Annotated in this window: 45 protein-coding genes, 1 tRNA gene, 1 other RNA gene and 1 pseudogene (1 of these 48 running past the window's edge); 14 read left to right on the top strand and 34 right to left on the bottom strand. The window is 64.1% G+C overall.

The genetic code is table 11. From position 1 onward, the window contains the following. The 5 genes from GXY01S_RS04585 to tkt form a co-directional block, all read right to left on the bottom strand. A protein-coding gene (locus tag GXY01S_RS04585) for a Cof-type HAD-IIB family hydrolase (protein ID WP_061272345.1) crosses the window boundary here: on the bottom strand, window positions 1-643 show its 5' portion. It extends 194 nt beyond the left edge of the window; 643 of the gene's 837 nt are visible here — the first part of the coding sequence; the start codon lies at window positions 641-643; the stop codon falls past the left edge of the window. Continuing rightward, window positions 640-2,169, bottom strand: coding sequence for a glucose-6-phosphate dehydrogenase (gene zwf / locus GXY01S_RS04580; protein WP_061272343.1), 1,530 nt, complete (start codon window positions 2,167-2,169; stop codon window positions 640-642). Before zwf ends, GXY01S_RS04585 begins: the two co-directional genes overlap by 4 nt. Window positions 2,170-2,320: 151 nt before the next feature. Then, window positions 2,321-3,319, bottom strand: a complete 999-nt coding sequence (gnd, locus tag GXY01S_RS04575; RefSeq protein WP_061272341.1) for a phosphogluconate dehydrogenase (NAD(+)-dependent, decarboxylating) — start codon at window positions 3,317-3,319, stop codon at window positions 2,321-2,323. Between the two features lie 118 nt (window positions 3,320-3,437). Continuing rightward, window positions 3,438-6,296 carry a bifunctional transaldolase/phosoglucose isomerase gene (locus GXY01S_RS04570; RefSeq protein ID WP_061272339.1) on the bottom strand — a complete coding sequence of 953 codons (2,859 nt, stop codon included), beginning with the start codon at window positions 6,294-6,296 and terminating at the stop codon, window positions 3,438-3,440. A 111-nt stretch (window positions 6,297-6,407) separates the two neighbouring features. Continuing rightward, window positions 6,408-8,519, bottom strand: coding sequence for a transketolase (gene tkt, locus GXY01S_RS04565; RefSeq protein WP_061272338.1), 2,112 nt, complete (start codon window positions 8,517-8,519; stop codon window positions 6,408-6,410). 354 nt (window positions 8,520-8,873) lie between these two features. Between tkt and GXY01S_RS04560 the strand changes: the two genes are divergently transcribed. From GXY01S_RS04560 to GXY01S_RS04545, 4 genes are all read left to right on the top strand, one after another. Then, a complete protein-coding gene (locus GXY01S_RS04560; RefSeq protein WP_061272336.1) occupies window positions 8,874-9,899 on the top strand; it encodes an MBL fold metallo-hydrolase in 1,026 nt (341 codons plus the stop codon). 102 nt (window positions 9,900-10,001) lie between these two features. Continuing rightward, window positions 10,002-10,553, top strand: a complete 552-nt coding sequence (locus GXY01S_RS04555; protein WP_061272334.1) for an ankyrin repeat domain-containing protein — start codon at window positions 10,002-10,004, stop codon at window positions 10,551-10,553. Window positions 10,554-10,648: 95 nt separating this feature from the next. Beyond that, window positions 10,649-11,719, top strand: a complete 1,071-nt coding sequence (hisC, locus tag GXY01S_RS04550; RefSeq protein WP_061272333.1) for a histidinol-phosphate transaminase — start codon at window positions 10,649-10,651, stop codon at window positions 11,717-11,719. Between the two features lie 133 nt (window positions 11,720-11,852). Beyond that, complete coding sequence (locus tag GXY01S_RS04545) at window positions 11,853-12,134, top strand: hypothetical protein (protein WP_061272332.1); 282 nt, start codon at window positions 11,853-11,855, stop codon at window positions 12,132-12,134. Between the two features lie 268 nt (window positions 12,135-12,402). Here GXY01S_RS04545 and GXY01S_RS04540 read toward each other — a convergent pair whose 3' ends face one another. After that, window positions 12,403-13,719 (bottom strand): MFS transporter, encoded by a 1,317-nt coding sequence (locus tag GXY01S_RS04540; protein WP_061272331.1) that lies wholly within the window; start codon window positions 13,717-13,719, stop codon window positions 12,403-12,405. Between the two features lie 725 nt (window positions 13,720-14,444). Between GXY01S_RS04540 and GXY01S_RS04535 the strand changes: the two genes are divergently transcribed. Further along, window positions 14,445-14,900, top strand: a complete 456-nt coding sequence (locus GXY01S_RS04535) for a hypothetical protein (RefSeq protein WP_242501206.1) — start codon at window positions 14,445-14,447, stop codon at window positions 14,898-14,900. Window positions 14,901-15,016: 116 nt separating this feature from the next. Here GXY01S_RS04535 and mdoH read toward each other — a convergent pair whose 3' ends face one another. From mdoH to GXY01S_RS04520, 3 genes are all read right to left on the bottom strand, one after another. Then, entirely contained in the window at window positions 15,017-17,191 is a 2,175-nt protein-coding gene (mdoH, locus tag GXY01S_RS04530; protein ID WP_061272329.1) for a glucans biosynthesis glucosyltransferase MdoH, read from the bottom strand. After that, window positions 17,179-18,684: a glucan biosynthesis protein gene (locus GXY01S_RS04525; RefSeq protein WP_061272326.1), complete on the bottom strand. Its 1,506-nt coding sequence runs from the start codon at window positions 18,682-18,684 to the stop codon at window positions 17,179-17,181. The genes mdoH and GXY01S_RS04525 overlap by 13 nt, the downstream gene beginning before the upstream one ends. Window positions 18,685-18,820: 136 nt before the next feature. Next, window positions 18,821-19,165, bottom strand: a complete 345-nt coding sequence (locus GXY01S_RS04520) for a winged helix-turn-helix domain-containing protein (protein ID WP_061272474.1) — start codon at window positions 19,163-19,165, stop codon at window positions 18,821-18,823. Window positions 19,166-19,246: 81 nt separating this feature from the next. Between GXY01S_RS04520 and GXY01S_RS04515 the strand changes: the two genes are divergently transcribed. Continuing rightward, window positions 19,247-19,807: a GNAT family N-acetyltransferase gene (locus GXY01S_RS04515; RefSeq protein WP_061272324.1), complete on the top strand. Its 561-nt coding sequence runs from the start codon at window positions 19,247-19,249 to the stop codon at window positions 19,805-19,807. A 22-nt stretch (window positions 19,808-19,829) separates the two neighbouring features. On the opposite strand, the gene GXY01S_RS04510 is transcribed toward GXY01S_RS04515, so the two are convergent. From GXY01S_RS04510 to GXY01S_RS04495, 4 genes and pseudogenes are all read right to left on the bottom strand, one after another. Continuing rightward, window positions 19,830-21,296 (bottom strand): mannitol dehydrogenase family protein, encoded by a 1,467-nt coding sequence (locus GXY01S_RS04510; protein ID WP_061272322.1) that lies wholly within the window; start codon window positions 21,294-21,296, stop codon window positions 19,830-19,832. Window positions 21,297-21,314: 18 nt separating this feature from the next. Further along, complete coding sequence (locus GXY01S_RS04505; protein ID WP_061272320.1) at window positions 21,315-22,460, bottom strand: FUSC family protein; 1,146 nt, start codon at window positions 22,458-22,460, stop codon at window positions 21,315-21,317. A 5-nt stretch (window positions 22,461-22,465) separates the two neighbouring features. After that, window positions 22,466-24,047, bottom strand: a pseudogene (locus tag GXY01S_RS04500) (DegQ family serine endoprotease). Window positions 24,048-24,127: 80 nt separating this feature from the next. Then, on the bottom strand, window positions 24,128-25,279 hold the full coding sequence (locus GXY01S_RS04495; protein WP_061272472.1) for an OpgC family protein: 1,152 nt from the start codon (window positions 25,277-25,279) through the stop codon (window positions 24,128-24,130). Window positions 25,280-25,502: 223 nt separating this feature from the next. On the opposite strand from GXY01S_RS04495, the gene GXY01S_RS04490 reads away from it, so the two are divergent. Then, window positions 25,503-26,633, top strand: coding sequence for an Mrp/NBP35 family ATP-binding protein (locus GXY01S_RS04490; protein ID WP_061272318.1), 1,131 nt, complete (start codon window positions 25,503-25,505; stop codon window positions 26,631-26,633). A gap of 141 nt (window positions 26,634-26,774) precedes the next feature. Here GXY01S_RS04490 and GXY01S_RS04485 read toward each other — a convergent pair whose 3' ends face one another. Genes GXY01S_RS04485 through queA form a run of 5 tightly spaced genes read right to left on the bottom strand, consistent with a single transcriptional unit; the run spans window position 26,775 to window position 31,195 of the window. After that, on the bottom strand, window positions 26,775-27,590 hold the full coding sequence (locus GXY01S_RS04485) for a TerB family tellurite resistance protein (protein ID WP_061272316.1): 816 nt from the start codon (window positions 27,588-27,590) through the stop codon (window positions 26,775-26,777). A gap of 26 nt (window positions 27,591-27,616) precedes the next feature. Continuing rightward, entirely contained in the window at window positions 27,617-27,916 is a 300-nt protein-coding gene (locus GXY01S_RS04480; RefSeq protein ID WP_061272470.1) for a ribbon-helix-helix domain-containing protein, read from the bottom strand. Further along, window positions 27,913-28,980, bottom strand: coding sequence for a tRNA epoxyqueuosine(34) reductase QueG (queG, locus tag GXY01S_RS04475; RefSeq protein ID WP_061272315.1), 1,068 nt, complete (start codon window positions 28,978-28,980; stop codon window positions 27,913-27,915). The genes GXY01S_RS04480 and queG overlap by 4 nt, the downstream gene beginning before the upstream one ends. Next, window positions 28,980-30,140, bottom strand: a complete 1,161-nt coding sequence (gene tgt / locus GXY01S_RS04470) for a tRNA guanosine(34) transglycosylase Tgt (RefSeq protein WP_061272313.1) — start codon at window positions 30,138-30,140, stop codon at window positions 28,980-28,982. Before tgt ends, queG begins: the two co-directional genes overlap by 1 nt. Then, window positions 30,137-31,195, bottom strand: coding sequence for a tRNA preQ1(34) S-adenosylmethionine ribosyltransferase-isomerase QueA (queA, locus tag GXY01S_RS04465; RefSeq protein ID WP_061272311.1), 1,059 nt, complete (start codon window positions 31,193-31,195; stop codon window positions 30,137-30,139). Before queA ends, tgt begins: the two co-directional genes overlap by 4 nt. A 341-nt stretch (window positions 31,196-31,536) precedes the next feature. Between queA and GXY01S_RS04460 the strand changes: the two genes are divergently transcribed. Together GXY01S_RS04460 and GXY01S_RS04455 are read left to right on the top strand one after the other, a co-directional pair. After that, window positions 31,537-31,764, top strand: coding sequence for a hypothetical protein (locus GXY01S_RS04460; RefSeq protein WP_061272309.1), 228 nt, complete (start codon window positions 31,537-31,539; stop codon window positions 31,762-31,764). A gap of 63 nt (window positions 31,765-31,827) precedes the next feature. Continuing rightward, window positions 31,828-32,322, top strand: a complete 495-nt coding sequence (locus GXY01S_RS04455; protein ID WP_061272307.1) for a kinase inhibitor — start codon at window positions 31,828-31,830, stop codon at window positions 32,320-32,322. 91 nt (window positions 32,323-32,413) lie between these two features. On the opposite strand, the gene GXY01S_RS04450 is transcribed toward GXY01S_RS04455, so the two are convergent. The 4 genes from GXY01S_RS04450 to ssrA form a co-directional block, all read right to left on the bottom strand. Beyond that, entirely contained in the window at window positions 32,414-32,806 is a 393-nt protein-coding gene (locus GXY01S_RS04450) for a VOC family protein (protein WP_061272305.1), read from the bottom strand. 64 nt (window positions 32,807-32,870) lie between these two features. Then, window positions 32,871-34,523 (bottom strand): fumarate hydratase, encoded by a 1,653-nt coding sequence (locus GXY01S_RS04445; protein ID WP_061272303.1) that lies wholly within the window; start codon window positions 34,521-34,523, stop codon window positions 32,871-32,873. Window positions 34,524-34,627: 104 nt separating this feature from the next. Further along, window positions 34,628-35,212 carry an SspB family protein gene (locus GXY01S_RS04440; RefSeq protein WP_061272301.1) on the bottom strand — a complete coding sequence of 195 codons (585 nt, stop codon included), beginning with the start codon at window positions 35,210-35,212 and terminating at the stop codon, window positions 34,628-34,630. Window positions 35,213-35,406: 194 nt separating this feature from the next. Further along, window positions 35,407-35,729: a transfer-messenger RNA gene (gene ssrA, locus GXY01S_RS04435) on the bottom strand. Window positions 35,730-36,042: 313 nt separating this feature from the next. Between ssrA and thyX the strand changes: the two genes are divergently transcribed. From thyX to GXY01S_RS04410, 4 genes are all read left to right on the top strand, one after another. Further along, on the top strand, window positions 36,043-36,999 hold the full coding sequence (thyX, locus tag GXY01S_RS04430) for an FAD-dependent thymidylate synthase (protein ID WP_061272468.1): 957 nt from the start codon (window positions 36,043-36,045) through the stop codon (window positions 36,997-36,999). 419 nt (window positions 37,000-37,418) lie between these two features. Next, complete coding sequence (locus GXY01S_RS04425; RefSeq protein ID WP_242501404.1) at window positions 37,419-38,153, top strand: MlaA family lipoprotein; 735 nt, start codon at window positions 37,419-37,421, stop codon at window positions 38,151-38,153. Between the two features lie 20 nt (window positions 38,154-38,173). Further along, complete coding sequence (locus GXY01S_RS04420) at window positions 38,174-38,788, top strand: MlaC/ttg2D family ABC transporter substrate-binding protein (protein ID WP_061272299.1); 615 nt, start codon at window positions 38,174-38,176, stop codon at window positions 38,786-38,788. 648 nt (window positions 38,789-39,436) lie between these two features. Next, complete coding sequence (locus GXY01S_RS04410) at window positions 39,437-40,519, top strand: hypothetical protein (protein WP_061272295.1); 1,083 nt, start codon at window positions 39,437-39,439, stop codon at window positions 40,517-40,519. Between the two features lie 389 nt (window positions 40,520-40,908). Here the strand turns inward: GXY01S_RS04410 and GXY01S_RS04400 are convergent, their stop codons facing one another. From GXY01S_RS04400 to GXY01S_RS04385, 4 genes are all read right to left on the bottom strand, one after another. Then, window positions 40,909-41,892, bottom strand: coding sequence for an isoaspartyl peptidase/L-asparaginase family protein (locus tag GXY01S_RS04400; protein WP_110570413.1), 984 nt, complete (start codon window positions 41,890-41,892; stop codon window positions 40,909-40,911). Window positions 41,893-42,145: 253 nt separating this feature from the next. Further along, window positions 42,146-42,676 (bottom strand): GNAT family N-acetyltransferase, encoded by a 531-nt coding sequence (locus GXY01S_RS04395; protein WP_061272291.1) that lies wholly within the window; start codon window positions 42,674-42,676, stop codon window positions 42,146-42,148. A 76-nt stretch (window positions 42,677-42,752) separates the two neighbouring features. Further along, window positions 42,753-44,432 (bottom strand): energy-dependent translational throttle protein EttA, encoded by a 1,680-nt coding sequence (gene ettA, locus GXY01S_RS04390; protein WP_061272289.1) that lies wholly within the window; start codon window positions 44,430-44,432, stop codon window positions 42,753-42,755. Between the two features lie 98 nt (window positions 44,433-44,530). Then, window positions 44,531-44,604: transfer RNA gene (locus tag GXY01S_RS04385), tRNA-Ile, on the bottom strand. 263 nt (window positions 44,605-44,867) lie between these two features. On the opposite strand from GXY01S_RS04385, the gene ppa reads away from it, so the two are divergent. Then, entirely contained in the window at window positions 44,868-45,395 is a 528-nt protein-coding gene (ppa, locus tag GXY01S_RS04380) for an inorganic diphosphatase (protein ID WP_061272287.1), read from the top strand. A gap of 104 nt (window positions 45,396-45,499) precedes the next feature. Here the strand turns inward: ppa and GXY01S_RS04375 are convergent, their stop codons facing one another. The 8 genes from GXY01S_RS04375 to GXY01S_RS18735 form a co-directional block, all read right to left on the bottom strand. Further along, window positions 45,500-46,747: a glycosyltransferase family 4 protein gene (locus GXY01S_RS04375; protein WP_061272285.1), complete on the bottom strand. Its 1,248-nt coding sequence runs from the start codon at window positions 46,745-46,747 to the stop codon at window positions 45,500-45,502. Between the two features lie 39 nt (window positions 46,748-46,786). Continuing rightward, window positions 46,787-47,671, bottom strand: coding sequence for a hypothetical protein (locus GXY01S_RS04370; protein WP_255210356.1), 885 nt, complete (start codon window positions 47,669-47,671; stop codon window positions 46,787-46,789). 343 nt (window positions 47,672-48,014) lie between these two features. Continuing rightward, window positions 48,015-50,924 carry a glycosyltransferase gene (locus GXY01S_RS04365; RefSeq protein ID WP_061272283.1) on the bottom strand — a complete coding sequence of 970 codons (2,910 nt, stop codon included), beginning with the start codon at window positions 50,922-50,924 and terminating at the stop codon, window positions 48,015-48,017. Next, window positions 50,921-52,666, bottom strand: coding sequence for a tetratricopeptide repeat protein (locus GXY01S_RS04360; RefSeq protein WP_061272281.1), 1,746 nt, complete (start codon window positions 52,664-52,666; stop codon window positions 50,921-50,923). The genes GXY01S_RS04365 and GXY01S_RS04360 overlap by 4 nt, the downstream gene beginning before the upstream one ends. Before the next feature lie 12 nt (window positions 52,667-52,678). Next, a complete protein-coding gene (locus GXY01S_RS04355; protein WP_061272279.1) occupies window positions 52,679-54,133 on the bottom strand; it encodes an HlyD family type I secretion periplasmic adaptor subunit in 1,455 nt (484 codons plus the stop codon). Beyond that, window positions 54,130-56,364, bottom strand: a complete 2,235-nt coding sequence (locus GXY01S_RS04350; RefSeq protein ID WP_255210355.1) for a peptidase domain-containing ABC transporter — start codon at window positions 56,362-56,364, stop codon at window positions 54,130-54,132. Before GXY01S_RS04350 ends, GXY01S_RS04355 begins: the two co-directional genes overlap by 4 nt. A gap of 226 nt (window positions 56,365-56,590) precedes the next feature. After that, window positions 56,591-57,385, bottom strand: a complete 795-nt coding sequence (locus GXY01S_RS04345; protein WP_061272272.1) for a polyprenol monophosphomannose synthase — start codon at window positions 57,383-57,385, stop codon at window positions 56,591-56,593. A gap of 56 nt (window positions 57,386-57,441) precedes the next feature. Continuing rightward, on the bottom strand, window positions 57,442-57,671 hold a 230-nt coding region (locus GXY01S_RS18735; RefSeq protein WP_218003156.1), incomplete at its 5' end, for a hypothetical protein.

Here is a 57,671-nt window from a genome sequence, read left to right as displayed (position 1 = left end):
CCAGCAATTTGGCCAGTTCTTTTGCCGCATAGCCCTTGTTCGCCTGCGGGTGCGTAATATCAAGGTAAATGGGTGATGACTGGTGTACGCTCGCCTTGCCCCCAAGCAAGTTTGCAAGGTCGCGTTCCACGCCCGGCAGGGCCGCCGGGTCACTGGCCACGCCCATGATCTTGCCCACGTTTTCATAATGGCCCGCGAAGTCATCCACCCGCACGGGCGTGGTCTGCACCACCTCGCGCTCATGGGCGACCTGCGGCGTGTCATCACGGCGCACCAGCCAGTCATGGCCAATGAACAGCCACGGCTCGACCCCGTGGCTGATGAGGAATTCAACCGCCTGTTTCGCAACCGCAGGCGCAAGCGACAGGCGCTCACGGATGGTGCCGTCAGGATCACAGATCAGCCCGCCATTCAGCCCCGCGATCGGCTCATGGATATCAAGCGCGCGCACGAACTGCATCATGCCGCGTGGGGCGCGGCTGCTGATCAGGCTGAGTTTTATGCCTGCCGCCCGCAGGTCAGCCGCCGCCTTGTGGGCAGCGGGGGTGAGTTCGCGCTCGGGCGTAATAAGGGTGCCATCGATATCGGACACCACAAGCCTGACGGCATGCGGGCGGGAGACGGGTGCGGTCATGGGCATCATCCAATCTTAAGCCAGTGGCGGTGGTCGCGGGCCAGCAGGGCATCGGCGGCTTCCGGCCCTTCGCTGTCGGCGGCGTAAAAGGCGAGGCTGCGGGCATCCTGCCCCCAGTCCAGCACCGGCTGCACGGCGCGCCAGCCTGCCTCGATATTGTCGGCGCGCTGGAACAGCGTGGCATCGCCGATCATGCAGTCATAGATCAGGGTCTCATACCCCGTGCTCGGCCCTTCGCTGAACCATTCGGCGTAATCGAACTTCATGCGCACGCCGCCCAGCCTGACCGAGGGGCCGGGAATCTTGGCCGAGAACTGCATGGTCACCCCCTCGGTCGGCTGGATGTGGATGACCATGATGTTGGGGGCCAGCTTGTCCACCGGCGTGTCACGGAACAGAGCATAGGGGGCGGATTTGAAGTGGATGGCGATCTCGGTCTTGCGCGCGGCCAGCCGCTTGCCGGTGCGCACGTAAAACGGCACCCCGGCCCAGCGCCAGTTATCGATGCCGAATTTCATGGCCACATACGTCTCGGTCAGGGAATGGGGGTCAACGCCCGGCTCCTGCCGGTAACCCGGCACGGCCTTCGCCCCCACCGTGCCCGGCGCGTACTGCCCGCGCACCACATCGGCGGGAACAAGGGGATGGATGGCGTCGAGCACCTTGGTCTTTTCGTTGCGCACGGCATCGGCATCGAACGAGATCGGGGCTTCCATCGCCGTCATGGCCAGGAGCTGCATGACGTGGTTGGGCACCATGTCGCGCAATGCGCCGGTGCCTTCATAGAATTTGGCCCGCTGTTCCACGCCCACGGTCTCGGCGGCGGTGATCTGGACGTGGTCGATGTTCTGGCGGTTCCACAGCGGCTCGAAAAACCCGTTGGAAAAGCGCAGGGCGAGGATGTTCTGCACCGTCTCCTTACCCAGGTAGTGGTCGATGCGGTAGATCTGCTGCTCCTCAAGCGTGTTGAGCAGCCTTGTATTGAGTGCGATGGCCGATTGCAGGTCATGGCCGAAGGGTTTTTCCACGATCACGCGGCGAAAGGCATCCGGCCCTTCACGCACCAGCCCTGCCTCGCCCAGCCGGTCCACGATCGGGCCGAAGAAGCGGGCCGCCACGGCAAGATAGAAGATGCAGTTCTGCCCTGCCGTGACATCGGCTACGGCCTGATAGGTCTGCACGGATTCAAAGTCGCCCTGCACGTAGCGGATGCGCGGCAGCATCCATGCCCAGACATCCTCGCGCAGGCTGACGGCCTCGGCCCCCCGGCGGGCGGTAAAATCCTCAAGGGCCGCGCGCACGTTGTCGCGCAACTGTTCATCGGTCAGGTCCGCGCGGTCAACCGCCACGATGCCAAAGCCATCATCAAGCAGCCCGGCGCAGGCCAGGTTGTATATGGCAGGCAGCAGAAGGCGGCGGGTCAGGTCGCCGCCGCCGCCAAAGATGACGAACGAACCCGGCGGGCTGCGCCGGGGGGCGGCTTCATGGTGCGTGTCGCCCACCTGCGAGACTGCCGAGGCAATAATGTTTTCCATTGTGCTGCTGTCCCTGAACTGTATTCGCTATAATCCTCCCCCGGCTGTTCCGGTTGCAGTCATTAAGCGCTGTCATTTCATGGGGAACAGCCAGAGCCTGCCCAGATGCCTAGCATCCGGGCAGGCTGTCAGTTACCGGCCCGGCGTCGGGTCAGTTATTCGTACCTTCAATGTGACCGCCAAAACCAAAACGCATGGCAGACAGCATCTTCTCGGCAAAGTTGTTGCCGGTGCGCGAGCGGAAGCGCGTGAACAGCGAGGCGGTGATGACGGGCACGGGCACCGCCTCCTCGATCGCGGCCTCGATGGTCCAGCGCCCCTCGCCGGAATCGGCCACGTCGCCCTTGTAGTTCGACAGGTCCGGGTTGCCCGCCAGCGCGCTTGCCGAAAGGTCGAGCAGCCACGACGAGACCACGCTGCCGCGCCGCCATACCTCGGCAATATCGGCCATGTTCAGGTCGAAACGCTGGTTCTCGGGCAGGGCATCGCTGTTCTTGGACCGCATCACGTCAAACCCTTCGGCGAAGGCCTGCATGATGCCGTATTCGATCCCGTTATGGACCATCTTCACGAAGTGGCCCGAACCCGCCGGGCCGCAATGCAGGTAGCCCTGCTCGGCACGCGGGTCGAAACCGGATTTGTCGCGGTTCGGCGTGCGGGGGATATCGCCAATGCCCGGTGCGAGTGCCGACAGGATGGGGTCGATATGATCGGTGGCGTCCTTGGTGCCGCCGTACATCATGCAGTAGCCGCGCTCCAGCCCCCACACGCCGCCCGAGGTGCCGACATCGACATAGTCAATGCCCTTCGTGACCAGTTCGGCCGCGCGGCGGATGTCATCCTTGTAGAAGGAATTGCCGCCATCGATCACGATGTCGCCCTTGCCCATCAGGCCGCCGAGTTCCTGCACCGCCTGCTCGGTCACTTCACCCGCGGGCAGCATGAGCCAGATGATCTTGCGGCCCGTGAGCTTGCCCACCATGTCCGCAAGCCCGGTGGCGGCGGTGGCGCGGCCCCCTTCGGCCTGCGCGCACACCTTGGCGGTAACGGCGGGGTCACGGTCGAAGGCCACCACATCATGGCCGTGGCGGGTCAGGCGGATGGAAATGTTGCCGCCCATCTTGCCAAGGCCAACAATACCGATTTGCATGATCTAACACTCCTGGAAGCGGGATAGGTCCGTAGTCCTATCGCCTTGGGGGCCATTTCCCAATGACCCCCATCAAAAAACCCGCCCCTGTGGTTAAAGGGGCGGGTCAATGTGCGGTTCAGACCGCGTGGGCGATATCAAGCCCGAGTTTTTCAAGTCCGGCTTTCAGGTCGCCATGAATGTGCACCCGCAGCACGCGGCGGCCACGTTCGGCCAGCACCTCCATGTCGCCCCGCGCCTGGGCTTCCTTCACGATGCTGAAGGTATATTTCTCGCCCGGCACTGGCAGGTTCACCTCATCATCGCAGGTGATCTGCACGAACACGCCCGTGTCAGGCCCGCCCTTGTAGGCCTGCCCCGTGGAATGCTGGAAGCGGGGGCCGAATTCGGCCGCCGTTGCCAGCTTCAGGCCGTCACGCAGGCCGAGCCGCGCCTTCTGGATCCATTCACGCGTGAAGGTGTCACGGTCGATATAGGCCAGCAGGGCCACGTAATCACCGGCCTTCGCACGAGCGAAATGCGCCTTGAGGATGGTCTCCGCCGTCTTGGCCCCGCCAAGCGCCTGCGCGTTCTTGGGGTCGGCATAGAAGGTAAACGGGCCATCCTTGGCGAACGGCTCGTACGGCGGGAGCTTGCCGGTCTCGTTATAGGCGGTGGTGATCTTCTTGGTCTCGATCTTCGATTCCTCGACATCGGGCTGGTTGAACGGGTTGATCCCGATCACCGCACCGGCCACCGCGGTCGCGAACTCCCAGCGGAAGAACTCCTCAAGCACCTGGCGGCGCTCATGCAACTCGATGGTCACCACCGGCTCGCCTGCCGCGACGAGGGCGGCGAAAGCGGCATCCTGCTTCGGGCACGGGTCTTCAGCCAGGCGCAGATAGGTGAACACGCGGTCCTTGCCATATACGCCCGGCTTGCCGATCGTCTCGTCATCGATGGGGATCAGGCCACGCCCGTCCTTGCCGGTCGATTCCGCAATGAGCTGCTCAAGCCACGCACCCATGTCGTAAATGCCGGGCGATGCGATGATGGTCACCTTGTCGCGGCCAAAATCACGCGCGGCCACGCCAAGCACGGCGCCGAGCACCACGCCGGGGTTCTGCGCGGGCGGCACGGAGGCGGCACATGACTTCTCGCCGCGCTGGGCGGATTCGAGCAGCAGCTTGAGCGGCAGGCCCGCCACGGCGGCGGGCACCATGCCGAAATCGGACAGCACGGAGTAGCGACCACCGATCTGCTTCTCGCCGTAGAAGATTTTCCAGAAGCCGTCCTTCTTCGCCACGTCTTCCATGTGCGAGCCGGGATCGGTTACGGTGATGAAGTGCGAGCCGACCTTGTCGCCGAGCACCTTTTTGGCCTGATCGAAGAAATAGGCCTTCAGGATGTTGGGCTCGAGCGTGCCGCCGGACTTGGACGAGACAATGAACAGCGTCTTGCTGATATCGATCTTTTTCTCGAAATCGCGCACCTGCTGCGGGTCCGTGCTGTCGAGCACGTAAAGGTGCGGAAAGCCCTCACGCTTGCCAAAGGTGTTTGCCAGCACTTCCGGCCCGAGGCTGGAGCCGCCCATGCCCAGCAAAAGCGCATCGCGGAAGCCGCGCGCCTTCAACTCGGCCTGGAAATCCTCGAACTTGGAAAGGGCCGCCACCTGGTCATCGGTGATGTCGAGCCATTTCAGCCAGCTTGCCTCGTCCTTGCCGGTCCAGACGGTGGCGTCCTTGTCCCACACGCGGCGCACGGTGCCATCCTTGCGCCAGGCTTCCAGCTCCGCATCGACCGCCTTTTGCAGGTCGGCAGGCAGCTTCAGCGCGGTGGAGGTGACTTTCTTGCCCAAAAACGCCGCCTGCTTGGCTGCAACCGAGCCGAGCAGGTCGTCAAACGCATCGGCAAAGGAGGCAACGCCTTCATCAACCAGCTTGCGCGTCACGCCATCAAGGTCGAGGCCAAGGCTCTTTGCCTCATCGAGCACCCGCAGCGCGCCCGCCACGTCCTGCGTCAGCGTATCAGCCACCTTGCCGTGGTCACGGAAGGCATCGAATGTTGCGGGCGGAATGGTGTTGACCGTGTCGGAGCCGATCAGGCCATCGACATATACCACGTCGCTATAGGTCTTGTCCTTGGTGCCGGTGCTGGCCCACAGCAGGCGCTGCGGGTTGGCACCCGCCTCGGCCAGCTTTTTCCAGCGCTGGCTTGCGGTGACTTCGCGCCAGTATTCATACGCCGCCTTGGCGTTGGCGATGGCGACCTTGCCGCGCAGGGCCTTGAGTTCAGCCGAATGCTTGTCGCCTGCGGCCACGCGGGCATCGATTTCCTTGTCGATCTTGACGTCGATGCGGCTGACGAAGAAGGACGCGACCGAGGCGATGCCCTTCACGCTCTCGCCACGGCCCAGGCGGTCTTCTAGCCCGGTGATGTAGGCTTCGAGCACCTTTTTATACGCATCGATGGAGAAGAGCAGCGTGACGTTGATGCTCAGCCCTTCGGCGATGGCGGCGCGGATGGCGGGAACGCCTTCCTCCGTGCCGGGAATCTTGATCATGAGGTTGCGGGCATCGACCGCTTTCCACAGGCGCAGCGCCTCGTGCAACGTGCCCTTGGTGTCACGCGCCAGATAGGGCGAGACCTCAAGGCTGACATAACCGTCCAGCCCTTTCGTCTGTTCATAGACCGGGTAGAGCACCTTGGCCGCGGCCCGGATGTCATCAATGGCGAGCAGTTCGTACAATGCGCCCGCGTCAACCACATGATGTTCGAGCACGGAGCGGATCTGGGCATCGTAATCGGTGCCCTGGCCCATTGCCTTCTGGAAGATGGCGGGGTTGGAGGTCACACCCTTGAGGCCATCTTCCTCGACCAGCTTCTTCAGGCTGCCATTTTCGGTATAGGAGCGCTGGATGAAGTCCAGCCAGGGGGACTGACCCAGACGCGCCAGTTCCTTTAATGGGTTTGCATCACCAGATTCACGCGCACTCATTGACTGTGCTTCCTTTATTTTTCAGCAATACGGCAAACCCGCACTGCCAATACTACTTTGCTCAAAAACACGACAGGCAGGACTGAATGTCCTGCCTGCCTGCGTGTTCTTTTATTTTCCGGCCTGCCTGCGGGCCGCGGCCACCACGGCATCCACCGTGAAACCAAATTTCACTTCCAGTTCGCCCGCCGGGGCTGAAGCGCCAAAACCGTGCATGACAATCGTCTCGCCCGCAAGGCCGGTATAACGGTCCCAGCCAAGCTGTGCCGCCTGCTCGACCGCCACGCGCGCCGTGATGTCGGGCGGCAGCACGCTGTCGCGGTAGGTCCTGGGCTGGGCCTCGAACAGATCCCATGACGGCATGGAGACGAGGCGCACCTTGATGCCCTCCGCCTTCAGCTTTTCTGCCGCCTTGATGATCAGTCCCACTTCGCTGCCTGTCGCCATAAGGATCACATCGGGACGACCCTGCGCATCTGCAAGGACATAGGCCCCTTTGGCCAGCCCTGATGCAGGCGCATAGGTCTTGCGGCAGATGGTGGGCAGGTTCTGGCGGCTTAAAGCCAGCACGCTGGGGCGGTCGGTCATCTGCACCAGCGTGCGCCACGCTTCGGCCACCTCGTTGGCGTCAGCGGGGCGCAGCACGGTCACGCCGGGCGTGGCGCGAAGCTGGGCAAGCTGCTCGATGGGCTGGTGGGTTGGCCCGTCCTCGCCCACGCCGATCGAGTCATGGGTGAAGATATAGGTCACCGGCAGCTTCATCAGCGAAGACAGGCGGATGGGCGGCTTCATGTAATCGGAGAAAAGCAGGAAGCCCGAGCAGTAGGCCCGGATGCCATACAGCGCGAGACCGTTGCTGATGGAACCCATGGCATGCTCGCGCACGCCAAAATGCAGGTTGCGCCCGCTATAGGTGCCGCCCCATTGCGGCGGCTGGAAGTCACCTGCGCCCTCGAAGGTGAGGTGCGTCTTGGTGGATGGCGACAGGTCGGCCGAGCCGCCGATCATCCACGGATAGTTTTTGGCAATGGTGTTGAGCACCTTGCCCGAGCTTGCGCGCGAGGCAACGCCCTTGGCATCGGCATCAAAGACCGGGATGTCCTTGTCCCACCCTTCGGGCAGGGTGCCCGCGAAGATGTGGTCAAGCTGCTTTGCCTCGTCGGGGTATTTGGCGCGGTAGGCCGCAAACAGTTCGTTCCATGCCTTGCTTGCCGCAGCCCCCCGCGTGGCGATGCCCGCGCGGAAATGCTCGGTCACGCCATCGGGCACATAGAAGCTCTTGTCTTCCGGCCAGCCATAGAATTTCTTGGTCTCGCGGATTTCCTCAACGCCAAGCGGCGAGCCGTGGGCTTCCGCCGTGCCGGCAAGGTGCGGCGCGCCCCAGCCAATGATGGAATGCACGATGATCAGCGTGGGGCGTGAAGTCTCGGCCTTTGCCTCGGCCAGCAGGCGGCGCAGGTCGCCGGTGTCGTTGGCGTCCTTGAGTTCAAGCACGTGCCAGCCATAGGCCTCGAAGCGCTTGTGCACGCTCTCGGTAAAGGCGATGTTGGTCGAGCCCTCGATGGAAATATGATTGCTGTCATAGATCCATGTCAGGTTGCCCAGCCTGAGGTGCCCTGCGATGGAAGCGGCCTCGCTGGCAACGCCTTCCATGTTGTCGCCATCGCCGCACAGCGTATAGACGTGGTGGTCGAACAGCTTGAAGCCGGGGCGGTTATAGTGCTCGGCCAGCCATTTTTCCGCCATCGCCATGCCGACGGAATTGCCGCAGCCCTGGCCAAGCGGGCCGGTCGTGGTCTCGACGCCTGCGGTATGGTGATATTCCGGGTGGCCGGGGGTGAGCGAATCAAGCTGGCGGAACTGCTCGAGGTCCTCAAGCGTGAGCGCCGGGCGGTCATGCGTGACCCCGCCGGGGCGCACGTCGCGGATGCCGGCAAGGTAGATGAGCGAATAGAGCAGCATCGACGCATGGCCGACCGACAGCACGAAGCGGTCGCGGTTGGGCCATAGCGGTTCGGCCGGGTCATAGTTCAGCACGTCGCGCCACAGCGCGTAGCCTACGGGTGCGAGCGCCATGGGCGTGCCGGGATGGCCGGAATTCGCTTTCTGCACCGCGTCCATGGATAGCGTGCGAATCGTGTTGATGCACAGCGTATCGATATTGGTGGGCATGCCGCCACCTCCTTCAGGAGCCATGAGGGGGGATGTGTACAAGGAACGCATGAGGGACCGGCCTCCTTACAGCCATGGTTGTTGCTCCGACCAAACCGGGCCGCGTGCCGGAAGCCGACAACCCTTTCTTGTTATTCTTTCCACGCGCCCGTGCCCGCCCGGCCCGCATGCGCGGGCAGCGGGAGGGCGCGGGGATAAAGGCTTTTCACGGCACGTACCTTCTCACGACCTTCGGGACGGAACAAGCCATCTCATCAAGCCGTTATCCAATACACGCCATAGGTGCCAGCGCATGCGCCCGCCACCAGTTCCGCCCGACCGTGCCCGCGGGCCACGAATTTGACACGGGGCCACCCGCCCGTTCACCTGTTGCCCCAGGATACGCCGGCAGATGGAGACCCACGCATGCCCCAGCCACCCGCCAGCGACCACACGGATGGCACGCGTTTTTTCAACCCGCCCGCCATCTGCCCCGAAGGCACGCAGCCCGCGCGCCTGCGGCGCCTCGCCATCCTGAAATGGCAGTGGAACCGCCCGAAATCGGACTGGCCGGCCTGGATTGAAAACCCCACCCCCACCGGCGACCCGCAGGCCCTGCCCGCGCCCGACACGGTGCAACTGACCTTTATTGGCCACAGCACCTTTCTCATCCGCCTGCCGCGCCCCGATGGCACGGCGCTCACCATCCTGACCGACCCGATCTTTTCGCAACGCTGCTCCCCGCTACCCTTTATCGGGCCAAAGCGGGTGCGCGCGCCCGGCCGCAGGCTGGCTGACCTGCCGCGCATTGATATCGTGCTGGTCTCGCACGCGCATTACGACCACATGGACCTGCCCAGCCTGCGCGCCATCGCCCGGCGCGGCGACAACCCGCTGGTGGTTACCCCGCTCGCCAATGCCCGCTTCATGCGCAGGACCGGGCTCAGACGCATCATGGAACTGGACTGGTGGCAGGCGGTGGCCACCGGCGGCATCCACATCACCTGCACGCCTGCCCGCCACGGCGCGGCCCGCACGCCCTTTGACCACAATACCAGCCTGTGGGGCGGCTTCATGTTGCAAGACGAGGCGGGCCACCAGCTTTTCTTTGCAGGCGACACCGCCGATGGCCGCCACTGGCGCCTGATCCGCCAGCGCCTTGGCGCGCCCGATATTGCGCTCCTGCCCATTGGCGCATACGAGCCCCGCGCCCTGATGGAACGCGTGCACACCACGCCGGAGGAGGCCCTGTCCGGCCTGCGCCAGCTTGGGGCGCGACACGGGATTGGCATGCATTTCGGCACCTTCCGCCTGACGGATGAACCCATGGACGAGCCGGTCACGCGCCTTGCCAAAGCCGTGCGCGACGCGGGCATGCCGCCCGATACGATGGGCATCATGGCCCATGGCGCGTGCCGCGACATTGCGTGGGATCAGCCCGGTGATGCATGATTGCCCGATGTTCTTTTCAGCCAAAGCGTCCTATGATCGCCCGTTCATGACGGGACCGGCCCCGGCCCCCGTTTCGCGCAATCCGACCAGCCAGGCAGGCACATGAGCAAGACAATCGCCAACGGCGACCCCGCCGCCGACGCACCCGAATCCTTCAGCAACGCGGAAATCGACACCCTGTTCCTCTCCGCGGCACGGGATGGGCAGACGGATCTCGTTACCGAATTCCTCAAGGCGGGCATCAACCCCGATACCCGCAACGACAAGGGCTACACCGCGCTGATCCTGGCCGCCTATAACGGCCATGAACCCACCGTGCGCGCCCTGCTCGAGGGCGGCGCCAGCCCCGACCTGCAGGATGCCAAGGGGGCAACGGCACTCGCGGGCGTGGCCTTCAAGGGCGACCTGCCGTGCGCGCGCGTGCTTGTGGCACATGGCGCGGGCATTGACGTGCCCAACTTCGTGGGGCGCACGCCGCTGATCTTCGCGGTGATGTTCAACCGCGACCCCATGGTCACCTTCCTGCTTGAACACGGCGCCAACCCCGACCTGCGCGATGGCGAGGGCATCAGCGCGCGCCTGTTCGCCACCCGGCAGGGCAATACTGCCCTGCTCGCTGCCATGAAGCACACGGCCCCCGCCCCGCAGGGCTGAACCGCCCGCCCCTTTTTTCATCCCCTGTCCCGCCGCCACGGCCTGCGTTGCCGTGGCGCGGCCTTCATGTTCATGACCTTGTGGAATTTACCCTGATGAGCCGTTTCTGGAGCCCGATCGTACACAGCCTGACCCCGTATGTGCCGGGCGAGCAGCCCAGGATGGCCAACCTGATCAAGCTGAATACCAACGAGTGCCCGTACGGTCCCTCGCCCAGGGTGATCGAGGCCATCAGGGCGGCGACCAACGACACGCTGCGCCTCTACCCCGACCCCACGGCCCACGGCCTGTGCACGGCAATTGCCACCGCGCATGACGTGCCGGTGGACCATGTGTTCGTGGGCAATGGCTCGGACGAGGTGCTTGCCCATGCCTTTCAGGGGCTGCTCAACCATGAAGCACCCCTGCTCTTCCCCGATATCACCTACAGCTTCTACCCCGTCTATTGCGGGCTGTACGGCATACGCCACGAGACCGTGCCGCTTGACGCGGCGATGGGCATCGACATTGCGGCCTATCGCAGGCCGTGTGGCGGCATCATCCTGCCCAACCCCAATGCGCCCACCGGCATGGCCCTCGGCCTTGATGCCATCCGCGCCCTGCTGCACGACCACCCTGATGCGGTGGTGGTGGTGGATGAAGCCTATGTGGATTTTGGAGCCGAGACGGCCATACCGCTCGTAGCCGCGCACCCCAACCTGCTCGTGGTGCGCACGCTCTCCAAATCGAGTGCGCTGGCCGGGCTGCGGGTGGGCTATGCCATTGGCCAGCCTGACCTGATCGCAGCTCTGACCCGCATCAAGGACAGTTTCAACTCCTATCCGCTTGACCGCCTGGCGCAGGCAGGCGCCATTGCCGCGATTGAAGATCGGGAATGGCTTGCAAATACAAGCGCCAGGATCATAAGCTCACGCGACAGGCTGACAGACAGCCTGGGGAAGATGGGGTTCGAGGTCCTGCCATCACGGGCGAATTTCGTATTCGCCCGGCATCCGGACCGTGACGGCGCACAGCTTGCCGCAGCCCTGCGGGCGCGGGCGATCATCGTGCGTCATTTCCGGACCCCGCGCATTGCACAGTGGCTCCGCATCACCATTGGTACGGATGCCGAATGCCAGGCCCTGTTACACGGACTGGCCGACGTGCTTGCGCTGAACGAGGGGTAAGCCCCCCGGTTCATCATGCATCGCGCCGCCGCCCTGCCCTCCGGGCCAGGTGGGCGTGGGTGCGTGCTGCGCCTCTTTCCATAATACGGTTAACAACTCATTTCCTGGACCACAGGTCCACAGGATCCTTATCATGCGCGCATTCCACGGACAGATGTCCGATAACCAGCCGATCCGTCGCACCCTTGCCGAAAAGCAGAAGCAGTTGCGCGACCTGCGCGAGACGCTGGCCTCCATGAAATCGCATACCGCACCCGCCCTGCGCGAAAGCGTGCAGAAGCGCATCCGCCAGCTTGAAAGCGAAGTGACCGCCGCCCCCGCCCTCAAGGCAGCCGACCGACGCGGCACACAGGCGGCACCGGGTGGAACCGACCGCCCCCGCACCCCGCGCAGACGGCCTGAACGCAGCATCTGACCCATATAGGATAAAGGCCGGAGCCCACGGGGTTCCGGCCTTTTTTATGTCATGACACCGGGGCCCTGGGGCTCCAGAAATCAAAAGTTTTTGGGCGCCGCCTGTTTGCAAAAAGGCGACGTTCTTCGGAAGCTTTTTGAAAAAAGCTTCACCAAAAACTTTTGATTTTTACGACATGCCATAAAAAACGGGCCTGCCCTTTATAGGGGCAGGCCCGCTTCATCCACAGGTCCCTGAAGGAGCCTGTGGGGCAGGAAAAGTGGAAGGGTCAGTGACCCAGGGTCACTTCTTCCGCCACGTCACCGCGTGCTGCGGCTTCATCGATATGGCGACGCGCTTCGGGCGAGACCGTCAGCACCAGCGTCAGCGCGGCCGAGGCCACATACAGGCCACAGAAGATCCAGATAATCCCCTCAATGCCGTGCCAGCTTTCGAACCACGTCACGATGGCCGGGCCAACCCAGGTGCTTGCACCCGCACCCAGACCCAGGGCGGACAGGGCGGCGGCCTTTTCCTTCGGGCAGATCTGCGGCACCAGGCCGGACAGCGGCACGAAGGCTGCGATGGTTGCGCCATACAGCGCGCCCATCGCGGCGGCGATGGCGAAGTTGCCGGGGAACATCTGCGGCACGTAGTAGAACAGCGGCACCGTGATTGCAGCGCCAACGCAGCCGAACAGGGCGACAACGGTGCGGTGGCCCAGACGGTCCGCCGTGATACCGGACACAAGGTTCACCAGGATGTTCGACAGGAAGATGATCGACAGGAGCTGCAGCCACTGCGACAGCGAGAAGCCGATGACCTTGGTGAAGAACGCTGGCATGATCACCAGGAACGCATATTCCGACGACGTGTTGATGGTGCGCACGATCATGGCGACAAACGTCTTGGGCTCACGCCACAGGATGCTGATCGAACTGAAGAAGATCGTGCCCGGCTTGGTACCCACGGGGGCCAGGCGGCGCGAGCCGATGGGCTCACGCGTCATGAGCAGGGCCAGCAGGCCACCGAACATGACCAGACCCAGCGAGGACCAGAACGTCGCCATCTCGCCAATCAGCGGAATGGAGAAGCTGGCGAACAGCGAACCCAGCGTGGGCAGCCCACCCGAGAACGCGAACCAGAACCAGCCAGCAGCCGAGCCAAGCTGGCGCGGCGGGGTGGCGGCTGCAATCCAGACCAGGAAGCCATAGGTGAACAGCGGGTAGCCAAAGCCGCGCATGGTGTAGGCGGCCAGCATGATGGGATAGCTGTTGACGGCCACGCCAAAGGTCAGGAACAGGACCTCGAACACACCCCAGATGGCAAGGCCGATCCACATGACCCGCTTGGGGCCCCACAGGTCGGACAGCGGCCCCGAAGCCCAGGAGGACAGGGACACGGTCACGCCATAGATGGTGAACAAAAGCGCCGTATCGCGCGATGAAATGCCCTGCCCCTCAAGATAGGGCGCCAGGTAGCCAGCCTCGACACCATCACCGATCATGAAGAACAGCAGACCGACGAACCCCCAGAACAGGGGGGCCGGAATGCCAAGCCGATCGGCCAGGGACGTTGATTCGGACAGATTGTCTGTCTGTTTCAAGGGGAGAGTCTCCTCTTTCACAGGCAGCCGACACGAAAACGAGCGGCCCCGCCTCATTGCGGAGCGTCGATGCAGGCTGCGTCCGCACAGTCCGGCTTTCCGGAAACACCAGTGCGGAACTCAGTTTCACAAGTCGGGCGTGCAACCACCCGTGCGGGTCACGACCATGAGGGACAGGCAGGCGGCACAAGCGCCAAAACGCCAGCGCATCATGCCTGGCAGACCTGCTGTTCATGCGAATGACCAGCCGTAAAGTCGTCAATCCGGCAGGAAAACGCGCCAGGCGGCACGGCTTTCATAACAATACGATGAAAAGACACACAAATCGCACCGAAAAACGCGCACGATGCTGTGATTTCCCAGCGCCGGAAAGACCATGAATTGGCCAGATATACAAAATCGTTTCAGTATCGAACGATTTCACAGTGACAGGATAGTTTCTGACCTCCGCCAAAACACGAAAAATATATTCAGTGGGGATAATCTATACTAAAAAAGTCTCGTGAATGTAAGGGAATTTTCAAATTTTTGACACGATTCTGATTTCTTTCTTATTATATCTATAACTTTCAGATGATATTTTTATGCATGGACTGCATGCATCGCCCACTGCCCCCATCTTTCGCACCGGGTGGGTTCCTGCCATAGTCGGGACCGCGCCCCGGTGGGGCAGATGCGCCCGCGCTGCACCTTAATGCTGCCGGGACAGGACGAACGGAACGGTCATGGTGAACATCAAGCTGTCTTTACGCCTCGCCGCGCTGCCGGTTGCATTGCTGCTTGCCCCTGCGGGCCTGAGCACGCTGGCGCATGGGCAGAGCCTGGCCACGCAGAAGGTGCAGCGCGCCATGGACGTACTGCGCCTCAAGCCCGACCTGGCCAGCAAGGCATGCCTCGACAAGCTTGATGACCTGCACAAGATGGAAAAGGTGATTGAGGAGGCGGGCGAGAGCGCGCACAATCCCAACCTGTCACTGGCGCATGACGTGATGGAATCCGACTACGAGGACGCCACCGAATCCTGCGTGCCCGACGCCTCCAAGCTGTGCGCCAAGCCCGGATCGCTTGCCAGCGCCAACCAGAAGAAACTGTGTGATTCGCTCGATGCGATCATGTCGGTTGATGGATCGGATGAAGGCGATGAAGCCGTCTCCGCCCCGCAGGGCACATCATCGGACTGACCGGCCTTCAGCCATTCCCCTGAAACCATAGACGTTTCTGGTGAATCTCTTCCCAAAAAGCTTCAGGAAAATGCCGCCTTTCTGACAAAAGGCGGCACCCGGAAGCTTTCATCATTTCATGGCAGTTGCGCCAGCAGGTGCAGCCCTTCGGCGCTGCCCAGCACGGCGGATTTTTCCGCCCGGTTGAGTTCGCGCACCGCCGTGGCCAGGTCAGGTGCCTCGCGCAGCTTGAGCAGCCCCACCAGCAGGGCCGGGTTGATCGGGTCGCCCCGCCTGCGCGGTGCCGGCAGCATGATCTCATGCACCCGCAAAAGCCCCGCGCGGGCGCGCAGGGCCGCAATGGCCTCCTGTATGGGGTGGCCCGCCATCTGGCCCATATAGGCCACGGCCTCATGCAGCACCGGCGGCGGGTCCGTCTCCTCGGGGATGAGCAGCAGGCGCGCGCGGCGCAGGGCCTGGCCTGCCGCTTCACTGCCGGTCAGGGCGGCAAGCGGAATGGCGCAGACCAGCCCCAGCGTAACCGGCAGCATCCACAAAAACAGTGGCAGCGACACGCTCCATGCCGCCCCGGCCAGCACAATGCCCAGCACCGTATGCACCCAGTACAGCCGCACGTTCTGCATGATCTGCAACCCGCCCGCATCACGCCGCTGCGCATTCCAGCCGGAATCACGGCCGAGCAGGATGGACAGCACGCCCGCCGTCTGGATCATCATGGCAATCGGCGCGATCAGGCCGCCGATCAGCGTCTCGACCAGAATGGAGGCCGCCGCCATGATTGCGCCGCCGCAGCCCCGGCGCAGCGGGCCATCAATGAGCAGCAGCATGTAGGCCAGGATCTTGGGAGCGAGCAGCACGATCATGGTGCCGATGAACATGTATTCCGCCTGCACGGGGTCAACATGCGGCCAGTGCGGGTAAAGCAGCTTGGTATCGCCAAAATATTCCGGCTTGTAGAAGCGGTTCTGCAACGAGACCAAAATGCCCACGAGCAGGAAGATCAGCCATAGCGGCGCCGTGACATAGGAGCCGATGCCCATGAGCATGTGCATGCGGCTGACCCAGTGCAGCCCCCGCGCGGGCAGCACCTTGGCGTGCTGCAGGTTGCCCTGGCACCAGCGCCGGTCGCGGATGGCGATATCGGTCAGCGAGGGCGGGCTTTCCTCATAGGAGCCCATCAGGGCGGGCACCATGTGAATGGCCCAGCCGCCACGGCGCATGAGGGCCGCCTCGACAAAGTCATGGCTCAGGATCGCCCCGCCAAAAGGCTTGCGGCCCGGCAGGTGCGGCATGCCCGCCTGCTCGGCAAAGGCTGCCGTGCGGATCACCGCGTTATGCCCCCAGTAATTGCCCTCCGCGCCATGCCACCAGGCAATGCCGTGGGCAATCAGCGGGCCATACACGCGGCCTGCGAACTGCTGCATGCGCGCAAACAGCGTGCTCCCGTTCACGATCACCGGCAGGGACTGGATCAGGGCCACGCCGGGGTTGTTTTCCATGGCCGCGGTCAGGCGCACGATCACGTCGCCCGACATGACGCTGTCGGCATCGAGCGTGATCATCTGCTGGTAGGCCGCGCCATAATTGCGCACCCATTCGCCAATATTACCGGCCTTGCGGTCGGTATTGACCGCGCGCCTGCGGTAGAACAGCCGGCCGCCCCAGCCCGTGGCGCGGCACAGGGCCATATAGGCGGCCTCCTCCGCCACCCATATGTCGGGGTCAGTCGTGTCGGACAGGATGAACACGTCAAACGCGCGCTCCTGGCGCGTGGCGCCCAGACTGTCGATGGTGGCGCGCAGCCCGGCCATGACGCGGCCCGGATCTTCATTATAGGTGGGCATGAGCAGCGCCGTGCGGGTGGTGACCCGCGGCAGCGCGCCGCTGCGCTTGATGCCAAGCCCCAGCCCGCCATGCGCCAGCATGGAGGCAAAACCCGCCAGCGCCGAGGTAAAGGCCAGCGCGATCCATAAAAACAGCATGACGAACAGCAGCAGCATGACCATGCCCGCCACCGAGCGCTGCACGGCATTGAACACAAGGTCCATCTCGTAACCGGCCATGCCGGTCATGGCCACGGCACCGCCAATGACGGCAAGCCGCCGCAACCCGATCAGCCGCCATTGGGTAGTGGGCACCGGGGGGCGGCCATGCCGGTCGGGCTCGGCTTCGAGCGCGCGCACGGGCATGTCGAGCGGGGCATCGGGCGGCAGGGCGGCCCAGCCCTGCGGCAGCAGGCTGGCGGGCGGCACCGGCTGGGCCGGGCGCGGTGGCGCCCCTACGGCGTCCATCGATAGACCCATTCTTCCGATACGGGGCCATTGTCATCGGCCAGCACACAGTTCAGTTCCGCCACCTTGGCATCGCCGGGCGCGAACTCGAACGTGCTGCGCCAGCCGTGGATCGGCTCGACCGGCTCGACCACCACATTGCGGATCTCCCCCGCCGAAGTGCGGCATTGCAGGTGGAAATGCGGGTTATCAGGCAGCTTGTCGAAGGGCGTGCCGACAAAATCGAGATCGAAGAAGCGCGTATGCGAATCATCGGTCGCGTCCCCCACGCGGGTTGCGGCGATACGCGCAAGCTTCGTGGGCCACGGCGTATCCCACCCCCAGTACATGCGGTAGGTGAACACATATTCCCGGCCAGCGGCGAGCGCCTCCTGCGGGCGCCAGAACGAGACGATGTTGTCATTAACCTCGTTGGGGGTGGGGATTTCCACCAGGTCAACAGCGCCTGCCGCCCAGTCCCCGATCGGCTCGATCCACAGCGAGGGGCGCTTTTCATAATTCAGCGCCACGTCCTCGAAATCGGTAAAGGCGCGCTTGCGCTGCATCAGGCCAAAGCCATGCGGCCGCACATCGGTAAAGGCGGAGAACTGCAGGTCGCGCGGGTTGCGCAGCGGCCGCCACAACTGCTGCCCGCTGCCGGTCCACATGGAAAGACCTTCGCTGTCATGGGCGGCGGGGCGCCAGTCATCCACGCGCGAGCGGTCATTGGCATCAAAATAGAACATGCCGGTGAGCGGGGCGATGCCGGATTCGGCAATCGCCTTGCGCGGGTAAAGCGAGGACTGCACGTCAAACACCGTGGTCTCGCCGGGGCGGATGGTAAAGCGGAACGCGCCGGTGAGCGAGGGGCTGTCGAGCAGCGCATGCAGCACCACGCTATCCACGCCCGCCTTGGGCTTTTCCAGCCAGAAGGCGCGGAACAGGGCGAATTCCTCGCCCGTCGGGTCGCCGGTGCCATTGGCGAAGCCACGAGCGGACAGGCCATAGGTCTGCCCCTTGGCCACGGCACGGAAATAGGATGCGCCGAGGAAGACGCAGAACTCCTCCATCACGCCCGGCGTATTGATGGGCGCGCGCAGGCGCAGCCCGGCAAAGCCGATATCATCATTCACCCGCAGGGCGGGATCGTTATAGGTAAACATGTCAGGGTTGAAGGCAATAGGATGGCTCTGGCCGTCAACCACCTCGTTCATGTCGATCCGTGGCGCGTACAGATAGCCACGGGGAAAGAACTCGACCTCGAAACCGAGGTTCTCGCCATGCCACAAGGCCTGCTCGGGGCGGTAGGTCATGGAATTGTACTGATCGAAATTCAGGTTGCGTAGGGGCGTGGGCAATGACTGGGAAGGCGGCTGGTAAGCCTGCTGCGACAATTGATGAGCCAGCGTGCGAACCGTGTTGGAATCAAAATTGCTGCTCTGGGTTGCCCTGGCTGCGCGTGGCGCGGCAAACCCCACGACCGACAGGGCGGACAGGGCCGTACCCGCTTTCATGAAATTACGTCGTAACACCTAATTCAACTCCAGTCCGTTCTTCTTTTAAGAAGTGCTGACACACTATTCTTTATTTTTTACCACTGGGCAAAGACACTTATGCCACAAACTGTGATCAACAGTACTGATGGCTTTTTCACGGCGTGGATGAACACATACCTGCCAATGTTTCAAGGGGGCCTCGTACGGCCTCGCGCGCGGCCTGCTCGATTTCACGGTACAGGCGCAGCACCGCCTCGCCCTCCGCCGAAAGACCGGCCCCGCCACCCCCGCCCGGTCGCGCGCTGACCAGCGGCCGGGCAAAGGTGGTATTCATCGCCTCGACCAGCAGCCAGGCCCGCCGGTAGGACATGCCCATGGCCCGCGCCGCAGCAGAGATCGAGCCGGTCTCGCCAATCTGTTCGAGCAGGCGGATCTTGCCATGCCCGAGCAGGGGCGTGCCATTCGCGTCGAGCCGCAAGGTCAGGCGCATCTGTGTCATGTTTTCCATACTCCCGACAGCCGCTATGATAATGGCCTCTTCTACCTGAAATATCCTTATCTGGAATGGATTTTTCCCATCATGCGCCAACCTGTCCTTCCATCGGGGCGACCTTCGGCTTCATGGGCGCCGATGCAGCCGGGCCACCTGCCCGCAGTGGTGGCGCTTGCCGCCCGCCTGCACCCCGGCTGCCCCGAACGGGCGGACGTGCTTGATGAACGCCGCAGGCTGTGCCCTGCGGGCTGCCGGGTGTTGCTGGGGGAAAACGGGCAGGTCGGCGGCTACATGCTGAGCCACCCGTGGCGCATGAGCCACCCGCCCCTGCTCGATACCCATCTTGGCCACCTGCCGCACCGTCCCGATTGCTGGTATCTGCATGATATTGCCATCGATCCCGCCCTGCGCGGTCAGGGCCATGCCCATGCGGCGCTGCGCCATCTCAACGCGCAGGCACGCCTGCAGGGCGTGAAATGGCTGGCCCTGATGGCGGCGGAAGGGGCACGCGCGCTGTGGGCGCATCTGGGATTTGCGCCAATACCAGACGTGCCCGCCGCCATTACCACAAGCTATGGCGCGGATGCCTGCCCCATGCGCCGGGCACTGGATATATTTCAAAACAATACAGGCGCCGAAGCTTTTTGAAACAAGCTTCGGCAAAAACCTTTTACAGCGCCTGCATCACCGCCCGCACGCCGCGTTCACGAATGGCATGGCGCGTTTTGACCACGGCGGCATCGAGCGCGATCGAATCCATGTCGCGCCAGCCATCAAAGGCAGGCAGGGCAAGGGCTGCCGCAAGATTGGCCTCATTGACCAGCGCCATGTCATCGGCATCGAGCGTGGGTTCGAGCGGGGCGTAGCTCTCGCCCTTCTCGTCACGGCCGCGCAGCATTTCCAGATAGGCGGCAATGCCAAAGGCGATGCGGCCCAGATCATGCCCGCTCTCCAGCGAGCGGCGCACCGTATCGGTCCAGAACACCCGCACTTTCGAGGCTCCGTCGCTACAGATCCGCAAAAGCGTATCGGCCACCGCCTGGTTGGAGAAACGACTGAGCAGACGCCTGCGATAGACATCAAGATCAAAATCAGCGGGCGCATCGATCTGGGGCATGGCGTCACACATCCAGTAGGCGTTGGCCAGGCGCTCGAGGTCGGCATCCGCCACGGTTTCATGCGCGTAGCGGTAGCCCAGCAGAAGCCCCGCGGCACCGAGCAGGATGTGCCCGGCATTGAGCATGCGCACCTTCACCTGCTCATAGCCCGCCACGTCATCCACAAACTGCACGCCTGCCTTTTCCAGCGCGGGGCGGCCATTGCAGAAATTATCCTCCAGCACCCACTGGCTGAAATCCTCCGCCAGCACGGGCAGGTCGTCGTCCAGTCCGCTGGCCTCGTTCAGCGCCTGGCGCGTGGTCCGATCCACGCCGGGCGTGATGCGGTCAACCATGGAGCATGGAAAGGTCACATTGGCCTCGATCCAGTCGGCCAGATCGGGGTCAACCGCGCGGGCATAGCCCACAAAGGCCGCATGCGCGACATGGCCATTGCTGCGCAGGTTATCGCATGAAAGCACGGTAAAGGGCGGCGTGCCCGCCTCGCGCCTGCGGCGCAGCCCCTCCACCACGTAACCGAACACGGTGGCCGGGTTGCGCGGATGGGCAAGGTCCGCGCTCACACCGGCCTCATCAAGGCGGAAAAGCCCGGTCTCCTCTTCAATATTGTAGCCGCCTTCGGTAATCGTCATGCTGACGATGCGGGTCTCGGGTGAGGCCAGGCGGGCCAGCACGGCCTCGGGGTCGGCTGGGGCGAGCAGGTATTCACGCAATGCCCCGATCATCGAGATGGTGCGCGCGCCATCGGCCGCCACCTCGGTCAGGGAATACAGGCAGTCCTGCTGCTGGAACTGCCGCGCCTTGGCCTCCCCGCGCGGGCCACCGTTCAGCCCTACGCCCACGATGCCCCATTGCGACTGCCCCGGCAGGCCGAGGCACTGGTTGACGTACCAGGCCTCATGCGCGCGAAAGAAATTACCCACGCCAAAATGAACGATCCCTCGCCCCACCGCCTCACGCCTGTAGGCCAGCGCCTGCACGCCAGCGGGAAGGGTGGTGAGGGTTGTTTCGTTCAGCATGGTGTTTCTGCGCTCCTTCTATGATGAGGGGTGGCCACGCCCCTCCGGCATGGGAACGGACGCAGCCTTGCCCTCGGGCTCGAATCCGGCCTCGGCCACCAGCGGGTGGCCATCAAGCGGGAACGGACCATCATCCGTGCGCCCGTCCGACCAGATATTCCGCACGGCCAGCCGCATGTCGGCATGCAGCAGGCCAATAGCGAAACGCATGACAGGGGTCCAATGTTCCCCATCCTGCTGTTCCAGCCGGTCAAGCAGGGGGCGCATGTCATCATCGGGCAGGGTGTGGCCCCGCCGGGTCGCGGCCAGCCGGTCGCACCGCGCGGCCATCTGGCCCAGCACATCGACCAGCATGTCACGCTCATGGGCCAGGATATCACCCGTATGGGCGGTTTCGCCCTCGGTGCCCGCGCGCGCGATGAAAATGGCATCCGAGCGGATGCGGCGCAAAAGCCCCGGCAGGCGCAGCACCAGCGGGTCGTGCTTCGCCAGCGAGGACGGGTGCTCCACCTCCGCCTCCTGCACGCCGTCATTCATGTCCTGCAGCAGGGAGCGGCACATCGTGTCGATGGTGGCCAGCGCATCGTGGTCGGGGTGGTTGTGCAACGCCCCCGAAAGCAGGTCCGACAGCCGGCGCAGCAGGCTTGCGGCATTGCCCAGCACCTCGCGCCGCGCCTCGCCGCGCAGCACGAAGAACGACACCGCGAACGATACCACAACCCCGGTCATGATCGAGGCGATGCGCTGCAGCGGCCGCGAGAACGGCTCGCCCGTGGCAGGGAACAGCAGCACCACCATGAGCGTGACAATGGCCACCCGCATCTTGGGCCGCAGCGCCACCAGCACGGCAAGCGGCATGAGCATGACCCAGAACACCATGCCCACCGAGAGCGAGGTATACTGCTCGAGCGCAATGGCGGACATGCCCGCTGCCGCCCCGATCAGCGTGCCCACGATCTGCTCGCGCCCTGTCGAGAGTGTCTGCGTCAGGCGGCTTTGGGTAATGACGATGACCGAGGTGATCAGCGCCCAGACCGGCTCATCGAGATGGATGACGGTGGCGACAATGCCGGACAGGATGAGCGAGACATTCATCCGCACGACCTGCCGCCACGTACCCCGCCCCATGATGGAATAGAACAGGTTCTTCAGGCGTTCAGGCATGCAGATCAGTGCCCGCCCCCTTCAGGCAGCGGGAACGGCACCCAGCGCAGGCCATCGGCGTTCTGCACCAGGAACAGCACGGTCTTGCGGTGCTGGGCGCGGGCGGCGTCGATCTGGCGGCGCAGGTCGGCGGGCGTGTTCACGGCCGACTGCTGCACCTCGGTCACGACATCGCCGGGGCGCAGGCCGCGCTCGGCGGCGGCGCTGTCATCGGTAACACCCGTGACCAGAACGCCTTTCTGCCCTTCGGCCATGTTGTATTTCTGGCGTGCGATATCGTCGATCTCGCCAACCGTAAAGCCCATGCCCGCAATGGCCAGGCTGCTGCCCTGGGCGGGGTTCTTGCTGGCGGGCTTGCTGTCGGCCTTGTCGGTCTTTTCCTCGGGCAGGGCGCCGATGGTAATGGCCACGTTCATCTGCTGGCCCTTACGCCAGATGCCCAGATGCGCGACACTGCCCCCCGCAAGCTCGGCCACGAGGCGCGGCAGGGCACGGCCATCAATGTCCTTGCCGTTCAGGCTCTGGATCACGTCGCCCGTCTGCAGATGCGCCACCGCCGCAGGCCCCTTGGGCTCGACACCCGCGATCAGCGCACCGTGGGGGCTTTGCAGGCCCAGCCCATCGGCAATTTCCTGCGTCACGTCCTGGATGCGTACGCCAATCCACCCACGCGTGACCCGGCCATGATGGCGCAGCTGTTCGATAATGCCCTGCGCTTCGGCGGACGGGATGGAGAAGCCAATGCCGATCGACCCGCCCGAAGGCGAGTAGATGGCGGTATTGATGCCGATCACCTCGCCGCGCAGGTTGAACAGCGGGCCACCGGAATTGCCCTTGTTGATGGGCGCATCGGTCTGGATGAAGTCATCATACGGCCCCTGCTCGATATTGCGCCCGCGCGAGGACACGATGCCCGCCGTCACCGTGCCCGACAGGCCGAACGGGTTGCCGATCGCCAGCACCCAGTCGCCCACGCGGGCATGGTCGCTATCACCAAACGGCACGGCGGGCAGAGGCTTGGGGCTGTCCACCTTCAGCACGGCAAGGTCGGTGCGGTCATCATGGCCGAGCAGCCGCGCCTTGAGCACGGTATTATCCTGCAGCGTGATGGTGATCTGGTCGGCATGGCGCACGACGTGGTTTGTTGGTCACGACCACGCCGGAGGGGTCGATGATGAAGCCCGAGCCCAGCGCCTGCATCTTGCGCGGCGGCGCGTTGGGGCTGTCCTGGCGGTTCATGAAGTCGTGGAAGAATTTCTCGAACGGCGAGCCTTCGGGGAAGTTGGGCACCTGCGGCGTGCTGTCGCCATCATCGCCGTCGTCATCGTCCTCGCCGGGGCGGACCATCTCGGTGGTGGACACGTTCACCACGGCGGGCAGCAGCCGGGCCGCGAGGTCGGCGAAGCTGTCGGGCATGTTGCGCCCCTCGCCGGGCAGGCGCAGGGGAGCGGCCGGCGCAGGCGGCGTGGCAGGGGCGGGCGTTGACGCAGGCGCGGGATCAGCCGCGCGGGCGGCCTGGCCCCCAAGGGCCGTGACCAGCCCCATGGCAAGGCAGGATCGGGAAAAGACTGCGGCGCGAAAGGACATGGGGCTCTTACATCCTGCTGAACGGGATCGATCGGACGGGCACCTATATCACGCCCTTCACGGGGGCGGAAACCACGGCTTCAGCCCCGGCACAGCGGGGCGCCCGCGGGCACGGATGCCGCCCTGCCCTGCCTTGCCGCCACGCGCTGGCGTTCCTTCACCCTCGCCACGGCCAGCAGCACGTAAAATCCCGCCACGTTCACCACCACCTGCATCACCCACCCGGTGCCAAAACTGGTCAGCACCAGCCGCCCGTACAGGTCGACCAGCGTACCTGCGGTGAAAATTTCCAGCGAGTGGCGGCCAAACAGCGCCATGAGCTGGCCAAAGCGCGTACTGGCCCACACGGTGGCGCGTGGCGAGGACTGCACGAGGTAGAACAGCGCCAGCACATCAACCAGCCGCCACGGCGAGAGGATCATCTTGTCCGGCAGCGCCATGACCACGGGCCTGAGATCGGCAAAGCCCCAGTCCGTCCACGGAAAGGACTGCACGGCGGAAAACATCAGGTAGAGCGCGCACAGGCCCGCAAGCAGCCGCGAGCGCGGCAGGCTGCCATCATGCCGGCCCGCGACCCGGGCCGCGCACACGCCGAGCACAAACAGGAACTGCCAGGCCAGCGGGTCGAAATACCAGCCATCAGGGTCGAGCCAGTTGGGAAAGTTCAGCCGCGGGTCGTAATTGACCCCCAGCCACACCGCCGCACTCAGCCCCAGCACCACCGGCGTGCCCACCCCGCGCAACAATGCGTAAAGCGGGGCAAAACCCAGCAGCAGCACGATATAGAGCGGCAGGATGTTGAGATTGCCCGGCAACGCCACGAGCGAGAGCACCCGCCACGCCGAATCCAGCCCATGCGCCAGTTCCGGCTCCAGGAAATCGACCGGCACCGGCCAGAAATGCCGCCAGATGCGGATGGTCGCGATACACACCACCACCATCACGATCTGGAACACGTAAAGCTGCCAGCACCGCCGCCCGATGCGGGCCAGAACCGCGACCACCGGCTTTTTGGCAAAGGCCCGCCCGTAGGCCAGCCACGAGGCATAGCCCGCAAGCAGCACGAAGACCTCCGCCGCATCGGCAAAGCCGATATTGCGCATGGTAAAGCGGTTGAGCCAGTTCTGGGGGATATGGTCGATGCACATCATGAGGAGTGCAGCACCCCGCAGGGCGTCGATACGGTGGTCGCGCCGGTGCGGGGCCTGCGCCCGCTCGCTGGAAATGCCCATGATGCTCCCTGCCTGCCTCAACACGATGCGCCCGGACCATGACCCGGCGGCGCCCCAATGAGCGTAAAGCAGCAAATCGGATCGCAAGCCATTCTCATCATGGCAGGGATGCCCCGCAGCACTGTCATGGCGCGCCAATGCCGCCCGCGCACCGTTTCATGACTCGACCACCCTGCCCCGCCCCTTCTATACCCGCACGGGCGAGAGAGCAGGGAGCGCAACCATGACCAGTCCCGACCGGGCAACCATAGAAACCGTGCTGCGACAGGTGCGCACGGACGACAGGGCCGCAAGCGTTGCGGAACTGGGCAGCCTTGATGCCTTCATGATGCGTGACGGCGTGCTCCACGTAGCCATTGCGACCGACCGCGCGCGGGCCGAACGCCTGCAATCCCTGCTACCCGCACTCGAACGCGCCCTTGTTGGTGCGGTTCCCGGCAGCACGGGGGCCAGTGTCATCCTGACCGCGCACCGCCCGGCCCCGGCGCCCGCTGCCCCTGCACCAGCGGCAGGCGGTGGTCACCGCCCGCTCAACCTTGGTGGTGGCAAGGCGGGCAGGAAAGCGCCCACCGGCCCGCTGCCCGCCGGTGTGGGCGTGGTGATTGCCGTGGCCTCGGGCAAGGGGGGCGTTGGCAAGTCCACCACGGCGGTCAACCTTGCCGTGGGGCTGGGGCTGGAAGGGCTGAAGGTAGGGCTGATGGATGCCGACGTGCATGGCCCCTCCCTGCCACGCATGATGGGTGTAAACGGCCAGCCCGAAGTGCGCGATGGCCGCCTGATCCCGCCGCATAAATGGGGTATTTCCGCCATGTCGATCGGCATGCTGGTGGAAGAGGACAAGGCCATGATCTGGCGCGGGCCGATGGTGATGGGCGCCATTGGCCAGTTGCTTGGCGATGTGGAATGGGGCGCGCTTGACGTGCTGGTGGTGGACATGCCGCCCGGCACGGGCGATGCGCAACTGACCCTGGCGCAGAAAACCGCGCTGGCCGGAGCCATTATCGTCTCCACCCCGCAGGACATTGCCCTGCTCGATGCCCGGCGCGGTGTTGCCATGTTCGAGAAGATGAACGTGCCGGTGCTGGGCATTGTCGAGAACATGTCCTATTTCTGCTGCCCCAACTGCAACCACCGCACCGAACTGTTCGGCCACGGTGGGGCACGGGCGGAAGCCGAAAAAACGGGCGTGCCCTTTCTGGGCGAGATCCCGCTGCTCGCTAATATCCGCGCCAGCGCCGATGAGGGCGCGCCCATTGTCATCGCGGCCCCCGACAGCCCGGCAGGCCAGGCCTATCGCGCGCTGGCCCATACGGTGGGGGCTACGCTGCGCCGCCTGCTGGACAAAAAGAAATGAAACCCTGGCGCCGCCTTTATTTCAGGGGCGGCCCTTCTTGAAGCTTTTTGAAAAAAGCTTCACCAAAAACTTCTATTTTTAAAAGTCAGAATTTTTTTGGTTCTTTTTTTTACAAAAAAGAACCGCTTTGCCATCGAAATCCTACAACTTGCGATCGCGCTTGATCCGGTCCCACGCTGCGTTGATCTGGGCAATGCGGGCCTCGCCCTGCGCGCGCATGGCCTCACTCGCCCCGCGTGCGGACAGCACATCGGGGTGATGCTCGCGCACGAGGCGGCGCCAGACCACGCGCACTTCGTCATTGCTGGCATCGCGTGAAACGCCCAGCACCTCATAGGCGTCGATTTCGCTCACGCCGGGGCGGGCCCCCCCTTCGCGCGCGCGGTCCCACGCACCGGGGCTGAGGTTGAAGGCCCTGTGCACGCCGTGCAGGAAGGCTTCCTCGCGCATGTTCACCTCGCCATCAGCGCGGGCAATGACAAACAGCGCCGCCAGTGCTTCTTCAAGCATGTCGGTCTTGTTGGCAAAGGCGCGGCCGAGTTCGGAGGCGAAAGCCTTGTAGTCATCGGTGCGCTGGCGGGCGCTATCGAACAGGCGGCCCACTTCCTTCATGTTCTCGGGCGGGAGATGGAAGCGGCGCTTGAAGGCGTCGATCTCGGCGCGGTTCACCGGGCCGTCGCACTTGGCCACCTTGGCGGACAGGATGATGATGACCAGCCCGTATAACTGGTCGCGCTTGCCCATGGCGGCCGCCATCTTGGCGGCCATGAAGGTGGCCGCCCCGTTGGGGTCGGCATTGAGGCGCGGGCCCCAGCGATCGGTCCAGCCGCCTGCCGGGGTTTCCAGCAACGAGCCGTTATCCGCCGCGTGCCCGAGCGCCGTGCCCACGACCGCGCCCATGGGGCCGCCAACCGCGAACCCCGCAACGCCACCAAAAATCTTGCCCCAGATCGCCATGCCCCGATGCTAGCACGATTGCCTGGTCAACCCAACTGATCTTGCCTGTCGGTACCAGCCATTTCGGGCAGGGCTGGCATCCATTCGCGCAATGCCTCCACCCGCAGGGCGGACGCCAGGGGCCGGTCTGGGGGGCGTGCGGCATCGACCTGCCCCACAAGGGCTGCAAGCGCCAGCCCGCGTGCGTGGGCAATGAGGTGCAGCGCATGCCAGAACTCCGGCTCCAGCGCCACGGAGGTGCGGTGGCCCGACAGGTTGAGGCTGCGCTTGTGCAGCATCCTGGCACCCCGCTGGGCGGGCAGCGGCATGGCGGGCGGCGCGCTCATGCGGGCAGCCGCAGGGTGGCCCACCGCGCGGCCTCGGCCACCACGGGGTCGGGGTCATTGCACAGGCGGGCGACTGCCGGGCGCAGGGAAGCCTGCCCGCTATTGCCAATGGCCACCGCCACGTTGCGCACGAACCGGTTGCGGCCAATGCGCTTGATGGGCGAGCCGGAAAAACGCGCCCTGAACCCTGCATCATCCAACGCCGCCAGTTCGCGCAGCGCGGGGGCGCGCAGGTCATCGCGCGCGGCAAGCTTCATGTGGCCCGTCGCCTGCGCGAACCGGTTCCACGGGCACACGGCAAGGCAGTCATCGCAGCCATAGATGCGGTTGCCCATGGCCGGGCGCAGGGCCTCGGGAATCGGGTCGCGGTTCTCGATGGTAAGGTAGGAGATGCACCGCCGCGCATCCATCACGCCGGGGGCGGGAAAGGCATTGGTCGGGCAGGCATCGAGGCAGCGGGTGCAGGTGCCGCACCCCCCGCCCGAGGGGGCGGATTGCGGCAGGTCGAGCGTGGTATAGACCTCGCCCAGGAACAGCCAGCTCCCGTGCTGGCGCGACACCAGCGAGGTATGCTTGCCCTGCCAGCCCAGCCCCGCATTCTGCGCCAGCGGCTTTTCCATGACCGGGGCGGTATCGACAAACACCTTGACCTGCGCATCACAGGCCGCCCGCCTGCCCTCGTTGACCACGAACTGCGCCAGATGCTTGAGCATGCCCTTGACCACGTCATGATAGTCGCGGTTGCGGGCATAGACGGAAATATTGCCCGCATCAGGCACCCGCGTGGTGGCCAGCGCGTCGCCCTGTGGCGCGTAGTTCAGCCCCAGCGCGATGACGCTGCGCACCTCGGGCCACAGGGTCGCCGGGTCGCCGCGCTGGGCCATGCGCTCGGCCATCCAGCCCATGCTGCCCGCAAATCCGTTCTCCACGAAGGCCGCAAGGCGGGCGCGCGTCGCCTCATCAAGCCGGGCGGGCGCAAAGCCCACGCCGTCAAAGCCCAGCGCGCGCGCATGTTCGGCAATGCGGGCCGCAAGGCGGGCCGGATCAGGCAATGCCTGTGCCATCAGGGCACGGGCGGAATGTCGGGAAAGGGCATTTCATCCCCACTCCAGTCATCCATTTCCCACTCAGCGCGCAGGTGGGCGGCGTGGGCCTCGAACGTGCCATCGACAATGGCCGCCCGCATGCCGCGCATGAGCCGCTGGTAATAGGCGATGTTGTGCCATGTCAGCAGCATGGGGCCGAGCATCTCGTTGGCGCGGAACAGGTGGTGCAGGTAAGCGCGGCTGTGGCGCGAACAGGCCAGGCAGTCGCAATGCGGCGAGATGGGCCGCGAATCGCTGGCGTGCCGGGCATTGCGCATGTTGAGCGTGCCGCGCTCGGTATAGGCGCGTGCAGTGCGCCCCGCCCGCGTGGGCATGACGCAGTCGAACATGTCCACCCCGCGCTCCACCGCGCCGAGCAGGTCATCGGGCGTGCCGACGCCCATCAGGTAGCGCGGGCTGCCATCGGGGATGAGCGACACGGTGGAATCGAGGGTGGAGAACATCAGTTCCTGCCCCTCGCCCACCGCAAGGCCACCAATGGCGTAACCTTCAAAGCCGATGCCGGTCAGCGCCTTCACGCTCTCGGCCCTCAGTTCCGGCTCGGTGCCACCCTGGATGATGCCGTACTGCGCATAACCGGGCCGCTGCACGAAGGCCGTGCGGCACCGCTCGGCCCAGCGCATCGACATGCGCATGGACTGGGCAATGACTTCCGGCGCTGCGGGCAGGGCGGGGCATTCGTCAAAGCACATGCTGATGGTGGCATCGAGCGCATGCTGGATGTCGGTCGAGCGCTCGGGGGTGAGGCGGTGCTTCGAGCCATCGATATGCGAGCGGAAGGTCACGCCGTCCTGGTCCAGCTTGCGCAGCGGGCCAAGCGACATGACCTGAAACCCGCCCGAATCGGTCAGGATCGGCCCCGGCCAGTCCATGAAGCGGTGCAGGCCACCAAGCTGGCGCACCCGCTCGGCGCCAGGGCGGAGCATGAGGTGATAGGTGTTGCCCAGCACGATGCCCGCGCCCGTAGAACGCACGCTATCCATCGTCATGGCCTTGACCGTGCCCACCGTGCCCACGGGCATGAAGGTGGGGGTGGCGACCGTGCCATGCGCGGTATCGAGCCAGCCCGCGCGCGCGTGGCCGGAGCGCGCTTCGGGCCGCCAGCGGAAAGTGGTCATGGCAGGTCTCCCTCGGTGCGGTGCAGCAGGCAGGCATCGCCATAGGAATAGAAGCGGTAGCCGCTGGCAATGGCATGCGCATAGGCCGCCTGCATGCGGTGGTAGCCGCCAAAGGCGCAGACCAGCATGAACAGGGTCGAGCGCGGTAGGTGGAAATTGGTCAGCAGCATGTCCACCGCGCGGAAGCGGTAGCCGGGCCTGATGAAGATGGCCGTTTCGCCATGAAAGGGATGGACGATGCCGTTTTCATCCGTCGCACTTTCCAAAAGGCGCAGCGAGGTGGTGCCCACGGCCACGATCCGCCCGCCCGCAGCCCGCGCGGCATTGATGCGCTGGGCCGCATGCGGCGAGATGGTGCCACGCTCGGCATGCATGCGATGGGCGGAAATCTGGTCGCTGCGCATGGGCAGGAAGGTACCCGCGCCCACATGCAGCGTCAGGGTCTGGCGGATTACGCCTGCCCTGTCGAGGGCGGCCAGCAGGTCAGGCGTAAAGTGCAGCCCCGCCGTGGGGGCGGCCACGGCCCCGCGATGCTGGGCGAAGATGGTACTGTAGTCCTTGCGGTCTGCCTCGGTCGGGCCATCGGGGCGGGCGATGTAAGGCGGCAGGGCCAGCCTGCCTGCATCGTGCAGGAACTGGTCGAATGCAGCACCCTCGGCGCTGAAGCGCAGGGTCACGTCGCCCGCGTCGCCCCGGCTGATGACCTCCGCCGTCACCGCGCTGCGGCCAAAGGTGAGCGTATCACCCGGGCGCAGGCGGCGGGCGTTGCGGGCAAGCACATGCCATGACCCATCGGGCAGGATGCGGTCGAGTGTAATGCCGATCTTCGCCTCGCCGCGCATGGCGGCAAGCTGGGCCGGGATCACCGCCGTGTCATTGGCCACCAGAATATCGCCTGCCCGCAGGCAGCCCGGCAGGTCGCGCACGTGGCGGTCGAGAAAGGGGCCTGCCGCGGGCACCTCAAGCAGGCGCGCGCTGTCACGCGGGCGGGCCGGGTGGTCGGCGATGCGCGCGGGCGGGAGGGTGAAGTCGAAATCAGAAACCAGATCCGTCATGCGGCTCCCTTTACGGAATCCGCACCCCGGTTGCCAGCATGAACTCTCATGGCCCTTACAAAGAAACTGCTGAAAACGCCTGATCACGGCATATGCCGCAAATCATGGAAAAGTTTTTGGTGAAGCTTTTTTCAAAAAGCTTCAGGGAACGCCGCCTTTTTGAAAAAAGGCGGCACCCGGAAACTTTCATTCCGTTTTTCAATACGCTTCGTGCGTCTGCCGCATGGCGGTGTTGGACAGACGCAGCCGGGAAAGCCACAATGCGGCAGCGATTCCCGCACGGGAATGTTCCCGCCCGCACCCGGCGCAGCCGGATGCCGCGAAATTTATGGAGTTATGCCATGTCCTACGCCGCCCTTGATGCCGTCCGTATTGCCCGCGCCTGCAAGACCGCGCTGCATGTGCTCGAAACGGTGGAAGAAAAGGACCGCAGCGAGGCCCACCAGCGCAAGACCATCATGATCCAGCGCATCGAGGCCCTGGCCCGCGCCGCTGCCGAGAGCAAGAACAACGATCAGGTCATTACCCTGACCTCGGAAGAATTCTGGCTCATCAGCCAGAACTGGTAATTCCCGGCGCCATTACCCTCCCCCTATTCGCGCCAGCCACGGCACGAAAAGCAGGAAAATCACATGACGTTTACACTGACCAGCCGCTCCTTCAACGATGGCGACCGCCTGCCTGAAGCCCAGGTGTTTGAAGGCATGGGCTATTGCGGCGGCAACATCTCGCCGCCGCTGGCATGGCAGGACCCGCCCGCGGGCACCAAGAGCTTCGCCATCACCATGTATGACCCCGATGCGCCCACCGGCTCGGGCTGGTGGCACTGGGTTGTCATCAACATCCCTGCCGATGTCACCTCGCTGCCCGCGGGCGCTGGCTCGGGCGACAACAGCCTGCCGGAACATGCCGAGATGACGCGCACCGACTTTGGCGGCAACGTGTATGGCGGCGCAGCCCCCCCGCCGGGGCCGGAGCATCACTACATCTTCACCATCCACGCGCTTGACATCGCGCAGGTCGAACTGCCGAACGATGCCTCCGGCGCGATGGTGGGATTCGTGATCAACCAGCACAGCCTTGGCTCGGCCAGGCTGACTGCCGTTTATGGCAAGAAGCCTAAATAACAAAAGTTTTGGGTGAAGCTTTTTTCAAAAAAGCTTCGAAAAAATGCCGCCTTTTTGAGAAAAGGCGGCACCCAAAAACTTTTATCCGATACTACCCCTGATATGAGGCGATCTCGATCAGGTTGCCATCCGGGTCATGGCAGTAGACCGAGGTGACCGGCCCGAGTGCGCCCAGGCGGGCCACAGGCCCCTCGGTTACGCGCACGCCGCATTTTTCCAGGTGTTCAATTACATCCACGCTGTTGAGTGCTGTGGTAAAACACAGGTCATTGGTGCCGGGCAGTGCATCTTCCGCCGTGACCCAGCCCTCGGCCCCATGCGGGCGGAGGTTGATCTTCTGGCCGCCGAATTTCAGCGCCGTACGGTTGTTGCGCCCGTATTCCTCGCGCTCCATGCCCAGCACGCGCTGGTACCACGAGGCCGAGACCTCAAGGTCCCGCACACTCACCACAAGGTGGTCAAGACGATCGACGGTAAAACGCATGGCGCTCCCTAACCTTCGGTTGTCCGGCCCGACGGGCAGGCCGGACGCCCCATAGGATGACGTCTCAGCCGGTCAGGCCATCATAAAAATCATTACCCTTGTCGTCGATCACGATAAAGGCCGGAAAATTCTCGACCTCGATCTTCCACACCGCTTCCATGCCCAGTTCGGGGTATTCCAGCACCTCGACCTTGCGGATGCAGTCCTGCGCAAGGCGGGCGGCAGGGCCGCCGACGGAGCCGAGATAGAAGCCGCCATATTCATGGCACGCCGTGCGCACCGCCTTGGAGCGGTTGCCCTTGGCCAGCATGACATAGGAGCCGCCTGCCTTTTGCAACATGGCAACATAGCTGTCCATGCGGCCAGCCGTGGTGGGGCCGAACGCGCCGGTGGGCATGCCCTCTGGCGTCTTGGCAGGGCCAGCGTAATAGACGGGGTGGTCCTTGAGGTATTGCGGCAGGCCCTCGCCCTTCTCCAGCCGTTCGCGGAACTTGGCATGGGCGATGTCGCGCGCCACCACCATCGTGCCGGTCAGCGACAGGCGCGTGCGCACGGGGTATTGCGAGAGCTTGCGGCGGATCTTGTCCATCGGCTGGTTGAGGTCAATCTGCACCGCCTCACCCTCGAGGTCGTCATCCGTGGTCTCGGGCAGGAAGCGGGCGGGATCGGTCTCGAGCTGTTCAAGGAACACGCCATCGCCCGTGATCCGCGCCTTGACCTGCCGGTCAGCCGAGCACGACACCCCGATTCCCACCGGCAGCGACGCGCCATGGCGCGGCAGGCGCACCACGCGCACGTCGTGGCAGAAATACTTGCCGCCAAACTGCGCGCCAATGCCGAGGCGCTGGGTCAGCTTGTGAATTTCCCCTTCCATCTCAAGATCACGGAAGGCATGGCCGTGCACGCTGCCCTCGGTGGGCAGGCTGTCGAGCCAGCGGGTCGAGGCGAGCTTGACGGTCTCGAGGTTCTGCTCGGCCGACATGCCGCCAATCACCACGGCAAGATGGTAGGGCGGGCAGGCGGAGGTGCCCAGCGTGCGGATCTTGCCATCGAGCCATTTCAGCAGGTTTTCCTTGTTGGACAGGAGTGCCCGCGTCTCCTGGAACAGGAAGGTCTTGTTGGCCGACCCGCCGCCCTTGGCGATGAACATCAGGTCCATCTGCTCGGCATGGTAGTCGCCCGGTGTGGCCGAGATATGGAACTGCACCGGCAGGTTGGTGCCGGTGTTCACTTCCTCGAACATGGAGACCGGGGCCATCTGCGAATAGCGCAGCGCCGTGCCGGTATAGGTATCATACACCCCGCGCGAGAAGGCTTCCTCCTCATTGCCATCCACCCACACGCGCTGGCCCTTCTTGCCATACACGATGGCGGTGCCGGTATCCTGGCACATGGGCAGCACACCGCCTGCCGCGATGCAGGCGTTCTTGAGCAGGTCCATCGCCACGAAGCGGTCGTTCTCCGACGCCTCGGGGTCTTTGAGGATTTTGGCAAGCTGCGCGAGATGGCCCGGCCGCAGCAGGTGCGCCACGTCATTGAAGGCGCGGGCGGCGAGTGCCGTCAGCGCATCGGGGCGGATATGGACCACCGTGCGGCCCGCGAGGACCGAGGTGGTGATGCCCTCGATCTCAAGCTTCTTCCACGGTGTGTCATCATCATGCAACGGAAAGAGCGGGCCATACACGAATGGCTTGCGCGCGGGTGCGGATACGTTCAACGGACACTCTCCTCTGCCTTTTCCCCCGGATTGGTTCCGGGTGGCGGCGTTATGGAATCAGGGCGCGTCCGGTGCATCCGGCGCACCCGGATGGTTGATGTGGCTCAGCCCGGCCCGCCCGGTCCGCGCTTGCGGAAGGCGGCAAGACTTACAACCTGCGAGCCGTCGCCCTTCTCCTTTGCGCCCTTGCCTTCCTGTGCTGCGGGTGCGGCAGGCTGTGCTGCGGCCGCGGGCTGTACCGGCACCACGTTCTCGCCCTCGGGGGCGGCAGGAACGGGCGGCTGCTCGGGCACGCTGAAGCGCAGGGCAAGGCGGATATGCGGATCGGCAAAGGCTGAGATGGCGGCCATCGGAATCACCAGCGTGGAGGGAACGCCGCCAAATGACAGCCCGACCGAGACAATCTGGCGCGCGCGGTCGATCTTGAGATCCCAGAACTGGTGCTGGAGCACGATCGTGATCTCGTGAGGGTACTGCGCGCGCAGGCGGTCGGGCATTTCAACGCCTGGCCAGTCGGTCCTGAATGTCAGGTAGAAATGATGATCGCCGGGCAGGCCGTGGGCTGCGGCGTAATCAAGCGCGCGCAGCATGACATGGCGGTATGAATCCTCGATCCAGGAATCATAGGGCATGAGGCTGTCGGGGATGGCGGCATCGAAACCGTTTTCCTCGTCGTGATCATCGGACATTTCGGACTTCTCCGTACATCCGCCCGGGCAATGCTGACCCGGAACGGATTTTTGCAGACATGCGGGTTCGGACCACGCCGTGCCACAGCACCAAGCTGTGCGTCAAACTTCATGGCATGGCAAGCCACGGGCGCGCGGCATCCCTTCACGAAGCGGATACCGCGTCATCAACCTAACATGAGCAGAAGAAAAGGTGGGAGGGCTTCTGTTGCCCGGTGCCCTCCCGAACCGCGCTTATCGCTTATGCAGCGACAGCGAGCACCTCTGAGTTATCGTTGGCACTTGTGATTTAGCCCGATAACGGTGGTACAATGCCGGGCAAAAGGCGGGTCTTTACCATGCGTGTCGAGCCTGTTTCGTCCCCATATCCCCCACCTGGGAGGGAAACTGGTGGAGACGCCGGGTACCGCCCCCGGGTCCACAACACTTATTCCACGCGCCGTTTATCGCCATAGCCAAGGGGCAAGCCCCTCCTGCACTTTCCAACATAGGTGTTCGCCCCGCATCTGGCAAGGGGATACGCATGCCAGGGCACGCGACCCGCCAGCCACAATTCCATCCACGCGCGAGGGGGGGGAAATTTTGTGCCTGCCCGCCATAACAGCCATGGCAATGCCGCTGACTGGCGGTTACAGGCCCTGCCCGAGCATGGATTTGATTGCCCCCAGGCGTGAGCATGCGCCATGATGCCGCCGTAAAACCGGGTCAGAGCCACATGGTTGCGGCAGGTCATGCGGGCTGCTGGACCGACGTGCCGCTTTATATGGTCTGGCCCATATGGTATGGCCCGCGTCCTTGTGGTGATGCATATGAACGAGGCGGTAGGACACATGTTTTCCAGCGAGCAGAAATCGGCAATCGAGGCAGCCCGCGCCGGATGGGCCCAGACCCGCCGCCTGGTCGTGCCCGCGGTGGAAGACGTGCTGTATTCACCCATTCCCGTGCTCGAGACCGGCTTCGTGCGCGCGGTGGACTACATGGGCGGCGATAGCGGCATCGTGCAGGGTGCGCGCGTCTCCTACGGCAAGGGCACGCGCAGCACGTCCGATGACCGGGGCCTGATCCGCTACCTCATGCGCCACCGCCACACCAGCCCGTTCGAGCTGGCCGTGATCAAGCTGCATGTGCGCGCGCCCATATTCGTCACGCGCCAGTGGTTCCGCCACCGCACCGCCAGCATCAATGAATATTCGGCGCGCTATTCGGTGCTGGAGAAGGAATTCTACTTCCCCCGCCCCGAGGATATCGCGGCCCAGTCCACCAATAACAAGCAGGGCCGCGCCGATGCCCTGCCGCCCGAGCAGGCCGCCGAGGTGCTCGACATCCTGCGCAATGACGCCTCGCGCTGCTATGACCACTATCTCGACCTGCTCAACGAGGATGAAAACGGTGAGAAGCGCGACCCCTCGCGCCCCGCCATCGCCCGCGAGCTTGCGCGCATGAACCTGCCGGTCAACATCATGACCCAGTTCTACTGGCAGATTAACCTGTGGAACCTGCTGCACTTCCTGCGGCTGCGCGCCGACAGCCACGCCCAGTACGAAATCCGCGCCTATGCCGACGCCATCCTGCAGATCGTGGAAAAATGGGCGCCGTTCACCTACGAGGCGTTTACCGACTACATGCGCGACGCCGTGCTGCTGTCAGGCCCCGCGCTGCGCGTGCTGCGCGTGGCCATGGGCGGGCAGGACATCGACCCCGCAACCCACGGACTGAGCCGGCGCGAAGCACGCGAGCTTGCCGAGATGTTCCCCGAAATCGCGCCCCGGCTGGTCCGCCAAGGCTGACGGGCGCGTTCAACAAAGCGTGATCCGGTGCCACCGCGTTCCTGCGGTGGCGTTGTCGAGATGTGGATTTTACGTCACACCCAACGCGGCAATTCTGCCAGCATCCCCTTCCCCCAGGCCCATGCGGGCCGGGTTCAGCCCCATGTGCACCCTGCAGGGCAGCCACAATCTTCCCTCATCATCGGGCTAGCGGATTGCACAACAGCCATCCCATGCTAGAGAGTGACGCGAGAAAGGGGCGGTATCGCCCGGTTCAGGATTCTTGCAAACACATTGGGCCACCCCGCCATGCCAGCATGACGGTGAAGCAAAGACAGAGGGAAGCGGAAACGAGTATGCGCGCAGAGACAGGATCGAATTCTTGGTCGTCCCGCCCGTTCCCGTCCCCGCGTCGTCCGGCGCTGCGCGTCGTGGGGGTGATGCTGGGCCTGCTGGGGCTTGCCTCATGCGCGGCCCCGCCGCCCACCGACCCGGACGCCCTGGCTGAATACAAGGAAGCCAACGACCGCTACGAAAAGCTCAACCGCAAGGCCTTCGGCCTGACCATGTGGGCCAACAAATACACCCTGCGCCCGGTGGCCAAGGCCTATATCTGGGCCGTGCCGCGCCCGCTGCGCAATGCGTTTGGCGGCCTGTACCAGACCATGAACGAGCCGGTGGTGTTCTTCAACGACGTGGGCGCAGGCAAGCCCCGCCGCGCGGGTGACGCCTTCGTGCGCTGGTGCATCAACATGACTGTCGGCATTGGCGGGCTGATCGATGTGGCGAACTATGCAGGCTACAAGCATCATGACAACGATGCCGGCCTGACCCTGGCCACATGGGGCGTGCCCTCGGGGCCGTACCTGTTCCTGCCGGCGCTCGGCCCGTCCTCTTTCCGTGATGGCATCGGCTACGGTATCGACGTGGGTCTCTCGCCATGGAACTACGTGCCGCGCGGCTACGGGCTGCTGACCTTCAACTGGGCCTACAACATCATGGGCACCATCAACGGCATGGCCACCAATGTCGATGCGCTTGACCAGGTGATGAAGGATTCGCTCGACCCTTACGCCACCATCCGCAGCGCCTACCAGCAGCAGCGCAAGGCGATGGCCGAAGCCATAAAGAACGACCATCGGGCCACCGTGCCTGACTGGTACCACACGAAATAACCAAAAAAAGGGACACAGCGATGCAGAGATTCATCCCCCGTCGCCACGCACTGGCCCTGCTGGCAGCACTCGCCACCATGCCTGTTGCTTCAGCATGGGCGGTTGATGCCGGCGCGCAGGCCCGTTCCTTCGTCACCATGTTTGGCAGCAAGCTCGTTGGCGTGGTCAACAGCGACATCTCGCTGGAAAAGAAGAAGCAGGACATCCTGCCCCTGCTCGAACAGTATGTGGATGTTGATGCCATCGGCCGCTACTGCCTTGGCCGCTACTGGCGCACGGCCACGCCCGACCAGCAGACCCGCTACATCAAGCTGTTCCATCAGGTGCTGGTCAACGCCATTACCGACAAGATCGGCGACTATCGCGGCGTGACCTTCGTGGTGGGCTCAAGCGCGCCCTCGGGCGATGACACGGCTGTTTCCACCGTCATCAACCGCCCCGGCCAGCCGGGGGCCGATACGCAGTGGATCATCAACGCCACCAGCGGCAGCCCCAAGGTAGTGGACGTGGTGGGCGAAGGCGCAAGCCTGCGCCTGACCCAGCGGCAGGATTACGGCTCCTTCATCGCGCGCAATGGCGGCAATGTGGACGCCCTGCTGCGCGCGCTCGACAAGCAGATCGCCAACCATCACTGAAATCCTTCCCCGCCGGTGGCGGGGCAGGCAGGAAACATAAAAAAGCCGGTTTCATACCGGCTTTTTTAATGCTGATGGTCACCTTGGCGCTTTGTGGCAGCTAAAAGCTCATGGCGCAGTGGGGAAAGCTGTCTGCGTCCGCTGCACGGAAGCTCCGCACTGATGTTTTTTGCGATAACACACAAAATATGCTCAAATCGCACCTCTGCGTCATTAACCTCATGTCCATATCGTCTCGCGTTTCATGACATCACAACAATCCTCACTACCGCGTTACAATGGAAGGGAAAAATTGCGTCTTTCCCATCTCATGCAGCGGACCGGCAGGGTGGGGGAAATTGCCTGTGTCAATGACAGCGCGCCCGATGACACGGCCAGTATCAGCCGGGCCACGCACCGGGCATCAATGTGGCGGTCATCATCAATTCCAGCCCGCAGGCGGTGCCTGACCTCATGATCCAACGCATCGACGCCTGCCATGATGTGGATACGGTCCATGCCCGGCGGCATGCATCTCGTGGCAACAGGCATTATTGAGGAATATCTTGGTTGCTTCTTCGATAAAAAACGGAATGCCCATTATACATAATTGAGCGCTACGTAAAATTGTAAGATTTCGGATAATGACCAAGAAAAAGAGAACATAAAATGAAAACTATTCTGAAATCGAATAAAATTCTCTTTTTCTCGTTTGTTATTTCCGCTTTATCCCTTGTTATTTTTGATCTCGAAACCATACCCTTTGGCGGCCTTACATACAGCACCTGCAAATGGGACTGCCTGTGGTACAGAGATATCATCCTGCACGGCTACCAGTCCGACACCTATCTGTCGCTTCGCCATATGGGCTTTGCGGCATGGCCGTTTTTCCCGCTTTTCCCCGGTCTGGCCGCAGGTATAAGGTACCTGACCGGCCTGAGTGCCGAAGCTGCGGCGCTGCTACTGAACCAGACCCTCTTTTTCTTCCTCGTCGCCATATCCGCACTGTATTACAGGAAATTCATCGATACCCAGAAATATGTCCTGTTCATATTAGTGCTGTGCCTGTCCCCATTTTCCCTATGGTACAAGATACAATATACTGAATGCATCTACGGTGCATTGATGGTGTGTATTGCTTATTTTACACGCGATAAAAAATACGTACCCCTTTTCATCTGCTCCTTCCTCGAAACCCTGACACGCCCCACAGGCATCCTGCTGGTTGGCACATGCAGCGCCTACCTCATGATCGAGGCCATCAGGACACGCAGCCTGAATGGCTTTTTAAACGGCGGTTTTCCCATTATGGCTGCCAGCCTGGGCCTGTCCGTTTACATGCTCTATCTTTATTATCTGACGGGTGATGCGCTGGCCTTCTCCCATATGCAGAGCAGTTGGGGGCGCGCGTTCGGATTTCCTGGCAAATGGATCATTGACGCCATTACCCATGGCCGCCGGATCAACGGGGTGATCGCAACCTTCATCAGCATGTTTTTCCTGTATTACGGCTTCAAAAAGCGGATGTATCTGGAAACATCGATCCTGACCGTTACATTCCTGTTCGCCCTCAGTTCCGGCGTGCTGTCCCTGCACAGATTCATCATGGGCAATCCTTTATTCGTCATGATTTTCTGCCGCCTTTTTGATAATACAAGCACAAAAATAAAAAACTATGCCATTTTAGTAATTTCTATTCTTGGTATCATTGCTGCATATATGTGGTTCAATGACTCACATTACCTTTTTTGAGCAGAAAGGCACAGTAATATGTCAAATAAATTGATAATTACTTTTTTTATTATCATTTCTGCTTTTGATATGTTTGTCCTCTCCAAGGCCATGCATCCGACTGCAAGTGAAAACTACATAAACTATTTCATAAAGAAAAACATATCGACCACAGAATACAATTCCAGGGAGCTTTACGATTACGATGCATTGAGGGAAGCCAATCCCGATATGGAAACCTGGCGGTTCCGGGCCATATGCCAGGACAAAGGGCGCGAGTGCGTCCTGCCCCATCCTGTCAATTCATCAAAATAACAGCAATGAAACATCATCCCTCAACACACCATCTTATGTGAAATGGTATCCTGCCCCATAATCAGGTGAGCCATGCACGCTGCCAGCCCAAGGGTTCATGTCCCCTTGAGAATGGCAACATGGGCCACGCCATCATGCGTGATCCAGCCCCGGTACATGCCATCGGTGTTGAAAGGCATGGCAATATTGCCCTTGGCATCGAGCAGGATCGCGCCGCCATCACCGCCGAGCGCCGGAATCTCGTGGTTGATCACGTCATCCGCTGCCTGCGCCAGAGGCTGGTGCATCATCGTCACCCGCATGCAGATTTCGTGGGCGGCGACCGTGCGAATGTAATATTCGCCCCACCCCGTGCCTGACATGGCGCAGCCCGCATTGGCGTATGTGCCTGCCCCGATCAGCGGCGAATCCCCCACGCGGCCCCACATCTTGTCCGTCAGCCCCCCTGTGGAGGTCGCTGCCGCCAGATGCCCGTTACGGTCAAGGGCCACGGCGCCCACCGTGCCATGATGGGTGTCCGCTTCTTTCTCCTGCTTCTGCCGGTCTTTCTCCAGCGCCTCCTGCAATTGCGCCCAGCGCCGGTCGGTGCGGAAATAGGCGGGGTCAACCAGCGCCACGCCCTGCGTTCTGGCAAAAGCTTCCGCACCATCGCCAATCAGGAACACATGGGGTGAATGCGCCATTACGGCCGCCGCCAGCGTTATGGGGTTACGCACATGCGTCACCCCCGCAATGGCCCCGGCCTGCAAGGTTGCGCCATCCATGATCGCGGCATCCATCTCGTTATGGCCATCATGCGTGAAAACAGCCCCCTTGCCTGCGTTGAATTCCGGGTCATCCTCAAGCACCTGCACGGCGGCTTCAACCGCCTCGACCGCAGGGCCGCCGGTTTTCAGTTTTTTGTAACCGGTGCGTAAGGCGCGCTTGAGGGCGGCCGTCACCGCTTTTTCACGCGCGGGCGTCATGTCCTTGCGGATCACGCCCGCCCCACCATGAATGACCAGCACCGGCTCGGCCGCGTGGGCGGACACCGCCACGGAACACAACAGGCAGGCCAGCGCCGCAGAAAGTATTTTCACCCGTCAATCTCCCCGGAGAACCACGGCAGGGAGTTTACAGAAATAATGCGAATAAGAAACGATTTCTTCCGTACGCAACCAGCCACGTATTGAGAGACTGCCTGAAAACTCAGCCCGGAAAACATCCAGAATCATAAGAAAGTTTTTGGTGAAGCTTTTTTCAAAAAGCTTCAGGGAACGCCATCTTTTTGAAAAAAGACGACACCCGAAAACTTTTACCATTTTTTATCAATGAGTTGTTTTCAAAAAATCTTTAATGCAGGCTGGCCCATGCAGGCGCGCCCCGCAGGCTATGATAGAGCAGAATATCCGGCCCACATCGTTCTGGCCGGTCCGGGCACACGCTCATGCCCGCCCCGCCAAAAACCTGCCGGGCCACAATGTCGTGCGCGCGCACATAGGCAATGACCCGGCTCACCCCTGCATCATGCGCAAAGGCCAGAGCCGTGGTTGTTGCCTCACGCGATAGCGCCGTATCACGCGCATCGGCGACCATGGTGAACTGCAATTCATGGCAGTCAGGCACGGTAGTGGAAGGCTGCACGCCTGCCAGCCCGATGAACCGCCCCTGCTGGCGCACGGTAAACATGCCCACGCCCTCGCGGCCCCAGGTCATGAGATCGGTCAGCATGTCCTGCTCGCTCAGCACGCGGTTGCACACGCCGCCCGCGAGCCGCCCGGTCACGCCAGCGCTGGCCTTGAGCCGCACCACATCCTCAAGGTCGGTCCATGAGACCGGATCAAGCTGCAGGTGGCCTGTCTGTATGCGATATCGACATCCCATTACTGCCTCCTCCAGGGCCGGTGCGTAAAACCCGGCCTTTATTGAAGGCAGATAATGAAGCCGATGGCAAATGGAATCAGCGCGCGATGGGGCGGTACTTGATGCGGCTCGGCTCGGTCGCGTCCGGGCCAAGGCGGCGGCGCTTGTCTTCCTCATAGGCCTGGAAGTTGCCTTCGAACCACTCAACGTGGCTATCACCCTCAAAGGCCAGGATGTGGGTGGCCAGACGGTCAAGGAACCAGCGATCATGGCTGATGATGACAGCACAGCCCGCGAATTCGGCCAGGGCCTCCTCCAGCGCGCGCAGCGTATCGACATCAAGGTCGTTGGTCGGCTCATCAAGCAGGATCACGTTGCTTTCCTGCCGCAGCATCTTGGCCAGATGCACGCGGTTGCGCTCACCACCCGAGAGCACGCCCACCTTCTTCTGCTGGTCAGCACCCTTGAAGTTGAAGGCGCCGACATAGGCGCGCGACGGCACGGCGCGCTTGCCAAGGTAGATCACGTCGGTCCCGCCGGAGATTTCCTCCCATACGGTCTTGTCATCATCAAGGCTGAAGCGCGACTGGTCCACGTAACCGAGCTTGACCGTGTCACCAATGATCAGCTTGCCGCTATCGGGCGTTTCCTGCCCCATGATCATCTTGAACAGGGTGGACTTGCCCGCGCCGTTCGGCCCGATCACGCCCACGATGCCGCCCGGCGGCAGCTTGAAGTTCAGGTCATCGATCAGCAGGTGGTTGCCAAAGCCCTTGCGCAGGTCCTCGGCCTCGATCACGGTGCTGCCAAGGCGGGGGCCGGGCGGAATGACGATGTCGGCCACGCCATTCGCCTTCTCGTTATTCTGGGCCAGCATTTCCTCATAGCGCGCGATACGCGACTTGCTCTTGGCCTGACGGGCCTTGGGCGAGGAGCCGATCCATTCCTGCTCGGCGGCAAGGGCGCGCTGGCGTGCGCTCTCTTCCTTTTCCTCCTGCGCCAGGCGCTTGCGCTTCTGGGTCAGCCAGGAGGAGTAGTTGCCCTCGAACGGATAGCCACGGCCACGCTCGAGTTCCAAAATCCAGTTGGTGACGTTATCGAGGAAGTAACGGTCATGGGTAATGACCATCACGGTGCCTTCATAGTCACGCAGCGTCTTTTCCAGCCAGGACACGCTTTCCGCATCAAGGTGGTTGGTCGGCTCATCGAGCAGCAGCAGGTCGGGCTTTTCAAGCAGCAGGCGGCACAGGGCCACGCGGCGGCGCTCACCACCGGAGAGCTTTTCAACGGGGCTGTCAGCGGGCGGGCAGCGCAGGGCCTCGAGCGCGATCTCGAGCTTGCGGTCCAGTTCCCAGCCATCGCCCGCGTCGATCACTTCCTGCAGTTCGGCCTGTTCGGCCAGCAGGGTGTTCATCTCGTCATCCGACATGGGTTCGGCGAACTTCATCGAGATCTCGTTGAAGCGGTCCACGGCCTTTTTCAGCGGGCCAAAGCCCAGCGCCACGTTCTCGCCCACCGTCAGGCTCTCGTCGAGCTTGGGTTCCTGCTCAAGGTAGCCCACGCGCGCGCCCTCGGCGGCCCAGGCCTCGCCGCCGAATTCCTTTTCCACGCCAGCCATGATCTTGAGCAGCGTCGATTTACCGGCGCCGTTGACGCCAAGCACGCCAATCTTGACGCCGGGCAGGAAGGACAGGGTAATGCCCTTGAAGACCTCACGCCCACCCGGATACGCCTTGGTCAGGTCCTTCATCACATAGACATATTGCGTGGCGGCCATGACGGTCGGCTCCTGATAAACTGATGAGAAAATGGTCAAGTCACCGCGCGGCGTGGGCTACACCGGGGCATGCCCGCCGCGCCGCATGCTGAAAAGCCTGCGCCCGGCAGGACTTGAACCCGCAACCAAGCCGTTATGAGCGGCCCGCTCTAACCAATTGAGCTACGGGCGCGCAGGCAGCCCCTGATCTCGCGCATGTCGCGGGTTTTGGCAAGATCAACGTGGCTTTTTGTGCGTAATTTTTTCGGTGATACAGGCGATATCGCCATAAAAAAAACACGTTCATGATCTGGCTCATGGTAGACCGCCCTGCCACGGAACATGACTTGCACAGGAAACGCGGGGAGATATACCGTCATCCCCCGTTAATTCATGCCGCGACACTCTGGCGCGGCCCTTAACGGCACATACAGGCAGCAGGAGGCCTGAACAGCAATGGACGTATCGAAGATTTCCCCCGGCAAGGACGTACCCAACGACATCAACGTCGTGATCGAAATTCCGCAGGGTTCAGGCGTCAAGTACGAGATCGACAAGGATAGCGGCGCGCTGGTGGTGGACCGCATCCTGTTCACGCCCATGGTCTATCCGGCCGCCTATGGCTTCATTCCCAACACGCTGGCCGCCGATGGCGACCCGACCGATGCGCTGGTGCTGATGCCCGCCGCCGTGGTGCCCGGCGTTGTGGTGCGCGCGCGCCCCATCGGCGTGCTGCGCATGGAAGACGAGAGCGGCCAGGACGAAAAGATCATCTGCGTGCCGCACGACAAGGTGCACCCGTACTATTCCAACGTGGAAAAGCTCGAGGACCTGCCCGAGATCGTGCTCAAGGAGATCGAGCACTTCTTCACCCGCTACAAGGACCTGGAAAAGGGCAAGTGGGTCAAGGTTGCAGGCTGGGCCGACAAGAAGGTCGCGGGCGAAGTGATCCTTGAATCCGTCAAGGCCGTCGCTGGCAAGTAAGACGCTACCGGATAAAGGTTTTTGGTGAAGCTTTTTTCAAAAAGCTTTGAAAAAACGCCGCCTTTTTGAAAAAAGGCGGCACCCAAAAACTTTTATCTCCCTTGTCAGGCCGCGTTGATGAGCCTGCTGCCACCTTGGGTCAGTTCCCCGATCAGTTGATGGTAGCCCGCCATATAGTCCTCCATGGCCAGCGTTTTTACGGCGTGGGCACGGACATTGGCCCGCAGTCGCGCCGCCAGCCCCTCATCCTCCAGCAGTTCCACCACGCCCTGCGCAATGCGCCATGGCGCGAGGAAGGGCACAAGCCGCGCGGTGCGGCCATCGTGCAGGAATTCCTCGACCGGCGCGGTCTGGCTACCCACGATCGCGCAGCCGCAGGCCATGGCCTCACGCAGGGACCATGACGCAACAAACGGGTATGTCAGGTAGACATGCACGTCCGATCGCTGCAGCAGGCGGCGGAAATCGTCATAATCCACCCTTCCGGCAAAATGCACGCGCCGCATGTCCAGCACGCTGCCAAGTTCGGCCAGCATGTGCTGCCGCCATGTCTGCCCACCCGGCGCGGGGCCGCCATAGCTGACCCCATCGCCACCCACCAGCACCACCCGCGCATCAGGCCGCGCGCGCAAAATATGCGGCAGCGCGCGCATGAACACATGAAACCCGCGATACGGCTCAAGGTCACGCGCAACATAGGTGACCAGTTTCTCGCCGGGCTGCACCACCACATGGCCCAGCGTGAAGGGGCGCAGGCGGGCCTGCGGGTCCGGGGCGCATTTTTGCAGGTCCACCCCTTCGGGCAGCAGGGTCAGGCGCGGGCGCGCCCAGTCGGGATAGGTCGCATGCTGGAAACGCGTGGGCGTATGCCCCCACCCCGGCAGGGCAAGGGCGAGCAGGTTGAGCGTATTGCGAGCGCGAATGAGGGGTGCCACGTCGGATGCAGGCGCGAATTCAGGGTCAAATCCTACATCCAGCCCGGTGGGATGATAGAAAAACTCATAATAGCCCAGCAGCGGCACGCCGGGATACACATCGGGCAGGTCCAGCATCTCGCCCCAGCCATGGTGGCCGATGATGATGTCGGGCACATAGCCCAGATCCCGCAGGGTGCGGGCCGCCCTTGCTACCGCCGCCGCGCGCTGCATGGCGCGGGCAAGTTCCGCCACCGGCCCCGGCGCCGCCAGTTCGGGCGCAGGCGGCAGGCGGTAGGATACCCGGCGCACGCCCGCCATGTGCGACGTTCCTGATTCGCTGATGAAAATGATCTCGTTGCCGCCCTGCCCCCGCAGGTCGCGCAGCAGGTGCAGGAACTGGGCCGGAAAATTCTGGTGCACGAACAGATATTTCATGCCTGCCCTCCGCGCCTGCCGCCTGTGGTCATGAACCGCTCAGCACGCCGGGCCTGTGGGGCGTTGCCCACCACGGCGGCCCGACTTGGCGGGCGGGGCAGCGCCGCCGGGCTTGCGGTGCCACCACGGCACGGGCTGGTCCGGGCTGGCCTGCGCCTTGCGCTTCGTTTTTTCAGGCGGGGCATCGTCCTGCCCGGCCTCTACCACGCCGGATGGTTCCCGCCGGTGCTGCGGTGGCACGCGCCTGCCCCGCCTCACCCGCCCCACAGGCGGCGCGGGGGCTACGGGCGGGGCCAGCGCAGCGAGCACCTGATCTTCCGTGCTGGCATCGCCCCCCACCAAGGCAGGCGGTTGAACCGGAATACGGGGCCGCACCACCACGCGAAAAGCCTCGAGCGGAGCCTGTGTTGCGGCCATGACCGGCGCATCCGCTACCGGGCCGATGCGGCTGCCATCGGTAAAGCTGGCCTCCACCTGGCATTCGCAGGCTTCGGCCGCCGCCCCCTTCAGCCGCACGCGCAGGCCAAGCAGGGGCAGCGCCATGCCCCTGCTGCCACAATACGCGCCCCCGCTCACCCAGGGCGAGAACCAGTCCTGCCCCAGTATGGCCTGATATTCGAGATCGGCCGGGGCCACGCCGGGGGCGGGCTGGATGGCGAATCCTTCCAGCCAGTGGCCGCTCCCGCTCTTTCCCATCCATGCCCCAAGCTCTGCCCGCACATCACCACGGCGCTGGATATGGGCAATCATGCCACCCGCCACCGGAGCCGGTGCAGCCTGCGCCACCCGTGCCGGTTCGGCGGCAGGCCGGGCCGCAGCCGGGCTGCCAAGGCGGACAATCTGCAGGGCGGGCAGTTCACCGGTCGCATCAGGCTCGCGATAGGTGGTGACCAGCACCGCACCGCCACCTGCGGGCACCGCCACCAACGCTGCCCCGTGCTCGCCCCGATCCAGCCCTGCGCATCAAACGTGCTGACGCGCACCCCATCCATGCCCGGCGGCGCGCTGACGCGCATGCCCGTCAACTTCCCGAAGTGCATGGGGGCGGACAGGGCCGCATGAAACAGGCAGTACAGACCCGCTTCAAGCTGCATGAGCCGTGCGGTGGCCTGCACGGTATCGGGCTTTGCCACGGAGGCGGGTTCGCTTGCAGTCTGCATCATGGCCGCCCTACCCGGAAAGGGGACGGCACGGGCGCACGGACAGGGGCGGAATGGGTCAAGGCGGGCCTCTTGCAACGGGTCAGGAACAGGCCGGGCGTGCAACGTCATGCCCGATCCGTGCAATAAGACAGCAAAAACGTATTCAATTGGTGAACGGGCAGCCCCAGCGGCACGCACGTGCCCCGCCCCGTGACGCGGATGCGCTGCGCGATGGTGCCGATATCAAACGCCACGGCCCGCAACCCCGCCCGCCACAGCAGCGTGAGCGTGAAGCACCATGTCTCGGGCCACAGCGCAGGCATGAAGCCCACATCGCCCGCGCAGCCGCGCACCAGCGCCGGGCCATCCGCTTCATCATAATGACCGGTCACGAACACGCGGCCCGTTTCCAGCAGGGCGGCATCATCCGCCGTGTGGCCCACCACCACGAATTCCAGCGGCAGGTCACGCGCGCGCGCATCGCGTGCCGCCGCAAGCACGATGGCATGGCCTTTTTCCAGCCCGATTCCGCCCACGATCACCACCCGGCAGCGCCCGTTACGGGGCGGCAGGAAGGTGGCGGCAGGCGTGGTGTCGCGGGCGGCAAATTGCGGCAGGGACTGCGCGGGGCAATCATCCTCCAATGCATGCACATGGGGCGTGACATGAGGAAAATACCGGCCCAGCCGCAGCGCAACCTCCGCCGAGGGCACGACCACCCGCCGCGCACCGGCAAGGTCACGGGCCGTGTCACGGCGCAGGCGCGTCACATCCCGCTCGCCCACTACGGAGCCGAGCACGCTCACGCAGGCCGCGCAGCCTGCCGCATCCGGCTCGCCGCAATACCGCCCCGCAGGCCCCACCAATGTGACGCGCGGGCACAGCCCGGCATAGTCATGCACGTAATACGCATAGGGCAGCGCCAGCACGCGGCACAAAGCCCGCGCGCGCCCGTCGTGGCCGAGTTGATGATGGATCTCGACCCGCGCAACACCCAGCGCGCGCAGCAGGGTTACAAGGGCTGCTTCCTGCGCGGGCCAGGCAAAATGCAGCTCCGGCCAGTCGGCATCGGGCCTGCCATCGCGCAGCACGAACCCCTCGGGCGTGGGGTCGAGCACGACCGGCAACCGCCCCGCCGCCAGCCCATGCCGCGCCCGCGCCCGCACCACGCGCGCCACACCGCCGCCTTCGCCGTGGCTGACCAGCAGCACCGCCGCCTCCAGCCCTGCCGCCACCACGCCACGGCACCACACCAGAACCGACAGCCTGTGCCGCGCCGCCCGTAGCGGATCGGCTGCGATATGGGCCGCCACCAGCGCGTCATAACCGGGAAACAGCCGGTTCAGAATCCAGGTATTGCGCCGCAGCAGGTCAGCCCGCGCGCTGGCAAACGACACGCCCCCCGCATGCCCCACAAACGCGCCCACCGCCGCCCGGTGCCGCCAGCCGCCCAGGCGCGCGCGCATGCAGAAATCATTTTCCTCCCCATACCCCCGGCCAAACAGGTCGGGGCGGAAGCCGCCGGTCTGGCGCAGGCAGTCGTGGCGGATGAACATGCAGAACCCGTGCGCGGTAGGAATCTCGACATCCTGCCCGCCATTGGCCCGCCTTGCCGCGTCCATCAGCCGCCGCACCGCCGCAGGGCCGCCGGTCAGCGGGGCGGGACGTGCAGGGTCCGGCCATGTGAGGATGGTCGCATCATTGGAAAGCGGCGAGACGGTGCCCGTATCGGCGCGGGCATAGGCGACAAGCCGCATTTCCTCCAGCCAGCCGGGTGCCACCAGCGTATCGCTGTTGAGCAGCACCACGTCACGGCCCTGCGCATCCGCCAGTGCGGTGCACACCGCAGCCGGATAGCCCCGGTTACGGGCATGGCGGCGCAGCACGATACGCCCCTGCCCTGCCAGCACGTCAAGCGCGCGGGCAAGGTCAGGGTCCGGCGTGGCGTCATCCACCACCATGATCTCGGTCGTGGCCTGCGTCGGGGCCACAAGGCTGGCCAGCACGCTGTCGATACAGGCCAGCGTGCCCGCGCGGTCGGCATAGACGGGAATGACGATCCGGCATCGCGCGGCGTGGGGCGGCACGCGCACCGGCGCCACGCCACGGCCACGCATGGCGGGAAAGACGGGCCAGGCGGCAGGAAGCCCGATGGGTAGCGGCGAGCCGGTCAGATCCCGCCCGTCAGGCCACGCGACCCGCACGCTGCCACCTGTCGCCATGGCCCGCCACGGCACATGAAACGTCCAGACCGGCAGGCCGGGGCCTGCCGCGCTGTCCTGTCGGCCCACCTTGCCACGCGTGAGCGTGAGGGGCCGCCTGCCCTTGGCATCGATCAGGTGCAGCACGGGGTGGCAATCGGGCCGGGCGGGCATGAAGGCCCAGCCTGCAAGCCCGTGGTCATCGGGCCACATGGCGCCGAGTGTTGCGCACAAGGCCGCGCGGTCGGGGCGACCGCCAAGCAGCACGGCGCCCGCATGGCGCACCACGATCTCGCCCCCATGCCGCCAGTGCGGGGGCAGCCGCAAACTGTCGCCCGGCTGCGTTGGACAAAGCTGGCCATCGAGCAGGATTTCAGGCCGGGCGCGCGCGGGCAGGCCACCCCAGTGCAGCACGCCATCAGGGTCAGGCGCGCACCAGCCGGGTTGCCCCGTGCGCTGGCACATGAGCGTTGCCGCGCGGCACAGGTCGGGGTCGAAACCATAACGGGTAAAAAAGCGCTCGAGCGCCGCCTCGGCCCGGCGCCATGCGCCGCCATTGCACAACGCCAGCACCAGCAGTTTCAGCCCCGCGCGGAATTCCTGCCCGGCCATGAGCCGTTCAACCGCCCGCGCCGCCTCATGTGCCTGCCCGGCACCCAGCAGCACCGCCGCCTGCGCGAAACGGACCGCCCCATCGCCCGCGGCCATGCGGGCGGCGCGCGCCATCCACGCCACGGCCTGCGCATGCTGGCCCGCTGCTGCCAGCCGCCATGCCTGCCGCATGGCGGCGGTAACCTCTTTCTCCGGCATGGCATGGGGCGGTTGGCCGTTCATCCGCCCGCCAGTTGCGCGTAATCGGCCCGCGCGGCCTCAAGCCCCTGCGCAAGTGCGTGTTCCAGCCAGTGACGGGCCTGTGACACGTCCACGCGCCCGGCCAGCCCGCGTGCCAGGTAGCGCCCTGCCATCATCTGCGCCAGCGCGTGGCCTGCTTCAGCCGCCTGAAGGAACCAGCGCAAGGCCTGCGCCCGGTCGGGCGGGATGTCGTGGCCACCACCATAGAGCGCGCCCAGCGAGAACATGGCCTCTGCCCGGCCAGCGGCGGCGGCCTTGTGATACAGGGCCAGCGCCCCCGCATGGTCGCGCGGGCCGCCCTGCCCTTCCAGCCGGAGTTGGGCCGCGGCAAGACAGGCCTCGGGCAGGCCCAACGTGGCCGCCTGCTCCAGCCACTGCCGCGCCTGCGCCGAGTCAGTCGCCACGCCATCACCTTCGAGCAGCATGCGGCCATGCCAGTAAGCGGCATTGACCACGCCCGCGCGGGCGGCGCGTTCCATCCACATGGCGGCCGCCACGCGGTCCACGGGTCGGCCCACGCCCTCATGCAGGCTGACCGCAAGGTTGAACATGGCGACCGGGTCACCCGCCTGTGCCGCCGGTTCAAAATCAACCCGTGCGGGCGGGGTGGCGGCCTGTTCCGCCCTGCCTGCCAGCAGGGTTGCGGCGAGGTCGCTCATGGCGGTGACATCACCAAGTTCCGCCGCGCGTTCCAGCCACGCGCGGGCCAGGTCAGGATCAGCCGCCACGCCGCGCCCCTGCTGATACAGCACGGCCAGCATGCGGCAGGCCAGCGCATGACCGTGTCCTGCCGCCATGCGGTACCACGCCACCGCTTCATGATCGGCGGGAATGGCCGCCTCGCCGCGTGCATGCAGGTCGCCCAGCAGGGCGGCGGCCTCGCGGTCGCCGCCAAGGGCCGCGCGGCGCAGCCATGTCTCGGCCATCAGCAAATTGCGCGGACCATCCGCCCGGTCATGCAGCAGCAACGCACCATAGCGGGCCTGCGCGGGGCGCACGCCCTGTTCCGCCGCCCGCCCGTACCACAACGCGGCCTGACCCGTGTCACGCGCCGTGCCCCAGCCGCGCTCATGCAAAAGGCCCAGCATGTACTGCGCGGTGGGCAGGCCGCCTTGCGCCGCCCGGTTCAGGGCGGCCACCGCATCGGGGTCAGTTCCCGGCACTTCCGCCGCAAGATGCGCCACCGCCAGCCCCAGATCACCCTGTGGGCACCCTGCCTGTGCCGCGCGCGCGCACCATTGTCGCGCTGCCTCCGGGTCGCGCACGCTGTCAGGCCCGCAGGCCAGCAGATAGCCATACAGCGCCTGCGCATCGGGCAGGCCGAGGCTGGCCGCACGCTGCGCCCAGCCGGTGGCGGCAACAGGGTCGGGCCAGAGTTCTATGCCCGCGGGCAGGCTTGCTGGCAGCAGGCCGTCGGCCCCTTTGCCATCGGGCGGATCAACCAGCAGCATGAGCGCCATGGCAAAACAGGCTTCGGCATGATTGGCGGTTGCGGCGCGGTGCATCCAGCGCACGCCCTCGGCAGGGCTGCGGGGTGCGCCCCAGCCTTCCAGATAGGCGCGGGCCACCTGGTACTGCGCGGCCACCATGCCCTCCTGCGCCAGCCTGCCCAGCAGGGCAAAACCCTGCGGGGCACGGCCTTCATGCTCCAGCCAGCCCATGGCGCGCTGCAGCCGCCCCTGCGCGGAGAACCCCTCCCGCCAGCGCGAAAGCAGTTTGTACATCCTACGCCCCGCTCAGGGTTCGCGCATGCCGTCGGTCACGGCAGGCAGCAGGCGGTTGAGCAGGTACTGCATCATGGTGCGCCGCCCGATATGGATATCGGCCTCGACCGGCATGCCCGGCTGCGGATGGAAGAAAGGTGGCACGCCATGCAGGGTGTAACGGTCGATGGACAGGCGCACGCGGTAGAAAGCGTTCATCGGGTCGCCATCTTCCCCGCCCGTCTGCGCAGTACTGCCGCCTGCCTGGCCTGATGCATCGGTAAACGCGTCAGGGCTGATAACACGCACCGTGGCATCACCCCCGCCATATTGCGTGTAGGGAAAGGCCGAGAATTTGAGCAGCGCGTGATCGCCCGCGCGCGCATAGCCCGCATCCACCCCGCGCAGCGTGGCCTCGACATCGAGCCGGGCGGCGGCGGGCACCAGTGTCATGAGCGGGCTGGCGGCCTGAATGACCGAGCCTGCGGAGAGATGGGCGATGCTCAGCACCACCGCATCGCGGTCGGCGCGCATGATGACAAGGTCGTGGTGCAGCATGGCCTTGCTGTAGCTGCCCTCGGCATCGGCCAGGCGGTGCTGCGCCAGGGCCAGATCCTGATACACGGTGGCGTGCCAGTTGCTGGCATAGCCATCGCGCTGCGCCGTCATGCCATCAAGGCGGGCGCGGGTGCTGTCCGCCTCGTGCCGGGCGGAAACCTGCGAGCGCACCACCTCCATCAGGCTATCCTGCGCCGCCAGCGTGGAAAGCCTGCTGCCCACCTGCTCGTGCTGCAGGCGCATGCGCATGTCCTGCACGTCACGCGCTACACGAGCGCGGGCGGCATACATCGCGGCACTGGCCTCATAACCCTGCAACTCGCTTTTCAGCCCCGCGACCTGACGGTCGTAATTGGCCATCTGGGCAGTATATTCGGCCTCGCGCCGCAAAAAGGCCGCCGCTTCCTGCACGGACGCGGGGTCATTCACATCCGCCCTGTAGGGCTGGCCCGCGGCCTCGGCGGTGCGGCGGGCCACCTCGGCGCGATAGGCCATGACCTGACGGCTCAGGTTGGTAACATCCGCATCGGTCATGGTGGGATCGAGGCGGGCCAGTACCTGCCCCTTGCGCACGGTGTCGCCCTCATGCACGTCGATCGAGCGGATGATCGCGGTCTCGAGGGGCTGGATGACCATCGTCTCGTCAAACGGGGTGAGCCTGCCATTGACACTCACAACCCGGTCGAGCGGCAGGAAGGTCATGACCAGCAGCCCTGCCCCTGCAAGGGCCGCAATCAGCCAGACCACGTAACGCGCCGCGTCCGATGGCGGCAGGCCGACCAGGGCCGCACTCGGCGAGTAAAAGGAGAGCAGCGCGGGCGGCAGGTCGGTTGGCACGTCCGCCGTGGGCGGTGGCAGCACGGACAGGATCGCCCCTTCCGCGGGGCCGCCCTGCGTATCGGGCGGGGGGATGAGCGCCTGCCCGCTCATGCCGCATCACCCTGCATGGTGGCAAGCGGCGGGCCGCCGGTTTCGGGCAGGCGGTTCTGCTGCATCCACAGCGTGCGGTAGATGGCGCAGCGCCCCAGCAGTTCGGCATGCGTGCCGATATCGACCACCTGCCCGTGGTCGAGCACGCAGATCTGGTGACATTCCACCAGCGAGGCCAGCCGGTGCGACACGATTACCATGGTGCGCCCGCGCGCAAGGTGGCGCAGGTTGGCGTTGACCACCGCCTCGCTCTCGGGGTCAAGGGCGGAGGTGGCTTCATCGAGGATCATGAGTTTCGGGTCGGAAATCACGGCGCGCGCGATGGCGAGGCGCTGGCGCTGGCCGCCGGAAATGTTGGTCGAGCCCTCCTCGATCCAGGTATCGAAGCCCGCAGGCATGCGCTCGATGAACTCCTCCGCCCCCGCAAGGCGGGCGGCGCGCACCACGTCCTCCAGCGTCAGGCCCGGCCGGCCCGCGATGATGTTGTCGCGGATGGTGCCGCGAAACAGGAAGTTGTCCTGCAACACCACGCCACAGGAGCGGCGCAGATAGGTCAGGTTGATCTCGCGCAGGTCGATGCCATCAAGCCGCAGATGGCCGGTATAATTGCGGCTCACCCCCTGCAGCAGCCGCGTGATGGTGGACTTGCCCGAGCCGCTGCGCCCCACCAGCCCCAGCATGGTGCCCGCGGGCACGCTGAAGGTGATGTCATCCAGCGCGGGGGCTGAAGCACCGGGATAGGTAAAGCACACATTGGCAAATGACAGCGCCCCGTGCAGCGGCGGACGCAGGCCGGTGGTGAGCGCGCGGGTCTCGGTCGGGCGGTTGAGCACGGAGCCGGTCTCGGCCAGAGCGGCGCGCACCTCGTTGAGGTCATCGATCAGCCGGGCCATGCTCACCAGCGGCGCGGCCACGCGGCCGCCCAGCATCATGAACGCCATGAGCGCGCCCGCCTCCATGCCCGAGGTCGTGGAGGTAATGGCCATATACGCCCCGATGAGAATGATGCCGCGATTGATGAACAGGTCGAGCGGCATGACCGCCGTGCCCACCCAGTTGCCCATGCGCCCGGCATCAAGCGAGGCGGTGACGACATCGGCCGTTTTTTCATCCCACACCGCGCGGCGCACCGGCTCCAGCGCCAGCGTCTTGACGGTGCGGATGCCGGCCACCGTTTCATACAATGCGGCGCTGCGGGCCATCTCGGCGCGGATCTGCCGGTTGATCAGCCGCCCCACGGTGGGCATGGCCAGCAGGATGATGACCCCAATCAGCGCAGCACCCACAACGGTCATCCACGCCAGCGTGGCGCTGAGCCAGAACAGGAAAGGCAGCACCACCAGCAGGGTGAACAGGTCAAGGAAAGTGCCCAGCAGCTTGCCGGTCATGAACTGCCGCACCTTGTAGATGGCGCTGATGCGATCGATGATGTTGCCCGCCTGCTCGCGCTCGAAAAACTCCAGCGGCAGGGCCAGCAGCCGGTCGAACACAGCCAGCGAGATACGCGTATCAAGCCGCGTGGTCAGCACCAGCGTGATCTCGCGCCGCGCATGGGTGAGCAGGATTTCATACACCGCCATGACCACGACCAGCCCGGTGAGCGAGACAAGGGTGGCCATGGAATGGAAGTTCACCACCCGGTCGATCACCTGCATGACGATGAGCGGCGGGAAGATGGCCAGCACGCTGATCACGACGGAGGACAGCACCACATCGCGCAGCAGCCTGCGCTCGCCCAGCACCAGGCGGCGCAGCCATGCGAAATCAACCGGCGGCTCGGGGCGCGTGCTATCGTGCTGGCCACGCACCAGCAGCACGTCGCCCGTCCAGACCGCTTCAAGCCGCAGGGCATCGATCGCGACCGGAGGCGCCTCGGGGCTGGCGAAGGGATCGGCCAGCCAGACCACGCCGGCGGCTTCATCAGCACCCACCATGAGCCCCGCCGAGCCATCGGCAAACATGAGCACGACCGGCGGCACGTCGTGCAGGCGCACAAGCTCGCGCCATTGCAGGCGCATGCCCCTTGCGGTGCCGCCGTTTTCCTCCACCCAGCGCGCCAGAGCGGGAATGGAGGGGGCGGGATCATCCGGCTCACCGGCAAAGTCACGCACATCAAGGTCGATGCCATGAAAGCGCGCCGCACGCAGCACCGCCTGCAGGCGGATCAGTTCCGGCGCGCGCCGTGGCGGTGTCTGCCCGGCAGGGCCGCCTGCTTGGTCTGGATGGGCCACGGCACCCCTTTGCATTGCATGTTCTGTCCCTCAACCCGGCCAAGGGTAGGGAAAGAAAGCAAAGGGTTCCTTAACGGCGCTTTTTCGCGCACGTAAAATGCGCCTGCCTGCATGCGGGGGCTTATGGCCCCGGCAGGAATACTGCCCTCAGGGGCTTGCCCACAGTTGGTGAGGCTGTGAAATACAAGCCCGCACCCGGTTCAATAAACTGAACCCGGCTGCGTGCTTACGTGGACTTTTTCGCTGCGCCAGCCGCTTTTGTTCTGTTGCGCAGATTGCAAAAGATCATCTGCGCAAACTGCAGCAGCACCTTGCTGTCCATCTTGCTGTCTCCCTCATGGCGGGAGCGGAAGACAAATGGCAGTTCAGTTACCCTGGGCTTGGTTTCCTGCACCATCAGCATGTCGAGCAGGATCTTGAAGCCCTTGCCGGACAGCCTGCTGACAGACTGGACAAACATCTCCCGCCGCACGGCAAAAAAGCCGCTCATCGGGTCGTTTACCTTAACCGGCAACAGGTACTGCGCGATGTGAATGCCCGCATTGGACAGGAACAGGCGCCATGCATTGGCCAGGCCCGCGTTATCGCCGCCTTCAACATGACGGCTGCCAATCGCCACATCATAGTTATCACGCATGATGGCATCGGCCATTTTCTGCAGCAGGCTTTCATCATGCTGCATATCGCCATCCATCACGGCCACGACAGGCGCCGAGGAGGACAGAATGCCTTCGATCACGGCGGATGAAAGCCCCCGGCGCCCGACGCGCAACAGCCCCCGCACCCGACAGTCAGCCTGCGCCAGCCGCCAGACCTCATCTATGGTGCCGTCAGGGGAATTGTCATCCACGAAGATGAGTTCCCACCTGTAGCGCGTTATCGCCTTTTCGACGGCACGGAACAGCGGCTCCACATTGCCACGTTCATTGTAACACGGAATGATGATGCTGAATTCAGGCCCTGAACGGGTGCCATTCCCGTCATGTGTATCGTCCGATGTAGAAGCAGAAGAGACTGGCATAATCAATAAGATCCAAGTAAATCACATCATGGGCAGTTCGGCCACTACAGACACTATCAAGAGGGTAGGTCGTGTTTTGCGAGCCATAGCGGATAGAGGATTTTCCCCTCTTTCACAACATAATAAAGTTCTGGGGTGAGACGGGCTTGGGTTATGGAACCTGTCCAGCGATTCAGATCCGATCGGCATCCAGGATTTGCTTTTTGTGGAACGAATGTTTCACTGAGACAGTGCATCACCGCTCGGGACAGACAGTATCCGAGGGTGGATTTAGCAAAAACGGGGG

The organism is Komagataeibacter xylinus NBRC 15237, from assembly GCF_001571345.1.
GTDB classification, from domain to species: Bacteria; Pseudomonadota; Alphaproteobacteria; order Acetobacterales; family Acetobacteraceae; genus Komagataeibacter; species Komagataeibacter xylinus.
Note: the sequence above shows the minus strand (reverse complement) of the source record. Positions and strands in the feature narration are given on the sequence as shown.

What these genes read in the sequence shown, in the direction of transcription:
- zwf (WP_061272343.1), bottom strand. Translation starts at nt 2,169, where the DNA reads ATGGAAAACATTATTGCCTCGGCAGTCTCGCAGGTGGGCGACACGCAC.
- gnd (WP_061272341.1), bottom strand. Translation starts at nt 3,319, where the DNA reads ATGCAAATCGGTATTGTTGGCCTTGGCAAGATGGGCGGCAACATTTCC.
- GXY01S_RS04570 (WP_061272339.1), bottom strand. Translation starts at nt 6,296, where the DNA reads ATGAGTGCGCGTGAATCTGGTGATGCAAACCCATTAAAGGAACTGGCG.
- tkt (WP_061272338.1), bottom strand. Translation starts at nt 8,519, where the DNA reads ATGCGTTCCTTGTACACATCCCCCCTCATGGCTCCTGAAGGAGGTGGC.
- GXY01S_RS04560 (WP_061272336.1), top strand. Translation starts at nt 8,874, where the DNA reads ATGCCCCAGCCACCCGCCAGCGACCACACGGATGGCACGCGTTTTTTC.
- GXY01S_RS04555 (WP_061272334.1), top strand. Translation starts at nt 10,002, where the DNA reads ATGAGCAAGACAATCGCCAACGGCGACCCCGCCGCCGACGCACCCGAA.
- hisC (WP_061272333.1), top strand. Translation starts at nt 10,649, where the DNA reads ATGAGCCGTTTCTGGAGCCCGATCGTACACAGCCTGACCCCGTATGTG.
- GXY01S_RS04545 (WP_061272332.1), top strand. Translation starts at nt 11,853, where the DNA reads ATGCGCGCATTCCACGGACAGATGTCCGATAACCAGCCGATCCGTCGC.
- GXY01S_RS04535 (WP_242501206.1), top strand. Translation starts at nt 14,445, where the DNA reads ATGGTGAACATCAAGCTGTCTTTACGCCTCGCCGCGCTGCCGGTTGCA.
- mdoH (WP_061272329.1), bottom strand. Translation starts at nt 17,191, where the DNA reads ATGGACGCCGTAGGGGCGCCACCGCGCCCGGCCCAGCCGGTGCCGCCC.
- GXY01S_RS04525 (WP_061272326.1), bottom strand. Translation starts at nt 18,684, where the DNA reads ATGAAAGCGGGTACGGCCCTGTCCGCCCTGTCGGTCGTGGGGTTTGCC.
- GXY01S_RS04520 (WP_061272474.1), bottom strand. Translation starts at nt 19,165, where the DNA reads ATGACACAGATGCGCCTGACCTTGCGGCTCGACGCGAATGGCACGCCC.
- GXY01S_RS04515 (WP_061272324.1), top strand. Translation starts at nt 19,247, where the DNA reads ATGCGCCAACCTGTCCTTCCATCGGGGCGACCTTCGGCTTCATGGGCG.
- GXY01S_RS04510 (WP_061272322.1), bottom strand. Translation starts at nt 21,296, where the DNA reads ATGCTGAACGAAACAACCCTCACCACCCTTCCCGCTGGCGTGCAGGCG.
- GXY01S_RS04505 (WP_061272320.1), bottom strand. Translation starts at nt 22,460, where the DNA reads ATGCCTGAACGCCTGAAGAACCTGTTCTATTCCATCATGGGGCGGGGT.
- GXY01S_RS04495 (WP_061272472.1), bottom strand. Translation starts at nt 25,279, where the DNA reads ATGGGCATTTCCAGCGAGCGGGCGCAGGCCCCGCACCGGCGCGACCAC.
- GXY01S_RS04490 (WP_061272318.1), top strand. Translation starts at nt 25,503, where the DNA reads ATGACCAGTCCCGACCGGGCAACCATAGAAACCGTGCTGCGACAGGTG.
- GXY01S_RS04485 (WP_061272316.1), bottom strand. Translation starts at nt 27,590, where the DNA reads ATGGCGATCTGGGGCAAGATTTTTGGTGGCGTTGCGGGGTTCGCGGTT.
- GXY01S_RS04480 (WP_061272470.1), bottom strand. Translation starts at nt 27,916, where the DNA reads ATGAGCGCGCCGCCCGCCATGCCGCTGCCCGCCCAGCGGGGTGCCAGG.
- queG (WP_061272315.1), bottom strand. Translation starts at nt 28,980, where the DNA reads ATGGCACAGGCATTGCCTGATCCGGCCCGCCTTGCGGCCCGCATTGCC.
- tgt (WP_061272313.1), bottom strand. Translation starts at nt 30,140, where the DNA reads ATGACCACTTTCCGCTGGCGGCCCGAAGCGCGCTCCGGCCACGCGCGC.
- queA (WP_061272311.1), bottom strand. Translation starts at nt 31,195, where the DNA reads ATGACGGATCTGGTTTCTGATTTCGACTTCACCCTCCCGCCCGCGCGC.
- GXY01S_RS04460 (WP_061272309.1), top strand. Translation starts at nt 31,537, where the DNA reads ATGTCCTACGCCGCCCTTGATGCCGTCCGTATTGCCCGCGCCTGCAAG.
- GXY01S_RS04455 (WP_061272307.1), top strand. Translation starts at nt 31,828, where the DNA reads ATGACGTTTACACTGACCAGCCGCTCCTTCAACGATGGCGACCGCCTG.
- GXY01S_RS04450 (WP_061272305.1), bottom strand. Translation starts at nt 32,806, where the DNA reads ATGCGTTTTACCGTCGATCGTCTTGACCACCTTGTGGTGAGTGTGCGG.
- GXY01S_RS04440 (WP_061272301.1), bottom strand. Translation starts at nt 35,212, where the DNA reads ATGTCCGATGATCACGACGAGGAAAACGGTTTCGATGCCGCCATCCCC.
- thyX (WP_061272468.1), top strand. Translation starts at nt 36,043, where the DNA reads ATGTTTTCCAGCGAGCAGAAATCGGCAATCGAGGCAGCCCGCGCCGGA.
- GXY01S_RS04425 (WP_242501404.1), top strand. Translation starts at nt 37,419, where the DNA reads ATGCTGGGCCTGCTGGGGCTTGCCTCATGCGCGGCCCCGCCGCCCACC.
- GXY01S_RS04420 (WP_061272299.1), top strand. Translation starts at nt 38,174, where the DNA reads ATGCAGAGATTCATCCCCCGTCGCCACGCACTGGCCCTGCTGGCAGCA.
- GXY01S_RS04410 (WP_061272295.1), top strand. Translation starts at nt 39,437, where the DNA reads ATGAAAACTATTCTGAAATCGAATAAAATTCTCTTTTTCTCGTTTGTT.
- GXY01S_RS04395 (WP_061272291.1), bottom strand. Translation starts at nt 42,676, where the DNA reads ATGGGATGTCGATATCGCATACAGACAGGCCACCTGCAGCTTGATCCG.
- ettA (WP_061272289.1), bottom strand. Translation starts at nt 44,432, where the DNA reads ATGGCCGCCACGCAATATGTCTATGTGATGAAGGACCTGACCAAGGCG.
- ppa (WP_061272287.1), top strand. Translation starts at nt 44,868, where the DNA reads ATGGACGTATCGAAGATTTCCCCCGGCAAGGACGTACCCAACGACATC.
- GXY01S_RS04375 (WP_061272285.1), bottom strand. Translation starts at nt 46,747, where the DNA reads ATGAAATATCTGTTCGTGCACCAGAATTTTCCGGCCCAGTTCCTGCAC.
- GXY01S_RS04365 (WP_061272283.1), bottom strand. Translation starts at nt 50,924, where the DNA reads ATGAACGGCCAACCGCCCCATGCCATGCCGGAGAAAGAGGTTACCGCC.
- GXY01S_RS04360 (WP_061272281.1), bottom strand. Translation starts at nt 52,666, where the DNA reads ATGTACAAACTGCTTTCGCGCTGGCGGGAGGGGTTCTCCGCGCAGGGG.
- GXY01S_RS04355 (WP_061272279.1), bottom strand. Translation starts at nt 54,133, where the DNA reads ATGAGCGGGCAGGCGCTCATCCCCCCGCCCGATACGCAGGGCGGCCCC.
- GXY01S_RS04345 (WP_061272272.1), bottom strand. Translation starts at nt 57,385, where the DNA reads ATGCCAGTCTCTTCTGCTTCTACATCGGACGATACACATGACGGGAAT.